We start from the raw sequence: 51,154 nt of genomic DNA on the forward strand, positions 1-51,154 counted from the left end.
CTTCGTTCATGAGTACTATTATCACTGCACCCTCACACAGCAGGTCGGAAGGGAGCTGGTCCAGAAGCCGCGTTTCTATTATGCTTGCGGCCTTCTGGCACACCTTCCGCCGCGACATCATGGTGACGGGGCGCGAGTTTATGCCCTTCTTGATGCAAGTCGTGGTGCAGCCACTCTGCTTGCTTTTTATCTTTGGTAAGGTCATGCCGAGCGTTGGGGCAACACAGCAGTTGTACCCTGCGTTCTTCCTTCCAGGTGTGGTCGGACTGAACATTGCGCTGGTCGGGGTGCAGAGCGTGACCATCTCGCTGATGCTCGACCTGAGCAGCAATCGAGAGATCGATGATCGCCTGCTGGCTCCCCTGCCTATCAGTCTGGTTGCGCTAGAGAAGGTCGTTTTTGCGGCCGTGCGTTCACTGGTGGCGGGCGGCCTGGCCTTCCCTCTCGCGTACTTAATTCTCGGTAGTGGCTACCAGGTGCGTACCGATGCGCTGTTGCCTATGTTCGGCGTAATGATCCTTGGGGCTCTGTGTAGTGGGGCCCTGGGACTCGTCATCGGCACACTGCTGCCGGCGGATAAAATCTATCTGCTCTTTACACTGATCTTTAGCGCGACCCTCTACACTGGTTGTGTCTACTTTTCATGGGCGAGCTTGAGTTCGATGCTTCCACTGCAGATTGTCACGCTTTTCAACCCTTTGACCTACATATCCGAGGGTCTGCGCTACACAATGATTCCTCTGCAGCATGGACAGGCCTATGTAACCTTACCTATCGGCTGGGTATTGCTGGGCTTGATTGGTTCATTTGCCCTCTTCCTTTTCATTGGCCTGCGCGCATTCCATAAGCGAGTGATTTCCTAACCAGGCTCGCTATGGCGTATCACGCAGGCGTAAGGGCATCCTCCACCGATGCCAATCTAGTGGAGGATGCCCTTATACTTTTTGTGATCTAAGTGTTGCGCAAAGAAATCTTGCATATCCTGTTTGAATTGAGCAATATTGTTTGGCTTGAGTAGATAGCCACTGATACCTTGCTCTTCTTCTATCTGTCCTGCCTCCTCAGATTGTTTAGAGATCCATAGAAAAACAGGTACAGGTTTGATACGCTCGTCTTGCTTAATCCTTTTGAGCAGCTCCGAGGCATGTATGCGCAGCAATTTACGATCCAGAAAGATAAAGGAGGGAAGAGGCGTTTCGGCAAGGGAGGGGAAATCCTCTTTTTGATAGAAATAGTTTAGCACTTCATCACCATCGCGGAACCAGAGAAAGGAAGCCTGTGGCAGCGTTTGCTGAAGTACCCATCTGAATAGTTCAGCATCGGACTCATTGTCTTCTACAAGCATAATAATCGGAACATCATTTTCCATGTTTATTCTTCCTTCTAAACTTCTGCATCTATTTATTATATACGAATAGAACTGATAAGAACAATATCCAGATAATGATAGATGATATCTACATGATTTTCAGGCCTCAAAAATCCCAGGAGATAATGACATTTAAGTATAAAACAAATAAATGCAGAGTTATTCATGTGTTTTATAGGCTTTTAAAGGGAGATAAATTATATTGATCAGTATATTATACTTTGTTTGCTTGAATGGGGGAGATAATGGAAGGAGTTTTGATAGTGGTGCTTAATCCTCAACACGATGATGAATATACATCCGTGCCGATTGGGATGATGATGAATAAATGTCGTGCCAGACCTGCGCCCGGCGCAGGTCTGGCACGACATTATAAAACTTTTTTGAGCGCCACAGGCTCGTAGCGTCAGGGGCCGAAGGCGCGAAGCGCATGATTTTCACACATTTTCCTGAGGAGCATCGAATGCGTGAAAACGCATGTGCAGATATGAGAGAGTACATGCGCATCTGACACCCTCATAAGGACAGTACGCGTTCCGCCAGGGGCTGCTGGCCCTGCACTGTGTTTTCCTCCTTTTGTGAGGATGCAGCAGCATCTTTTCTGTGACGCCCATAGACAAACTCGAAGATGGGAGAGGCGATCAGGGTCGTCACAATGGCCATGAGGACGAGCATGGTAAAGAGCGTTGGCGTGATGACGCCCTTCTCCAGCCCGATATTCAGCAGGATCAGCTCCATTAGGCCGCGTGAATTCATGAGTGTACCGATGGCCAGCGCTTCGCGATTGGGCTCTTTGTTGAGGCGTGCCGCCAGCCAGCAAGCAATGCCTTTGCCGAAGGTGGCCGCCAGCAGAATAAGCAGCGCGATCCCCCACAGCAACAGAGTATTCACTAAATTGAGGCGAGTGTTCAATCCTGAATAGACGAAGAAGAGGGGAAGTAGAAAGCTCACCACTAGGGGCTCCAGGACCTTGCGTAGATGATACGCAAAGACGCCGCGTGGCATGGCTGTTCCCAGAATGAAGGCGCCAAAGATGGAATAGATGCCAAGCGTGTCGGTAATCCAGGCGCACACCATGAGCAGGATGAGGACGAGGGAGAGCACTGGTCCATTGAGGTTACCATGGCGCTCCACGACTGGTGTTAATCGCGTGAACAGCGGCTTAACGACGAGTAGGATGACCCCGGCATAGACAGCGCCCCCTAGAATAGCTGATAGGGCAACAGCACTATCTTTATTAAAGATGGAGAGCATGAGGGCGAGAATACACCAGGCGGCTGCGTCATCCATTGAGCCAGCTGCCAGAGCCAGGGTGCCTAGAGAGGTTCCCGCCAGGCCGCGCTCTAAAATGATGCGCGCCAGCATGGGAAAGGCGGTGATCGACATCGCCGCCCCCATAAACAGCATGGCTTCCCACGTCACGACACTTTTCCCGAACAGGCCTGGTACCCCCACCAGGAGCAGCGCGAGCAGGCTGCCCAGTATGAAGGGCGTGATGATACCGGAAAGAGAGACCGCCGCCGCACTTTTGAGGCGGCGACGGATGAGGCTGGTGTCAAACTCAACCCCGATCAAGAACATGTAAAACACCAAGCCTACCTGGCTTGCCGCGTACAGGATGCTCATCGCTGATTTGGGAAAGAGGGCATGTTGCAGGCCAGGAAACAACATGCCAAACAGCGAGGGACCCATCACGACGCCTGCGATCATCTCGGCCACGACCTGTGGCTGGCCAAGCTTCTTTGCCAGCATGCCTACTATGCGGCAGACACTTAGAATGAAGGCCAGTTCCAGGAAGAAAAGCACCGATAACTGAGCATTTGACATGGTAATTTACACCTCACCTTTACTGCTTGACCTGTTCTGCCTGCTGTATGAGCAGCGGCCAGCTCGGGTCGATGGCCTCGGATGCCTCTGATTGCTGGTAGATGTTGATCAGCCTGGTGAGAGATGCATCGTCCTTCCAGGCGTGGAGCTGCTGGGTGCAAGTCTCATTGTCGGCGTGGCTGCTATATTTTTCGATCACGGTACTGACCAGCTTACCGGCCAGCCTCTCAAGCAGCTGGACGTTGGCGACAAATTGGGCATCCATCTCAGCATCGGTTAAGTCTGCCGCCATACCAATGTGCAGCTTTTTCATGAAATCGAGTGGATTATAATAGTCCGCGAAGGCATCAGATAGTTCCGGCTGTTGCAGTGCCTGATCGATGGCTGCCCATTCACGGAAAAAGGCCTGGATACGGCTTGTCAGGAGGAAGATACGATTTAAATGCGTCGTCAGCTTGCGATTATAGCCCAGGGCAGTCCATTTGCCTTGGAAGTAGAGCAAGCTGTTGATGGCCCAGTAGAGGCCGGTATCCCAGGTGATTTTTGTGACCATCACCTGCGCGTTGCCCAGCAAACCATATTGCTTGTCGTAGATGCCCAGCCATGCATCAGTGAAGCGCAGAAAGACACGGTTATAGATCGTGCTGCGCTCCCGTATATCTTCACCATTCAGGTCGCGTGCAATCAGATCGCAGATAAAGCCGTTACTGATGGCGATAAAATCGGAGCCAGGAGAATAGAGTGGATCGGCGAAGACACCAGCCTCACCCGTCAGGCACCAGCGATTGCTGGAGAAGACCTGCTCACTGCTATATGCGTAGTGCTTCATAACGCGGAAGTCCTGGATATCCTCCTGACCGCGCTCGATCACTTCAGCGAATTGTGGCTCGTGCTTGTGGAGCCATGCCAGGGCACGATCGAAGCGATTCATGCTATCAAATGGATGCACTTTGGGGTCCGCAACGATACCGATACTGGTCGAGCCTGAGGCCAGGCGAATGATCCATACCCAGTATCCTGTGCCGCAGAGATGGATGGTACTGAGTGAACGATCCCCCTGTATGATGCGGGAGTGCCATTCGGGACTATCGGACCACTGGTTGATGTCGATTTCTTGGCCAATGCGGAACCAGACCGAACCCGAGTCATGCTCTACTTTTTTGGTCAGCCCAAGTGGGCGCTTCAAGAGTGAACTGCGACCACTGGCATCAACTACCCAGGAGGCTGTAATGTTGCGCTCTTCACCGTCCTGGCTGACGCAGAGGGAGTGCGCATCGCTGTGTAGTGTTACCTGCTCAACCTTATGCCCATCCAGGAACGTGACGCCATGAGCCTGGATCTCCTGACTCAACATGTTTTCCAGCCGGCCTCGATCGAGCTGATAGGTATGCAGGACGACCGGAGCAGCTGGCCCCAGTTCAACGCGGCGCGTAATATCCCGGTTATCCTCGAAGCTAAAGAACATACGCAGGCCAAATTTTCGCAATTGCTGTGTCTGCAGATGCTCTTCCAGTCCAAGAATATCCCGCAGATAGTGAGATGCGATCTCTACCGACGACTCACCGACCTTATAAGCGGCCTCGGGCACAGGATACTTTTGCTTCTCGATCACGATGACATTGCTGGCGGGACGACTCTTTTTGATCTGTAGTGCCAGCGTGAGACCAGCCAGGCCGCCGCCCAGAATCGCGACATCGTAGTGCGATGCTGTTTCTGGTGTGTCCTGTTCCGACAGCTCTCCTGGCTGCAAAAGGGGAGTCTTTGTATCCGCTGGCGTTATATGATGTGATAAGCTGCTCACGTTTGTTTCCTCCACAGTTAGAATGTGCTAAGCAAAATGTCGACGGATAAGCTGTTGCCAGGTGGCGTAGGGATGCTCGGTTGAGGTTTGTGAGAGCTGCGCGTATTCCTGGTCGGTTATGGCTGCAACTTCTTCGGCGGATGCCGAGCAGAACACCTGGCAGGCTAACTCTGTATGTGGGGCCACATTGCCGCTACGATGCCGTATCATGGTAGCGATAGCCATGCCCTGTGCGACATAGGAAGCGTACTCACCCGCATGCTGGTGTAGTTGCTGCAGGGCAGCTCGCCCGATGATACCCGTGTAGGCGCAGGCCAGGCCAATGCCACTCCACAGATCACCTCGTCGCTCCGCTGGGAAGGCAGCGATGGTATCCGCGATCTGAGCCTGGTCGCCTGCGTAAGTAAACCAGAAGCTTCTCCCCAGGCCCTGATCGAAGATAGCGCGTGCCTTCTCGGGCACCCGTTTCGGGGTTGCCTGCTCGTTTCTATAGGAAGGTGAGAAGAAGCCCTCATGGAATCCGTAGCCATCCAGGACGAGCCAGCCCAGCACGGGATGCAAGCCAGCTAGAATTTCATCCACCGGCTGGTGCAGTCGCGCAACCGTCCAGCCAGCGCCGATATAGAGCAGGGAGGCGTAAGCTGCTCCTGAGCCGTCGGCGAAGCATTGCAGTCGATTCGTCTCTTCGTGAGCAAGGTGATCAAAGAGGGCGAGCCCCATACCCGCACCCTCGAACGCGAAACCGCGCACCTCTACCTCAACTGCATTCAGGCATGCCGCCAGGCCATCGAGGGTATCCGCCTTTAACGCCTCGCGGCAGCCCTGCATAAATATTTGCCCAACGCCGTCCACGCGGCGCGCCACGTCTAATTTATCGTCATACGACATAAAAGGCGAAAAACTGGCCTTGCCGGGTAAGATCCTTTCAATAAGATTGCTATACCTCTCTATAGTGGCATGCATGTTGACAATCCCTTTCACGAAATCATTTGCCGCACAACAGTTCACTTTTCAAGTTCAATCTGTTTCTCTCGAATGCTGTCAGAGGTATCTTGCAGGGTATTTACCGAATCAGTAATTAAAGCACGAATTGTCCGCCGCTTGCGAAGTGGCTGCGAAGAGCCTGCGAAAACGCAGCGAAACTGGCGCATGTATGCTGATGCCATCGAAACAAAACGTCTATACAGCTTGAAGGAGAAAAGCATTGAGTGGAAAAAGAGTCCTGGTGACGGGTGGTTCGCGTGGGATTGGCAGAGCCACTGTGCTTGCCCTGGCACGCTCGGGCGCAGACGTCGCCTTTACCTATAGCAGTAATCAAGCGTCTGCTGCGGAGGTGCTGGCTGCTGCGGAAGAGCTGGAAGGGCGCGTTATTGCGATGCAGGCAGATGTGGTGAGCTACGAGCAGGCAAAGCAGGTGGTTGGAGATGTGCAAAACGAACTCGGTGATCTGGATGGTCTGGTACTCAATGCGGGAATCACTCGTGACGGAGTACTGGCTATGATGCCGGAAGAGAACTGGGATAGTGTGGTGGCGACCAATCTCAAGGGGGTCTTTAACTATGCACGCGCCGCCATATACAGTATGATCCGGCAACATGCGGGGCGGGTAGTCTGTGTCAGTTCGGTGAGCGGTGGGTTGATGGGAGTAGCCGGGCAGACCAACTACGGTGCGACGAAAGCTGCGCAAATCGGCTTTGTGAAATCACTCTCTAAAGAGGTTGCAGCCTACGGTATTACCGTGAATGCGGTAGCACCCGGGTTTATCGAGACCGATATCTGGCAATCCATTCCGGCGGCCAAACGTGCAGGCCTGCTAAAGAGTATTCCACAGGGACGACTGGGGCAACCAGAAGAGGTCGCAGCGGCCATTTGTTTCCTTCTCTCGGAAGATGCTAGCTATATTACCGGTAGCGTAATAGAGATCGACGGCGGACTCTGCGCATAGTCACATGGCATCTGAATGGTGCCATTCAGCTTCTCATCAAGAAGGAGAGTATCATGAGCGAGACAGAACTGCGTAGCCAATTGAAAGACTTGATTGCGAATATTATCGAGATCGATGATTTCAACGACGATGACAATTTTGTAACTGATCTGGGCGTTGACTCGATGATGGCCCTGGAGATCGTGGCGCGGATCGAGAAGACCTATCGTATTCGTATTCCAGAAGAATATTTTGCTCAGATGAAGACGCTCAATGAGATCGTAGGGATTACAGAAGAGATCATGCAGGCGTCCAATCAGCCGGTAAAGCGGTAGAGTGTCTGTAGGAGAAGAGATATGTCGCGGCGTATTGCGATTACCGGCCTGGGTGTGTTCTCGCCAATTGGCAATGGGCAGGATGAGTTCTGGCGACATCTGATTGCGGGCACAGTGGGAACCGGGCCGATTCAAGCGTTTGACACCAGCATGTTTGATGCCCATAACGGCGGCGAAGTAAAGCATTTTGAGCCTGCCCGCTATTTTCAGGTGCTGAACCCTGAGACGTGTGGACGAACAACACAGCTTGCGGTTGCCGCCGCCAAAATGGCGACCGAGGATGCGGATGTGCTGAATGCAGGTTACCAGCTTGAGCGCATTGGTATCTGTATGGGAACGACGATGGGCAATCAGTCGATCGTCGAGGAGGAGAACAACCGGCATATTTATGCTGGACCGGATTTGTCTGCCGAGCATGTTTCATACTACGTTGAGACATGCATTACCGCCGCTATTGCTCAGGAACTGGCCGTGGAGGGTCCCTGTCATGTTGTGCCGACGGCATGCGCGGCCGGAAACTACGCGATTGGCTGGGGCGCGGATATGATTCGCGATGGGTTGGTTGATGTAGCGATTGTAGGAGGAGCTGATGCCCTCTCCCGAGGCGGCTTTGCCGTCTTCCATCGTCTCGGGGCTATTGCGGATGATGTGTGTCAGCCGTTTGATCGCGATCGCACGGGCATGCTGGTAAGCGAGGGTTCCGGCGCTATCGTCCTGGAGGACTACGACAGGGCGCTGGCGCGCGGCGCGAAGATTTACGCGGAACTGCTGAGCTATGGCCTGGCTTGTGACGCGCATCATCCCACCGCTCCTCACCCAGAGGGCCTGGGCGCGCAAGCCTCGATGAGGCGCGCCTTGAAGGACGCTGGCCAGGATACCGCAGCGGTTTCCTATATCAGTGCGCACGGTACTGGCACACACGCTAACGATGCGTCAGAATCGGCCGCTGTACGTAGCGTGTTCGCGGAACAGGCCGATAGCTTACCCGTGAGCTCAATCAAGTCGATGTTGGGGCACACCATGGGAGCGGCCAGCGCCATAGAGGCCGTGGTTTGTGCCTTAACCATTCATCACGGCGTGATACCACCAACGGCCAATTACCGCACCAGCGATCCTGCCTGCTTGCAGGAGGTGGTACCGAACCAGGCACTCGAACGCCCGGTCAATGTGGCGTTAAGTAACTCCTTTGCCTTTGGAGGGAATGTCTCAACAATTGTGATGAAGAGAGTATAGCTATGCCAAAACAACACGAACCAATCGTGATCACAGGTTTGGGTGCTGTAAGTCCCTGTGGACTGGGGGCCGAGGCCGTCTGGTCAGCACTGGAGAAGGGCGAACGTCGCGGGGAAGTGACCGAGCAAGGAGCGCCAGGAGAGCAGCCTGTGCAGTGTCTGAAAGTGGGCGAGTGGCGACCGGCCGATCTGCTCGGCAAGCGTGGCCTGCAATATCTGCGTCCCAGTACTCAGTTTTTGCTGGGGGCATCGGTCCTTGCCGTGCGTGAGGCCGGGCTGGCCGATGGTGTCGCCCAGCCCGACGATCTCGGCATTACCATCGGTTGTAACCTTGTAGGATTGCAGAGCATCTCTGACTATGACTATACCGCGGTCAAAGAGGGACCGCAGTATGTGAGCCCGATGGAGGCCCCGAATACCCTGGCGAATGCTCCCGCCTCTCATCTTGCTATTCGCCTGAAGGCGCGGGCATTCAATACCACCATTGCCACCGGCCAATGCGCTGGACTGGATACACTGGGCTACGCGGCCAAGGCACTGTATGAGAGTCGCGCCAGACAGGTTGTTGCTGGCGCCGTAGAGGAACTGAGTTCGGCCGCCCTGTGGGTTTATCGCAATTCGCAGGTGTTGCCCTTGGAGCGCCTGGAGGATGTCGGACGCCCGTTCGACCCTCTGAGCAGCGGCTGGCTACCAGGCGAGGGTGCTGCGGTACTGGTATTGGAACGTCAGAACGAGGCTCTGGAGCGCGGGGCGCATCCACTGGCCGAACTGGCGGGCTGGTCCAGTGGTTTTGCCCCATTACAGACCACTGAGAAACGAGCCAGCGTGCTGGTCCGAGTGGCGCGACAGGCCCTCGCCGTCGCGGGACTGACACCAGCCGATGTCGATGTGGTGGTGTCTGGAGCAAATGGGTTGCAAGCGCAGGATCAGGCGGAGGCCCTGGCATTACGCGACTTGTTGCCGAAGCAGTCAGGGGTCTGTGTGACCGCGGTAAAGGGCACACTGGGCGAAACCTATGGCGCCAGTGGTCTATTTCAGGCCCTCGCCGCTACCAGCATTATTAATCGCGGTATCGTGCCACCTACTATAGGAGGAGATCGCCAGCAAGAGGCGGCGGTAAATATTTCTACCGATGCCCGCAACTGGTTTGGCAGCAAACAAGGAACAGTATTACTGCTCGCCCAGGATCTCTTTGGATCGACCAGTGCCGTAGTGTTACGTGGCTGCCAGTAGTAAGAGGGAGGATGCAATGAGCCTGGTGATGAGTTTTGACGCCGTACGCCGCCTGTTGCCACAGGCCTATCCTTTTATTATGGTTGATGGTGTGGAGGAACTGCAGCCTGGCAAGCGCATCGTCTGTCGGAAAAACGTCAGCGGCAACGAATGGATGTTTCCCGGCCACTTTCCGCAGCACGCCATATTTCCCGGCGTGCTGCTGATCGAAGGCATGGCGCAATCGGCGATCCTGCTGCTGAAGACCGATGAATCCCTGGTGGTGCCCGAGGGCGCGACATATATGCTTGCCGCCGCGAAAACGCGTTTCTTAAAGCCGGTTGTGCCTGGCGATCATCTGCGCTACGCATGCGAGGCAGTCAGGCTTGCCAGTATGGGTGGCGTCGTCGAAGCCGTGGTGTACGTAGATGGCGAAATTGTGGCGAAAGCGGATCTGACCTTTGCTATTCAAGAGCAGAAAGCCGCAGCCGATGTAGCCGCAGTACGCCAGGAATAGGAGAATGTTCGTATGCCTCTCCTTGAAGGAAAAACAGCTCTGATCTTCGGTGTTGCCAACGACCGCTCCATTGCCTGGGCCATCGCTCAGGCTCTGGCGCGCGAGGGTGCCCATATCGCGCTTACGTATCAAGAACGCATGGAGCGCTTTGTCCGTAAGCTGGCCGTCGAAATTCCTGATACGACACTCATCCCCTGTGATGTGCAGGACGACCACCAATTGGAGGCTGCCTTCGCGCAGGCCGCAGAAATTTTTGACGGCGGCCTCGATATCCTTATTCACAGCGTCGCTTTTGCTCCCAGGCAAGAGCTAGAAGATCCCTTCCGCAACACCACGCGCGCGGGTTTTCAGGCGACCATGGATATCAGTGTCTACTCGCTCATCGCTATGGCTAAATATGCTGTTCCGCTCATGCAGGCGCGTGGCGGTGGTAGTATTCTTACCTCAACCTATGTGGCCAGCGAGCAAGTCATTCCAAAATACAAAGTAATGGGTGTGGCCAAAGCCGCTCTGGAGGGGAGCATGCGCTACCTGGCCGGCGAACTGGGCGAGTACAATATTCGTGTCAATGCTATCTCTCCCGGTCCGCTCAACACACTTTCCGCCCGTGGCGTCTCTGGTTTTACCAACTTTCTTGATATTTTTACCAATAGAGCTCCTTTACATCGCACCATTGAGCAGGATGAGGCTGCTGATGCCGCCCTCTTCCTCTGTAGTCCACTGGCTCGTGCCATTACTGGCGAAGTTCTCTACGTCGATGCTGGTTATAACATCATGGGCGTCTAGATAGTCGCGGTGCGGCATAAGCACCGTTATGCCGCACCGCGACGCTTATCTTCTTCTTTCTCCGCTCCATCCTTCCCCCCACTATCCCGGTGCTTCCTGCCAGGGTAACTTCCCGGTAAGACGTTATGGGTACCGTGAAGAGCGTCATTCTATTACTTTCGTTGCGCTACAAACCGCAGCAATACATGGACGCCATTGAGCCGATTGCGTCGTCAAAGGGGGTATCTTCATGAGAGTTGTCGCATTGGGATTCTGGTCAGATGAGGACCGTATTGAGCATATTACTAACGAACAAAGTCTCCAGCTCACCAGCCAGGATGTGGTTATTGTTGATGGGCAGGGGGATCGGCTGATGTGGACCTATCGAGGCACGAAGCGCCGCGTTGCTGATATCTTACCTACCGCCAGCCAGAAAGATGAGCTCTGCGATTTCCTGGAGCAGGGGGGCACCATCATTACCTTTCCGGCAGACCCATTTGCCCAGCCGACTGTGCCACTGTTTCCGGAGGAACTGCCGAAAGGGAGGCGCTGGTGGAACTACAAGGTGATCGTTACCGGTGGCCTGGCCGAGATAGAGATACCCGCCTTTGACTGGCTCCCGGACCACACATGGTCGCTGTTGCAAGAGGTGTATACCATTTTTGCGCGTGAAAAAGTCGCGCCCACTATCTATTGCAAAGAAGTGAACCAGCTGGAAGTGACGATGATGAGCACCATTCAAGCCATGACTATCCGCGTTGGCTGTGGCCGCATCATGGTCTGTCGAGAGCAATCATTTGTCAACCAGGTGCTTGCCTCGCTGGAGACGACATCTATCACCTCGCTGGAGGAGATGGTCGCATAAGGCCGCCAAAAAGAACGACGGGAACAGCTCAGCTGCCTCCGTCGTTCTTTTTTTTGGACAGATTCAAGCGCAAGGAACAAGAAACACGTGCCGTAGATTCGGGGGGCAAGCCCCGATCTACGGCACATCGTGTTGGCATGATGGAGCATTATTTCTTCCTTGATAGGCGATACCGTTCTTGCGTAGAGGTGGTTTTCTGCGAAGAAAGTGCGAATACCTTGTAAAGTGCTGCCAGGTAATATTGTTTTGAGGTTCAATGTAGGTGAACAAGTGCGAAGAAAGTGCGAAGAGGTTGTAAAGTACATTCAAGTAGTATATGCACGTGGGGAAGAGGAGGTCGGGCGCGTTGCATAGAGTGTGAGCTGAGGAGGAGATTCCGAGACAATGCATACCCATACGACAGAACGCTATGCTACCAATTCGATGAAAGTGCGTACCGGAGCACTGACGCATGTAAGAGATGAAGAGGGCGATTGGGACGAGCAGGACCGCTCTGCTGCTTATACCGATGATCGTATTGCCCTCTTCATCGAAGAGTGGTTGCTTGATAAGTATGCTCTCACGCAGAGCAAGTGTACCGAGGCAACCTATCGCGATATAGTGCTCTCGCTGCGCCAGCACCTGCAGGAGCGTGAGCTGGATCTGGACAGCGCAGCCGAAGAGGTTGCGCTGGTCATCCCACTCTGGGCCAGCCTGCGTGCATCTGGTAGCAAACGGCAGGGTAGTGTCGCTCCCTCCACCTATAACCAGCGCATCGCCGCCGTCTCCAGCTTCTATCGCTGGATGATCGAGAGGGATATCTATAGCGGCGCTAATCCAGCTGAGCAGCTTGCTCGTGCGTCTGTCCAGAAGTATGCCCATGCCCGTGCTCTAAATCCACAACACGTCAGTATGCGGCTCAGAAGCATTGACCGTTCTACACCGCGTGGTTTGCGCGACTACATGCTCTTGCAGATTGCGCTCAACACGGGGCGCAGCGCCCAGGAACTGGCCTCCCTCTCCTGGAGACATGTGCATGTCGATGGCGAGAATATCGTCCTGGTCTTCGAGCGTTGCAAAGGCGGTAAAACGCTGTATAACCCCCTGGATGTGCAACTTTCGAAGGCATTGTTGACATATCTGTGTACCATCTATGGCGAACGCCTGGACCTGCTCGGCCCATCGACGCCCCTCTGGATGTCCTTTAGTGATCGTACCTATGGCCAGGCTATTGGCTCCCAGACCATCGCGGATATCTGCGAAAACCACCTGGGTGTCTCGTCGGTGCATACCCTGCGGCATACCTTCGCCCTCACCATGGAGCAGCTAGGGGCCGAGACAAGCACCATCCAGGGACAACTGGGACACGAAAGCCTTGCCGCCACCAATCGCTATCTGGCGAAGCTCAAGCGCGCGTACAATCCCCACGCATCAGCCCTCGCCGATGTATTTGGCGTAGAGGAGGTGGTGCGTTCATGAAAAGCGCTTATGGAGTCCCGAGAGGCAATACCATAAAAGGCTGCTGCTTCACCTGGTTGGCCAGCGTCTCTGTATATGCCCTCAGCTCCTCATATCGCTTGCCACTGATCATTTGACGTTTTTTGGCATCGAACAGGAGGGACTGTAGCAGCACATAATACAAAACATGTGCAACCGCTTCGCGCATATACTCGTTTTCGATATGAGCCGTAGTGCTTGTGACTGTCGCGCCGCTTTGTAACGTTGCCCAGCAGCTGAGAGCCGCATCGGTAATTTCTTTGAGCGCGCGCTGATTTAGCTCTTCCATTGATTGGGCGAATGTTTTATCTTCCATTTTCTCGTGCTCTTTACTTTCTTATATGCAGGTCATGTTGCTTTACCAGGTCAGGTAGGAGATCTATGCCTCTTCCTCCTCCAGGAGAGTAAGCAGAACATCATACATGATACATGCTGCCCGTTTACAAATCGACAATTTTTCCTGCGGCGTTCGGGGCCGCAGGAAAACATCCTCCAGATTGAGAACCGGCACGACCTCCCCATCATGAATAATGGCCACGCACGACGTCTCCCACTGCGCTCGCGTATATTCTGGCTCTGCAACACGTGTTTCGTTTTCCTGTCCCTGGCTAAAGCACGTGTGAACGATATCCATTGCCTCCGCCTCTACCCTGCTCAGAACTCCATTCTGGTACAGCTCGCTGATTTGCCCGTTGACGTATGTCGGCTTCTTAGCAAATGAATCAAAACCGCTCTGTTCTTGCATTGCTGCCACCTTTTCTTTCTTTTTTATCTCTGCGTTTTTCTGCCTTTGCGTCCTCCCTGATGCCACATAGAGTAACTACCAAAAACGCTCTTTTAAACTTTCTATTACAAAGAGTCTGTCTCTAAAATTTTGGCGCGCAGAGAATGCATCTCTCTGCTCGGTTCTACACCCAGCTCCTGCTGGAGGAAGCTACTGAAATCATCTAGTTTACGGATTGCCATACCCGTGTTGCCCTGCCGGAAGTACACATCAATGATTGCCTTGGTGGCCGGCTCACAATAAGGGTCCAGCGATAGCGCCTGGTATGCGTATTCCAGCACCTCTTCAAACTCGTTGCGCTGCTGATACAGCTGGATCAGGCGCATCAGCACCTGCTGGTAGATATATTCATAATGCTGGCGATATGGGCGCAGCCATTCCTCTTCTGCATCCTCTGGCAAAAAGCCCAGCACGCCGTGGCTGATAATCTTGCGATAGTAGAATGATGCCTTGACCTCTTCGCCGCGTGTATCATAGGCGCGCGCCGTTTCAAAGAGGTGCTGCACATCGGCAATATCTGTCCACCAGGTCTCATCCATATGAAACCAGTAGAAATTGTTCGACTGACGACGGATAAAGTGCGACGCCTCCCTGGATCCAAGCGAGGGCTCAAGCAAGTGGCGCAGGCAATGGATCGTGACGTACAGATTGCCAAAGGCCGTCTCGGACGGCAGGTCAGACCAGAAAAGATCAATAAATTCGTCGGCGGAGCAGAGCTTGCCAGGGTTGAGGAGAAACCACTTGAGCAGTGCCTTCACCTTGTTACGGCGCCACATCGTCTCTTTAATTGGTTTATCCTGACAATACAACCGGAACTGCCCGAAAGCATAAGCTCGGTAGGTCGCGCCATACTCACGTTCACGTGGATGGATCGAAGCTTTGTCATTGAGCAGTGTATGTGTATTTTGTAGTAGTGACATAGTTTTTCTCCCGCTCGTGGTCTTACTACTTTGCATATGTTTCAGCATTTCTAGCCGGATGGCTCCTACAACAAATATAGTAGGCAAAATGCAAGAATACTATCTGGATTCCCCTCCTCCCCTTAAAAAAGGTCACTCGAATACCCACAAGGGCATCCAGCTGCTTATAATAGCGCTTCCTTGTGGGTGTCCGTGTGACCTTGTCTTAAATGCGTTAGAATTGCAGCGCAACCTCGTAGAGCGAAGGCGTTCCTTTACCCACCGGCGCTTGCAGTGCCGCTTTATGCCTGGTGCGAGCCACATCTAAAGCCTCTTCGGTTTCCCAATGTGCTACATTGATGAATTGAAAGCGCGCGCCAACTTTCAGCGACCGGTGCAATTTGGCGTCTATAAAGCCAGGTTCCTGTTTAAGAACTTCAGAGGAGCGCTGCCACCATGCCAGAAACTCCTCCTCGGCTCCCACTGGCACCTCGAATACATTGATCAGTACTACTGGAGATGACATACAGGTGCTCCTTTTGTTCTAGTCAGCTGCAGTTTCTTCGATTTCGATGGCGGCCGTTGCTGGCGGATCGAACTCCAGTGGCAGGGCGGCGAGTCCGCGCAGCAGGAAGTTGGGCCGCCATTGCACGCTGGGCGACGCCAGTCTCAGATTTGGCAGACGCTTGAGCAGCGTGGGGAAGATGCACTCCAGCTCCATGCGGGCAAGAGCGGACCCCAGACAATAGTGGATGCCATGGCCGAACGTCATGATCTGTTCTTTCTTTGGACGCTCAACGTCGAATTTCTCCGGGCAGGAGAAGTGGTTGGCATCATAATTGGCGGCCGCCAGCATCACGAAGATGCGTTGCCCCTTCTGAATACAGGTGCCGCGCACCTCGATGTCTTCGCGGGCGACGCGTGGGCGCATCTGTCCAGGAGCGCTGTAGCGCAGGATCTCTTCTACTGCCAGCGGAACAAGCGCGCGATTGCGTTTGAGGTTCTCCATTTGATTGGGATGTTGCAGCAGGTACAGCATGCCGCTGCAGATAGCGTTGGCCGTGGTCTCATGAGCAGCGAAGACGAGCTGTGAGCAGAGCACATAGATCTCTTTCTCGCTGAGCTTGCCTTGTTTTTCTGCCTCGACCATCACGCTGATGACGTCACTTTGTGGCTCGCGACGCCGCTCCTCGATATATGGCTTCAGCAACTCTTCGGTTACACGTAGGTTCTCCGCGAACTGGAGCAGGTGTTCGGAGGCAGGATTGGGCGACGAGTTGATTTTGATGATCAGGCTAGACGCCTCATTGAAGAGCCGTTTGGCCTCCGTGTGCGCTTCCTCCGGGATACCAAGCAGCGCAAAGATGGTCTTGAAGAGCAAGGGAAAAGCAAACTGCTGCAGCAATTCGATCTTGCCATCTGCCTGTATGCCGTCGATGATTTCATCGACAAATTCCTGAACACGCTCGCGCATCTGTGCCAGGCGGCGTGGCGTGAAGGCCGAGCCCAGAATCGTACGCTGACGTGTCTGGTGTGGAGGGTCCATATTCAGCAGCGACTGCTCCACATAAGGGCGAATAAATTTAACGGCCTCCTGTTCCTCTTCCGTTAGCTCGCGCTTGAAGAGATAGCCAAAGGGCGAAGCCGCCGAGAGACGTGTGTCCTGTAACATTGCACGCACATCATCGTAGCGCGTGACCATCCAGCCGTTGAGGTATGTATTCCAGTGTACTGGCTCGTTTTCTTGTAACTGATGAAACACCGGACAAGGATTCTCTAAATACTCAGGTCGCAGTAGGTTGTCGATATCATTCTCGTGCATATGAATCATGATGCTGCTCCTCTACGTGTATATCTCTTCACCTGAATCTGTAGAGCTCCACGGGCGACCTGGCGTTGACCATGGAGCATTGATAAATCTACAATGTCTCGGCCGGGACAGAAGCTTCCTGTCCGACATTGAAAACGGTGTTAAAGATTTTTACTCCCTGGCCCTTCCAGTAGTTCTGCAGGTGGCCCACTTGCTCTTCGTGGATTGGAGCACGCTGCCAGGTGGCCCATGCCTCCTTGCTTACCCACTCACTGAGCATGATGTAGGAATGAGGATCGCTGCTGTCCTGGATGAGCTCATCGCGTAGAATTCCCGGAACCTTTTTCAAGAGGAGGCGGCTGACCTGTTCAAATTCAGCCTCGAATACCTCTTTGTCCTCTAGCCGGTTCAAGCGCCCAAAGACCATGACATATGTCGCCATAGCTGTGTTCTCCTTGTCTGCCAACTGATTGATCTGCTATTTTTGCATCAGCCACAGAGGCGGCGCGCCGCCTCTGTCTGGGCCAGGCTACAGTGCGGCGATACCACCAACGCCGCCGTCGATAGCCAGGGTTGAGCCGGTAATAAAGCTGGCTAGATCGCTGGCCAGGAAGAGGACCGCGGCAGCCACCTCTTCAGGTTGACCCAGGCGACCAAGCGCCGAAAGATAGGCGTAACGCGTCCGTTGTTCTGGCGTCAGATCCCCGATCTGCTCAGTCTCGATGATGCCAGGAGAGACCACGTTGACACGAATGCCCTGCTTGCCCACCTCTTTGCACAGTGAACGCGTCAGACCGATGACGCCAGCTTTTGAGGCCGAGTAGTGTGTTTTACCGCGCATACCTACAACAGCAAGATTCGAGGAGATGTTGATGATGGAACCGCCGTTCCCCATCATAGGTAGCATGGCTTGCGTGACCAGGTAGACGCTGGTCAAATTGGTGTCCATAATCTGCTGCCAGACGGGCAGCGGCATCTCCTGCAGCTGTGCCTGTCCGATGATTGAGGCATTGTTAATCAGAATATCGACCTGCCCCAGTTTCTGGCTGACCTGCTGCGCCAGCTCGGCAACCGACTGAGGATTGCTGACATCGGCGCGCACGGCAAAGCTGCCATTCTGGCTCTGCTCCAGTTCCGCAATCAATTCAGAAGCGGTCTCGCCCTCATGATAGTAGGTGGCCGCCACCGTTGCCCCGCGTTCGATCAGCGCCCTGACAATGGCGCGCCCAATACCGCGTGAGCCACCTGTAACCAGGGCACGCTTGCCCGTTAAATCCAAATCCATAACACTTCCTTTATATGATGACTATGTTGCCGCTCGATGGTACGTCACGTCTTCCTAGCTGGCGAGGCAACGATGCTTGCCTCGCCCGGCCCACTACGCCGTCGTCGATGGCGCCTCTTCGAGCATGACATGACCCTGATCGGGTGATGGAGCGAGGGGAGAACAGAAAAATACCAGAACCGTCTCTTCTGTTCCTACATTGCGCAGGCGGTGCGGCTCGTTCTTAGGAATAAACACGCCTGTGCCTTCGCTGGCGACCAGCGTATTTTCGTCGCCCTCAATGACCACTTCGCCCTTGACAACGTAGAAGCACTCTTCACTGTAAGGATGGTAGTGTTTCAAGAACACCTCACCAGGAGACAATGCGAATGTACCCAGAAAGCCTGCCGATGTGCCAACTGTCTTAGGGCTGAGCAGTACATGCAAGCGTCCACCACGGTTATGTTTCAATGGATCTACCGCTGAGCGGCTAACAGATGTGATCATGAACGGACTCCTTTTTGAAGCGCCGCAAGGGGCGCACCTACGGGTTGTAAACGTGGGTGTGAAGCGCCCTCAAGGGACGCATGTACGGTTAAAAAGGACGTTTGAGAATAATGGCCGAGTTGTAGCCGCCGAAGCCGCGCGCACCGACCAGGACATGGCGTATTTGTTTTGTGCGTACCTGGTTTGGTACGCAGTCGAGTGGACACTCGGCATCTGGCTGTGTAAAGCCGACGGTAGGCAAAACCGTGTCTGTTTGCATGCCCAGCAGGGCGGCCGCCACATCAACCGTCGAGCCGCCATTGAAGAGGCGGCCAATCATTGATTTGGGCGCAGATGCTGGTATGGAGGCAAGAGCGTCGCCAAACACTGCCTGTAGTGCCCTGGCCTCGGCTTTATCTCCCTGTTGTGTCCCCAGTCCATCGCAGAGAATCCAATCAATGTCCGTGGGCTGTAGCTGAGCCATCTTGAGCGCCTGCTCAATGGCCCTGGCGTATTCTTTTCCGTCTGCTGCCGGCTCGCGTGTCTGGACTCCGTCGAACGATTGTCCCCAGCCAGCGATTTCTCCATAGATGTGCGCATTACGGCGCTGAGCATGTTCCTTACTTTCGACGCAGAAGCTGGCGCCTCCCTCACCGGCCACCGTACCCTGACGTGTAGCGTCAAAAGGGCGATAAGGATGGTCACCGTTCTCGGGCGACATAAGGCCTGAAGCCTGGTGCGATGCGAAGGTGTATGGCGTCAGCGGAGCCTCGCAGCCGCCGACAATAACGACATCGCAGGTGCTTTGGGCGATTGTTTTGGCTGCGTGTCCCAGCGCGATTGGACCACCTGCAGCCTCGGCGCAGATGTTGCGACCATAGCCGCGAATGGCATTGCTGATTGAGACCTGTCCGATGCTGGCCGCGTAAAACCAGGCGATAGACAGGTAGACACTGACATGCTTGGGTCCCTGCGAGCTACAGATGTGCAGTTGCCGCTGACCGTATTCGTTGCCCCCGGTGCCCGCGGCGAAGACTGCTCCAACACGTGTCGGATCTTCGTCGCGGATCTGGACGCCCGCGTCATCGATCGCCTGTTTGGCGCTGATCATATCGAACTGGGTCCAGCGATCGGTCTGTACCATAATGCGTGGATCTAGCAAGCTGGCTGGATCAAAGTCTTTGATGGCACCTCCGATTTTGCTCGTGTAGCGAGCGGTGTCGAAGGACGTGATCGGCGAGAGAAACGACTGTCCGCTCACCATGCCCTGCCAGAAATCAGCTTTACCTACGCCGGCAGGGGTAATCACACCAATACCAGTGATAACAGCTTCTTTAGACATGTGCGGTATCTCCTTGCGAAACAGCGGAGAGGACAAGAGCGGACTGGAAGCCACCGAAGCCGCTGGCGGTAGAGACAATATTTTGTACCCGTTGCTCTCGCGCTACGTTAGGAACATAATCAAGGTCGCATTCGGGATCGGGGTTGCGATAGTTAATGGTGGGCGGAATGACGCCTCGCTGTAGAATGAGGGCGCAGGCCGCCGCCTCGATGGCCCCAATCGCTCCCAGGGAATGTCCGATCATTGATTTGATCGAGCTAATCGGAATGGAGTAGGCCTGTTCTTTCCAAATTGCCTTGAAGGCATTGGTTTCGTGCAAGTCATTCTGTTTGGTCGAGGAGCCATGAGCGTTGATATGCTGTATATCGCCTGGCTCCATTTGCGCTTCGCTGAGTGCTGCTTCGATGGCCTGAATCATATCAAGGCCGTTACGCTGCAGGCCCGTCATATGATAGGCGTTGAGCGCACTGCCATAACCCTTGATCTCGGCGTAGATCACAGGCGCCTGTCGCTGCAATGCATGTTCCAGCGATTCTAATATCAGGAAGGCGCTGCCCTCGCCTAGCACAAAACCATTGCGCGTGCCATCGAAGGGGCGAGAAGCTGTTTTGGGTTCGTCGTTACGTGGCGTCGTTCCTTTAATAGCATCAAACGAGGCCATATTGACAGGGCAAATGCCTGCCTCTGCGGCGCCCGCGATCACCACGTCAGCTTCTCCATCGCGTATCAACTCATAAGCGTGCGCCACCGAGTCGATGCCAGCTGTGCAGCCAGTGGAGACGGTAACAACTGGTCCAGTGACGTGAAACTTAGCCGCGATTTCCGCACTGATAGTAGTTGGCGACATAGCATGATAGAGGAACGGAGAAGCAAGTGTGGGATCAACATTAAAATCCGTTCCCTGTTTACTGACCACAAAATATTCCTGTTCGAGCCTGATCGTCGAACCAATGGCGGTTCCCGCAACGACACCCGTACGGGAGGCATCCAGGTTGGCCGGGTCCAGCCCGCTATCGCGCAATGCCTCTGCCGCGGCGACTGCCCCGAACTGCACATGCCGGCTTGTTCTCGCGGCCTCTTCCTCTGTTAAACCAAAGCTAAGCGGATCCCAATCCGAGACGGCCGCTACCACTTGTGATCGCAGTTGATCCAGTTTCTCTATATGATGTGCCAGGGCAGCAGTTGATTGACCCGTAACCAGTGTTTGCCAGAATGCTTCTTTTCCTACACCGCCCGGGGCAACCACTCCTATACCCGTTATCATGACACGCGCCATAGTCACGCTCTCCTCACTAGCAGCTATGCAAACTGACGCACTATGAACTATTTCATCCTGACCACACTGTACTTTTTATCTTTGCCGCCGAGTTACAAGAGAAGTAAGGCGCGGGCAAGCAGCTCTCACTACTATCGGCACAGTACACGCACAATAATCAATATGAGCCATGAATGGAGGAGAGGTGCAGATATGACAACGCGTTGTAGCGTGCAAAATATGATTGCTATTTTGCATGCAAAGGTAGGAGTACCACCCAGTACACCCGGCATCGACACCGCTTCCTGGGAGTCGCTGGGCGTCGAATCGCTGGGACTGACCGAGGTGTGCACGAGCCTGGAGCATCAGCTGGGGATCGAGATCCCGCAAGAAGAGGCTTTTTCCACCCATAACATTCAGGAACTTGTGACGTTTGTCAATTCACTCTAGTTATAGGAGGCAAGGTAAGCAGATGGGATATATACGGAACGCGGTGCTGATCCATGCGCCGGTTGAGGATGTTTTTCGCTTAACCAATAATGTCAGGACATGGCCTGAATTATTCACCGAGTACGCCAGTAGCGAGGTAATCGAAGAGACCGAGAATAGCGTGACCTTTCGTCTCACCACGCATCCCGACGAGAGCGGCACCCAGTGGAGCTGGATCGCGGTCCGCCACACCGACGCTGAGCGCAAATCAACTCGCTCCGAGCGCAACCCCTCCTCTGGTCCGTTCAAACATATGACTATCCGCTGGTGGTATGACAGCGTCGGCGAAGCGGATACGGTGATGACCTGGGAGCAAGAGTTTAGCATGAAGCCGGATGCCCCTTTCAGTGAGGAGCATGCGACCAACCACCTCAATACCCAGACCCGCATTCAGCAGCGTGTCATTAAAGAGCGCATCGAGGCCCGCTACCAGAAGAACGAGCAGCCAGAAGAACTGTTCCGTGGCATCATCGTTGGTAACTATAAGCCAGGCAGCGAAGACAAAATTGTGGAGGCTTTCGCACGCTCAGATGCAACAGAACTGCCACACCTGGTGGGTGTTAAATCGCGCCACGTCTGGACTCAGGGCGAAATCTATGTACATTTCGTAGAGGCTCGCTCCTCACTGCCAACTATTCTCAAAGAGTATATCCAGCATCCTCTCTTTAAAGACGTCAAGGCCGAACTTGACCAGTATGTTTCTCTCATCTATCCCGACCTGCCCCCAATGGCGAAGCAGATCTACAGCTGGACCAATACAGATGGCCAGCAGCAGGTTGAGGCCAAAAGCGCTGAGTCTACATCCGATAAAAAAGTAGCATAGCCGCTGCTGGTTCTCTTTGATTGGAGGCACAATGTACGCTCTACTTGAGATCGTGAACTTTGTGACGCTGGTATTACTGGTGGGTGGACTATTCTATGTGCATGTAGCTGTTGCACCCACCTTTGTCGCGCTCAAAACGGACAGCTATGCTGAGGTTCATCATGTGATCGACCGCTACAGCGACCCGTATATGCCCATTCTAACCTTTTCAACCGCGTTACTGGCAATTGGCGAATTATGGTTTACCCAATCTGGCTGGCAGTTGCTGAGCAGAGGCATCGGCATTGTCTGTATTGTCAGTGTCGCCCTTATCTCAATTCGTATTCACGGACCGATTAACCGGCGTATCCGCACATGGGAGCCGGGCAAGCAATTGGAGCATCTGGATGATCTGCGAGCGCGCTGGGTCGCGGGCCATCGCGTCCGCACCGCGCTCGCCTTCATCGGCCTGATCGCGCTATTACTTCCTGTTGTGTTTCCAGCGTCATAGCGAGCAAGTGTTTTTTACAGTCAAGACAGATGAGGATTGTAGGGCCTGACCTATAAATAAAGTCCAGGCCAGGTGTGCCTGCAATCCTCATCTGTTTCTGTTGCAGGAAGAAGGTAAAAAGTGAAAGATATCAGACCGGGCTATTCGCATAAGTATGGAGAAAACGAGCCGGCAGCCTCTCCATTAAGCGTCATCACCCTATCGCAGCAGTATGGATGTGCTGGTGACTGGATTGCGGTACAACTGGCGGCCAGGCTACGCTGGCAATGCGTCAATCATGAGATTGTCGGGCGAGTCGCGCAATGGCTGGGGGTCACGGTAGAGGAGGCCGAGCAACACAATCTGCGACTGTATAGCTTTGTTGAACGCTTCTTGCTCTCAATGCAGCTGTCTTATCCCGAAACCGTGGAAGCCCTGGCCGGCCAGCCTACTCTGCCCATATTGCCCCACAGGCAGGAACGTCTCTACCATAAAGCATTACAACATGTTGTCGAGTCTATTGCTGCCAGCGGGCAGAAGGTGATCGTGGACCATGGAGCACAGGCGCTGCTCGCAGGCCGTCCCAATGTGCTTCATGTACAGATAGTCGCCCCATTGATGCAACGCGTGCGCCGGGTGATGCAGAGAGAACAGTTGAGTCAGCAGCAGGCTCTGGCGCAGGTTCAACAGAGAGATCAGCAAATGCAACACTATCTCTGGTCGCAGTGTCGCCGGGATATCAATGATCCGCTTCTGTATGACCTGACCATCAACAGTGGTTCTCTGGATGTGGAAGGTCAACTCGGCATGATCTGCCAGGCATACGAGCGCAAGGCAGCTCTATTCCGTGAAGCCATGGCAGACCAGGTCTACCTGATCTATCCCGCACCTGAAATGGCAGCCGAGGCCTACACTCTTACAAGTTGAGTAAGTCGGTGGTGAGTGCTTCTTTTATACTGCACACGAAACTGTTTATTATGCTAGCAACTAGCCACGAAAGGTACTCATTGTGCAAAAACAGATACTGTCGAAACCACAGCTGCATCTGAATATGATGCATGTTGTGCTGATAGTGACGACCCTCATGGTTATTGCTGGAGGTATCGTCGATGTATTCGTTGTGCATCATGCCCCTGCTGTCTCGACTCCAACAACCGACAGCAGTCCAAATACGCTGCCCGCGCCACAGCTCCCATCAGGTTCTGGCGTACCGACCTCATTGAATATGGGCATGCCTGCTGGCGCATCGACTATCCCCATTACAAACCTGAAGGCGCCAGCCACCTCGGCCCACATGAAGCAGTTTACGCTGACCGCTGAGAACGCGACGGTCTCCTTTGGCTCTGGCATCAATATCCCATCCTGGACCTTTAATGGTGTGGAACCGGGACCAACCTTACGCGTGCAACAGGGCGACCTGGTAGTCGTCAATGTCGTTAACCACCTTTCATTTGGTATCACTATTCACTGGCATGGCATCAATATCGTCAACTCGGCCGATGGTGTGGCTGGAGTCACCCAGGACGCCATCAAACCCGGGCAGACGTACGTCTATCGCTTTGTGACCAACGACCCCGGTACCTACTGGTATCATTCACACCAACTGGCCGACGAGGAGACCACCGGCGGTCTGTTTGGCATGTTGATCGTTGATCCTAAAACACCAACCATCCATGCTGATGTCGATTATAGTGTTGCCTTACACGAATGGAATACGGACAACAACCAGACTGTATTTACCCTGAACAATACAGCCCAGACGCTCAACGAGGCGGCCCGCCCCGGACAATGGGTGCGCTTGCGTATCGCGGAAACGTCCAACACCGCATCAACCGCTCCGCATCTTGTAACGCTGCTGGGGGCACCGTTTAAGGTCGTCTCGCTCGATGGACACGACCTTAATGCACCGCAATGGCTGCACGAAACGCCCTTGCCGATCGGGACGGCGCAGCGCTATGACTTGCTTTTCCAGATGCCTGCGCAGGGATCAGTCTCGCTGGTAACAGCGGAAGAGAAAGATAATCTGCACTATCAGCGCTATCCTTCAATCGTGATTGGACAGGGAAGCGTGCCGGCGCAGCTGCCACCGGTGACGTCATGGTTCGACATGACAACCTATGGACAGCCAGCGCACAGCGCGATTACGGCGCAGAGCCATTTTGATACCAGCTATAGCATCGCTCTGAACAACATGATGGGTACCTCGCTGGGACGCACCGGCATGACCTATACCATGAACGGCAAGGTTTTCCCCAATACTGGCATGATCATGGTCAAAGAGGGGCAGCTGGTCAGAATACATCTCGACAACCAGAGCGCGCTATACCATCCAATGCACCTGCACGGTCATACCTTTACCGTCATCGCACACAATGGTCAGCCACTCAAGGGCAGTCCTGTCTACCTGGACACTGTGCTGGTTCCACCCCATAGCTCGTATGATATTGCGTTTGTGGCTAACAATCCCGGCATCTGGATGATCCACTGCCACAACTTCGTACACGCCAACTGGGGCATGGACATGATGCTGATGTATGATAACTACTCGACTCCCTTCAACGTAGGCACGCAGTCCGGCAACTTCCCAGATTAAGCCGTAGATGCGCCCCTATGATCTTTAACATATAAAGCAAGTAGAAAGCGGGGAGGTGCAGGCACGCCGCTATCAAGCGGATGGGGCGGCCAGCCCTTGCAAGGGGACGGTATCGCTCGTTGAAGGAAGAAATCGGAGGCAAGCTCCGAACCTATGGGGACGGTATCGCTCGTCAAGGGAGCCAATCGGGCGCAAGGCCCGAACCTATGGGGACGGTATCGCTCGTCAAGGGAGCCAATCGGGCGCAAGGCCCGAACCTATTGGGGTCATGTTTCTTGAAGGTTTCATCGCATGGGCCATCGAAACGTATCAAGAATAATGACACCCATAGTTCGGGCCTTGCGCCCGATTTACCCTCTACGCTCGAAAAATTTCCCATAGGTTCGGGCCTTGCGCCCGATTTTTCGCTCACGCGTGAAAAGGTTCAATAAATGATCTTAAAAAATAAAAGATCATAGGGCCGAACCTACGATCTTACGCGCTGGATAATAGCGGGGGAAGATGGTGGTTGCATTATAGAAGCAGGCCTTTGTCCTTTTTTGTGAGTGACACAATAGCGATGATACATAACCAGACATAACAAGAGAGGAGCGCATCTTCGATGGAAAATCAGCAAGCAGACTATCGTCAGGCTTTATACAGCCTGACGCACAGTGTGTACCGCGCAGGCGTTGGTCTTGGTCGCGCGCCAATGAGCATGCTGCCACGTGAGTCACAGCAGGAATTTAAGGCGGCTGGCACCGAGTTTGTCAGTGGACTGGCGAAGCTCGCATATGGTTTTGCTACCACTCTGGATAAGATGGCCAGGTAAGGAAAAATGTGTATGCTGGATAAAGCACCTCGAATCGCTAACGTTACACGCTCCTTGCAGATTGTGCATCTGCTCTTGTGGCTCAGCTGGGCCATCTACCGCGAGCGTCGCCGCATGGCCAGGCTGCGGCAGTCTGGTTGTGTCCAACAGCCAGTGAGCGAGGCGTTGATTCGGGTGCTTATCCACTTTCGCAATAGCGCCCCAAAGCTGGGCACGCTCATGATTAAACTTGGTCAGTTTCTCAGTCTGCGCGTTGACCTGCTACCGGAGCAGGCCCTGGCCATTTTACAGCCGCTGCAAGATGGTATTCCTCCCGCCTCGTTTGAGTACGTGGTCGCGCTGATAGAGGCTGAGCTGGGCAAGCCGGTCGAGGAAGTGTTTTCTGTGCTAGAGCCCGGCTGTATCGCCGCCGCCTCGCTGGGCCAGGTACATAAAGCGGTGTTGGCCGCTACTGGCGACGTTGTAGCCGTCAAAGTACAGCGTCCCGATATCGAATATCTTATCCGTATGGATTTGCGTACCCTGAAGTTTGTCATCTGGATCATTAATCATCTCTTTCACACACATGATCTGCTGGATCTCAATGAGCTGCTGGCCGAGTTTGAGCGCATCGTCTACGATGAAATAGATTATCTGCGCGAGGCCATTAACGCCAGAAAGTTCAGGGATATGTTTAAGGATAACGCCAGCATCTATATTCCTCGTGTGTATGACCAGTACGTATCGCGGCGTGTGCTGGTCATCGAGTGGATCGACGGCATCAAAATCAATGACTATGCCGCGCTGGATGCGGCCGGAGTAGACCGGCTGGCGGTGGTCAAATGCACGGTATGCGCCTATTTCTATCAATTTTTTGAGGCCGGCTTCTTTCATGCCGATCCACACCCCGGCAACATCTTTGTCAAAGCGGGCTCGACAGGACAGGAGCCAGTGATCGCTTTTATCGACTTCGGCATGACAGGTTCGCATACAAAGAGCATCAAGAAATCGCTGCGTGATGCATTCCTGGCCTTTATTATGCGCGATGCCCGTTTACTTATCAATGCGCTGGGCCGGCTGGGTTTTATCGGTGAACGTGCCAACCGCAGCGCTATGGAGCAATCCCTCGCTGTTCTTATAGAACAGTACCATGGTCTAACCCTGGCTGACATGCATAAGATTGATATGGTGGAACTGGTACAGGAGGTGCTGCAGCTTTTTCGTGGTCAGCCGTTTCACATTCCCGCCCAGTTCGCCTTTACTGGCCGCGCGGTGAGTACGCTGGCCGCTCTCTCGACCGAGCTCGCGCCCGAGTTCAATTTCGTCGAGGTCGCTATCCCCTACGCGAAGGCATTTCTGGGGCTGAGTCTTGAAGATGTAGAACAGGGACTATACCAGGTTGGTCGCCAGCTCCTCGATACGGGCAAGGTATTGCTCACCTTGCCCCGCACGCTGGAACAGGTACTCGACGAAATCAAAGCTGGTCGCATCGCTATTAATGGGCGCAGCCAGTCATCGCAGCATAACAGCTTTGTCCTGCTCCTCATGTTTGTGTTCTCGCTCCTCTGTGGCACTCTCCTAATGATGAACGCTCACCAGCTCGTGGCTAGCTGGTTCTGCTTCGGCCTGGGAAGCCTGGTCGCCCTCCGCCTCCTCTTCAAAAACTAGCAACCCCAATTAGTCCATGATTGAGACCCGGGCGGTCCGGCCGCGCTTCTTGGTGAATATGATATCACTCCTTTGCTGCAATCTCAGCAGGCTTGGCCCATCTTCGGACCGGAAGGGTCTTCGCGACCTGATCGATCACCTCCATGTTTCCTTCTATCCCAGGAGTCCGTACCAGGTGAGGCGCAATCGCGTTGACATTGACCCCCGCCGGCCCAAACTCTGCCGCCCATGACCTGGTCAGCAGTGTCAGCGCCGCTTCCGTTGCCCCATAGAGGGAGGCCCCGGCGAAGCCTTTATGAGCCAACACAGTGGTGATATTAATGATTTTTCCTGATCCTTGTTCGACCATCTGAGGAGCAAAGGCGGCTACCAGGTAAAACGGAGCTTTGAGGTTGGTCGTGTTGATAAACCTCAAAGCTCATCTCATAGTCAGAATCTCAAAAGGTCAAGTCGTGTTCCGGGCTGTTTGCTGACTTTATCGAATGGTGTCATAGCCTCTGGCTTTTTCTATTAACGAAAGTGAGGGCCGGGCAGGGGAGAAAGTGATTGGCCGGGTTGATGAACGCTTCACCAGCATGACGGGGGCCTTACTGGTTTGTATGACCTGCTGCAGCATTCTGGCATGATGGGAGAAGAAGCTGCTCAGGCTCCCCCGGCGAGCTGCAGCCGCCACTGTGATGTCGAAGTCATGCAGGTGGCAGAGCCGCACAATCTCCTCTGCTGGCTGACCACACGTGACCTCGACCTGCACAGAGAGTCCCCGTGTGCGCAGAGGATAAGCCAAAGCCTCCAGGTAGGTGCGTGCGCAGTCAATTTCGCTCTGCAGCTGCAATTGGCGTGATTGTCTGCGCGCACTAGAGGCTTTGCGGGTATCGTCTACTACCGTCACCAGTGCTATTACCGCTCCTGTCATGCTGGCTATCTCAGCGGCAGTTTCAACCGCGTGCAGGCCATCGCCTTTAAAGAAAGGAACCAGGATGCTCCGGACAGAAGATAGCGCTGGCGTATGGATTGTACGAGGCGTTGATGGGACGTACAGGAGCGGCAGTGAAGTGCATTGCGCCAGCGCGGCGACCACGTTTCTCTCGAAGAAGGCAAACGATGTTGTACGTTTGCGGGGAGCCAGTGCCAGCATGCTGGTACTCGAGACGCGCTTGATAGTATCCAGCACGCTACCTATCTGATCGCCTTCCAGTACCGTTATCTGGATCGCCAGGGCGGGTAGCTTGTCCTGCAAGCGCCTGGCGATAGTCTGCAGATGCTTGTACGCTCGGTTGATCGAGGCCAGGTACTGGCTGATTGGCATTACTGCGATGAAACCGAGACCCGAGACGGTTGAGTAGGGAGGATCAATGACGTATAGCAGGTGCAGGCAGCTTTTGGTTGCAGACGCTAGTGCTGCCACTGGTAGCAGGGTCTCCGCCTCGACCGAGCTATCCAGTGGCAGTAGAATATGTGGTTGCATCATAGGAACTAAATCCTTTCAATGCCTCTTACTCTCTCAGACAGGCTCAACTTGTAGCAGGACATCGCCCTTTTTGACCACGCTTCCGCTTTGCACCTTGATCGCCACTACCCGGCCAGTGACATCGGCCTGGATCTCGCTAAATACCTTCATTGCTTCAATCAATGCCACAGTTTGATCAAGCCGTATGATATCTCCCACCTTGACAAAGGGATCTGCCGTTGGCGTGGGTGCGGCATAGTAGACCCCGGTGAGAGGAGCTTTCATCTCGATTGTACGTGTAGCGGCAGGCGTTGGCTGAGGGGCCGGGATGGCAGGTTGTGGTAGCGGCACAGCAGTGATAAGCTGCGCCGGCTGGTGAGCTTGAATGGTGGCGGGAGTGCCAGAGTGACGCCGCAGAATGATCTCTAGCTCGCCCTCTCCCAGTTCGATTTCGCTAATGCTGCTCCCCTGAAGAATACCGAGAACAGCCTCAACACGCTTAACCCACGACATACTTTTTCCTCTTCATTGTGCAACAGTACAGGTTATATACAGAATGGAGCATGAATGGAGCATGAGATGTTCAGGGCATGATTGTCATCAGCGGCTGCCCATATTGGACAGGCTCGCCGTCTTGCACCAGCAACTCCACGACGTGTCCTGCTACCGCCGCCTCTACCTCGTTGGGAACACCGATGGAGATGATGACAGCGACATGTTGTCCTTCCTTCACCGCGTCTCCCACTTTGACCAGAGGCTGATCTTTTGATTTCGACCAGCTTTGAAAGAAGCCCACAAACGGTGAGGTAACAACGTGTGGTTGTTGCTCTGTAACAGACTCGACGACAGGCTCCGTGCTGGCTGAAGAGGCCAGCGGAGTCGCATACTCAACGACAGCAGGTGCCGCTTTACGGAGCACAATACGCGTTTTTGTCTTGCCGTGCCGTACCTCAAGTTCCGCGATATCGCTTGAGTCGATGAGGCTAACCAGCTGCCGTAACTGCTCAAGCGTCACACCCTCATCGATATCCGTGCGCAAATCTTCATCTGTCAGGGGCGTGATAACTGTGGTAGATGTATTTATGTTCTTCAACTCAAGCCGCCTTTCTAGAAGCCTGCTCGATACCCAGGGCTACCGCCTCTTCCTGAATAAAGCGCGTATAGGCCTCGCCCTCTACGAAGGTAGGATGGTCGATCAGGCGGCGCAAAAACGGGATGGTAGTTGGCAGTCCCTCGATCACAAACTCATCCAATGCGCGGCGCATGCGTATGATCGCCTCTTCTCTGGTTTCGCCCCAGACGATAAGCTTGGCCAGCAGCGAATCGTAGTAGGGTGGAACCTCGTAGCCTGGATAAAGATGGCTATCGACGCGCACTCCCGGGCCTCCTGGCATGATATATTGCGTCACCGTACCCGTCTGGGGACGGAAATCGGCCTCCGCGTCCTCCGCCGTAATACGGCACTCGATGGCGTGATAACGAAACTTCACGTCCTCCTGGCGAATGCTCAGTGGATGTCCGGCCGCGATGCGGATCTGCTCTTTCACCAGATCGAGGGTGGTGACCTGCTCGGTGACTGGATGCTCCACCTGGAGACGCGTATTCATCTCCATAAAGTAGTAGCGATTCTGCTCATCTACCAGGAACTCCATTGTGCCGGCGTTGCGATAGCCCACCGCCAGGGCGGCTTTGACCGCTGTCCTGCCCACCTCCTCGCGTAGCTCAGCTGGCAGGTGCGGACTCGGTGCCTCCTCCAATACCTTCTGGTTACGTCTCTGACATGAGCAGTTGCGCTCACCCAGATGGATGCCATTGCCATGATGATCGAGGAGCACCTGAATTTCGACGTGGCGCGCCTTGCCTAGATAGCGCTCGAGATAAATACCATCGTTCTTAAATGCTTCGCGCGCCTCGTTCTGTGCCAGCAAAAAGGTGCGCTCAAAATCCTCTTGTCTGGTGACGAGACGAATGCCACGGCCACCGCCGCCAGCCACCGCTTTCAGCATCAGCGGAAACCCAACCTGTTTGACCGCCTCCAGCCCCTCGGCCAGCGAATGCAGTACAGGTGTGCCAGGAAGCATCGGCATGCCCGCCTCCGCCATTGCCGCCCGTGCCGACACCTTGTCGCCCATGATCCTCATCGCGCTCGCCGGTGGCCCGATAAAGGCAATGTTGGTATCCGCGCAAATCTCGGAGAAGCTGGTATTTTCTGAGAGGAAACCATAGCCAGGATGGATAGCCTCAGCCTGCGAAAGAGTCGCGGCGCACAGAATATTCGGAATATTTAGGTAGCTCTTGCTACTGGGTCCCGGTCCAATACAAATATGCTCATCGGCCATACGTACAGGCAAAGAGTCTTTATCGGCTTCTGAATGCACAATCACGCTGCGTATTCCCATCTCGCGGCAGGCACGAATGACACGCAAGGCGATCTCTCCGCGATTAGCGATTAGAATGGTACGAAACATCGTTAGTCTTTGATCAAGGCTGGTATGCCTCGACTCCTCCCCTCTTGTGTCATCAATTCTGGAGTGAATAGATGCACTTGAGATCATACGTTTTCCGCTTTCCCGCGAGTTACCCACGACGAAACTCGTAGGTGCGCCTCTCGTGTGCGGCTTTACCCTTCACGATCGAAGAATAATCTTATTTCTTTTCCGATCGGGAAAGTATCAAGCGCTCGCAAGGAGCGTATCTACGATTTTTGTTGGATTATGCGGTTATGCGGATGAATGCTCCCATATTTCTGTATTTCTGGTAGCGGTTCTCCAGGAGGTCGTTGATGGTATAGTTTTGTAGTTCGTTGAGGTGCTTGAGCAGGCTCTCTTTCAGGTAGCCTGCGACGAGGCAGTGGTTATGGTGGGCACCGCCGACTGGTTCGGGCACCAGCTCGTCGATAATCTTCGTCTGTGCCAATTCGCGAGCGCTGATGCGCATGGCCTTTGCCGCATCCGGTGCGAACGACTTGTCGCGCCAGAGAATGGATGCCGCCGCCTCTGGTGCCGCGACCGTGTAGACGCTGTGTTCAAGCATCAGCAGGCGATCCGCGACGCTGAGCGCAAGGGCACCTCCGCTGCCGCCTTCACCAATTACCACAGAGACGATCGGCACGCGCAGGCGTGACATGAGCTGCAGATTTTCCGCGATGGCGGTGGACTGACCGTGCTCCTCATCCTCTAAGCCAGGGAAGGCTCCCGGGGTATCGATCAGGCAGACGACAGGGACGTTAAACTTCTCGGCAGCGCGCATCAGGCGATACGCTTTACGATAGCCTTCCGGATGAGGCATTCCGTAGTTGTGATACTGTTTCTCTTTGGTACTGCGCCCTTTCTGCTGGCCGATGAACATGATCGTATTGCCACCCATCTTGCCGAGCCCAGCGAGGATAGAATGGTCATCGGCGAAGGCACGATCCCCATGTAGCTCCATGAAGTCGTCGCACATCAGGCTAATGTAGTCGGCGGCATAAGGGCGATCTTTGTGGCGTGCTACCTGTACCGTTTGCCAGGCGTCGATATTCGCATACAGTTTCTGGGTGCGGTGGTGCAGATCAAGGATCGCCGCGTCCAGTTCTTGCTGGCATCCATCATCGTGACACTCTTTTTGTAGGGTACGTATCTTTTGTGCGGCCACTGCAAGTTCCTGCTCAAAGTCCAGATCGTAGCTCATTTTTGGCTCCTTTATATGTGCAAGATGTACTTTTCGTTAAGAAGTGCTTACCGAGAGAGGCAAGGGACATTGATCTCGCCATTTAGCTCAGCTGTCCCTCTGTGCCTCCTGTGGACACCCGCCAGAGATGCCCTGATATCATTGATTGTTTCGGTTTAGATATGGCGTTGTGGCTGCCAGTTGCCCGCTTGAGCATAGAAGCTGAGCAAGCGTGCCAGCGTCTGGCGCAGCTCATGGCGCGATACCACAGCATCGATGAGTCCGTGTTGATAGACGAATTCGGCAGTTACCGCTCCCTTGGGGAGCTGTACATGCATAAACTGCTCGATGACGCGGGGTCCCGCGAAGCAGACGAGTGTGCCTGGCTCGGCCATGATTACATCACCCAGCATCGCGAAGCTGGCCGTGACGCCACCGGTTGTCGGATCGGTTAACAGGCTGAAGAAGGGCAACCTGGCTTCTCCCAGCTTTGCCAGCGCCGCAGAGGTTTTTGCCATCTGCATCAGTGATTGGATACCTTCTTGCATGCGCGCACCACCAGAGGCCGAGGCAATCAAGACAGGGATGTGCCGCTCGATGCCCAGCTCGATGGCACGGGTGATCTTCTCTCCCACGGCAGCCCCCATACTGCCACCGATGAAGCGAAAATCCATGATAGCGAGAGCGATCGGTAGGTCCTCAATCGTAGCGTGTCCGATGACGACCGCTTCGTTTAGATGCGTCTTCTGGCGCTCTTTCGTCAATTTCTCAGCATAAACCTGTGACTGATTGGAAAAGTTCAAAGGATCAGCAGAGGTGATATCGCTATCGACCTCGACAAAGCTGTCGCTATCCGCCAGCATCTCGATACGCTCGTATGCCGTGAGTTTAAAGTGATAGTGGCAATGTGGGCAGACCTTGAGGTTGCGCTGGTAGTCTCGCTCGTAGAGAAGTTCTTTGCACTGTGGACACTTAACGACAATATTCTTGGGAATGGTAATCTGCGGTCGTCGTGGTGCCTCCGGAACCGCTGGCTCTAATGGTGTCACAACAATGGTCACATCGGGCTGGGCGCTCTGGGTTGCTGCGATAGGCGAGATCATGTACTGCTCCTTTTGCTGGACTAGATCAAACTTTAGTAGAACACTTCTTTTTTTGATAGGTTATGAGTCGTACGTAGATTGAGCTGTTCAGTGCATTGGATGAAAGATTATGCGGCATATGCCGGGCTGTTCAATGTGGCTGCGACCGCAGCCACTCTCTCAAGTGTGTCGGCGGCGAAGGTCTTGCTATCAGGGGCGATCGAGCGTACCAGGCGCGTAAGTACTTGCGAGGCACCAAGTTCAATAAAGGTGTCACAACCGGACTCTATCAGCGTCTCGACACAGCGTACCCACTGAACCGGATGCGTAATCTGCGTGATAAGTTCATGGCGAATGTGGTGGCTCTGTGTGATGGCCTCGCCAGAGACGTTGGCGACCAGCGGTGTGTGTGCATTATGCCAGGAGAGGTGCTGCATGACCGCGGCGAGCGCGGATTGCACAGGCTGCATCAGCGGTGAATGGAAAGCACCTCGCGTAGCCAGGCGTACGGCCCGCACATTTTTATGTGAAGTGGCGGCATCCATCAAAGCCAGCACTCCTGCCTCTGCACCAGAGACGACGAACTGCGTGTGTGTATTCCAGTTCGTGACAGTAACGAGATGATGCTGCGAGATTGTCTCACAGAGATCGTGTAATGCCTCCACCGCCAGGCCTACAATCGCCGCCATTGCTCCTGGATGCTCATCCTGCACCTGATGCATCAGTTTTCCACGTTGGCTGACCAGATGCAGCCCATCCTCGAAAGAGAGCGCGCCCACGGCCACCGCGGCCGTATATTCTCCCAGGCTGTGGCCCGCCACCATCGCGGGCTGCAGGCCCAGCTGCTGCGCATACTCGGTCAGAGCCAGTGAATGAGCAAAGAGCGCTGGCTGAGCAACATGGGTCTGGCTTAAAGACGCCTGCGGCCCCTCCAGACAATACTGTGTAACAGGCACACCTGTCGCAGCGTTACTCCGCTCCAGGTAGTTTTCAAATAGTTCAGGAGCGCCTTTTTGTAACTCACTGCCCATACCAACCTTTTGTGAACCCTGACCTGGATAAAGGAAAGCAATCTTACCCATGCTATGATCCTTTCTTTTACGAAGCATTAGTTGTAACAGAATAATTATTTGTAGTCATTATTTGTAATACACCCATTGCCGCACGATTACATGCAAGGTAAGGCAAAAAAATATGGGGGGTCCGTTTGCCAAAAATAGAGGCCCCGGGTCATTGACCCGGGGCCTCTATTTTTGGCAAACGGTGTTATTTATTGACCAGCTGATGTGAGGTGTGGAGATGGAAGGGCAGGAACATTGTGTCCACCTACTTCATCAAATGTCATAGGTGCGGTTGCATACTCACTATTCGAGTAATCACTGCTGATGAACGTATCGCGACCCAGCAAACCTTTGACCATTACGAAAGGCTCAAGGGAGCGACCATCGCAGTAATTATCGGGATGGCTCTGCAATGCCCACCAGCTTGCTCGCATCGCAGCGATATCGGGCAGCATATAGGACTTAGAGCTCTCAGAGTGATGCAGGGCGATGGCATGTTTTTTTAGATCGATATAGTCCGTAATATCAACAAAGAAGTTGGGCAGGAAGCCCCAGTTTTGTACTGGTGGTTCAGCATAGAGAATGCACTCCACGCAACTGGTACGCCGGGCAGCATTCACTGTCGCGGCCGCAACCATATCATGATCCTGGTGTCCATAGCCAGCGTTCTGCGGATAATGGGTGATTACAACCTGTGGGCGCAATTGTTTAATATACTTCTCGATGAGCGCAACGGTATCAATATCGCAGGTCAGGCGACCATCGGGCAAATCGTGCTGTGTAAGCGTATAGCCGACGATTTCCGCGACTGCCTGCGCTTCAGATAACCTGACCAATCCGACTGACGTGTTGCTGCGAGTCCCAGTGGTAAGCGTAAGTACATGCACCTGATAATTCTCACGTGCGAATTTCGCCAATGTTCCCATACAGGAGAGCGCGTCATCATCGGGATGAGCGAAAACGGCGAGGATCGTTGGGTTCATACTCCGCATGATTCGTTACCTTTCCATACATGAAAAAAAGACATGTTATTGATTCGTTGCATCCGCCGTATCGCTTGCATATAACCAATCTTCGGCCTCCCGATAGAGTTGAGCAACGCGTTCAGGATGATCGGTTGCATAGAGATCATCGGCTCTGACCGAGTAGCCAATGTTTTTCAGATTATAGGAGGTGAAGCGATAGGCGGCCGGGGCCTGTGCCAGTTCTTCGCGGTTCAACTCCAGATGGTCAGATGGATAGACGGGAATGATGGTGTCTTTCTCATAGACGACATCGAGGGTAAGGATGCGCCATTCGCCATTACGCCTTTCAACGCGCGAGTGAAGACGGCAATAGATAGTAGCATCCGCCAAAACGCCATTAAGCACCGAACGTCGAATAATCAGCGTATTGGTCTCTGCGATGGCTCGATTCCCCTGCACCTGCACTTGCGTCGGACCAGTCAAATGCGTGAGATGCCAGCCACCCTTTTTCGCCTCCAGACGATGAGAGGCATCAACATACTCGTCACCTGTCCCCACAAACCATCCTATGCGGATCAGGGAATCAGGATGATACATTGTGCGCAAGCGCTCCCATTGCTGTTGATCTCTATAGAGCCGTTCAAACTGAATCAGGTCGGCGACAGCGAGCTTATCGAACAACTCCTTGAATTTGTCGTTTTCGTTCATCTACGTTCGAGCAGCACTAACGCCTTGACGATGATACAAGTGCTGCCATCTCCTTTCGCAAAAGTTTACACCGCTTATCCTAGTGTAGCGGTTTGCCGTCTTCTAACCCGCCTGGTAAGAGTATGCTTGAAAGCATAAGATTCGCGCCTGCGGCCCCTGACACCACGCGCCTGCGGCGCTCAATAAATCTTTTCTGTGTTAGTGCAATCTGTGCTCTTTGCGCACAGATTGCACTAACACAGAACGCAGGCTCGGGTGCGTATGCACCCGCCCGTACGGGGGCGCCTGGCTTCCTACTATGATGAACTTCGGACACATTCTAAGTCTTCTAACCAGCGTAGTAAGTGGAGGGTAAATCGGTGTGGCTATTCTCTACTCTAGAGTGAGCTTATTATAGAGTAGGAAGAGTGCTATGCTCGCATTCCAGGTAACGACAAGAAAAGTAAAACCGCCGCATGCATCCAGAAGGCCCTCGACGCGTAGGCGCCAGCGCTGGTATACCATCGCACGTATTAGCGGCGCGATCTGTCTGGTTGGCGTCCTTACCGGTTTATCGAGGCTCCTGGGGCTGTCGCTCTGGTTTTTTACGCTGCTGCCCGTCAGTATGAGTCTCATCGTTGCGCGGCATCACTACTATCATCGCAACACATTCTTCCTCACCGCCGGTGTAGCGCTGGTCTATTTTGGCGGCATTACCGCCTTGCAATTACTGGTGCATAGTCCAGGTACGCCCGAAATCATCGTTGTCACCACGACACTGATGATGGCTGTGCTATTCGAGCCGGTGCGTGCCGCCATCCAGCGGGTGATGGAACGGCGTCTCCACCTCTCGGATGAGTTAGTCCAGGCCATCGAAGCGTTTAGCTCGACATTGCGGGAAGAGATCGACCTGGATCAGGTACGTGAACGCTTTCTCGATGTGGTGCAAAGAACCATGCAGCCTGAGAGCGTCTCATTATGGCTGCATACGACCTTAAACGCTGAAAAGATGATCACCATTGACGATACCGACCCTTTTATTGCGTATGTGCTGCGTCACATTGGCATTGTAGAACTAGAGCGCCTGCAACTGCCCTCTCCTGTTGTGCAACAGCTACGCCAGGAGGGCATAGAGATGACGTTACCTCTGATCAGTCAGGGTGAATTGCTGGGATTGCTTAATCTGGGGTCGCGCCTGAATGAGCGGGAATATACGCGGGAAAACCGGAGCCTATTGAACACGCTGGCTGCTCAGGTCGCGCCTGCATTACGGGTAGCTCAATTGGTGCAGGCACAGCAGATACAGGTACGCGAACATGCCCGGATTGAGCAGGAATTGCAGACCGCCCGGCAAATTCAGCACTCATTGCTGCCCGAGCAGGTGCCGCAACTGGCCGGCTGGCAATTCGCGCCCTACTACCAGCCAGCGAAAGAGGTAGGTGGCGATTTTTACGACTTCCTGACCTTTGAAGATGAGTCTCACCTGGGCATCGTCATCGGTGATGTAACGGGAAAAGGAGTGCCGGCGGCCCTGGTGATGGCGACGACCTGTACGATGTTGCGTACCGCCGCACAGTCTACGGTCTCACCGGGCGAAGTGTTAGCGCGCGTCAATGAACTGCTGGCGGCCAGAATTCCGCCGGGCATGTTTGTTACCTGCTTCTACGCACTGCTTGACTTGCAAACTGGCAGATTGTGCTACGCAAACGCGGGCCATGACTGGCCATTTCACTGGGGCAAGCATAGTGTGGCAGAACTACAGGCAACCGGTATGCCGCTCGGAATGATGCCTGGCACACACTATGATGAGCAGGAGACCTGCCTGCTCCCGGGTGAAAATATCCTGCTATACAGTGACGGCCTGGTAGAGGCGCACAATGCGCGGCACGATTTGTTCGGACTGACGCGCCTCAGAACCTTGATTGAGGCGCACGCAGAAGATAGTTCGCTGATTCCTGTGTTGCTCAACGAACTGACGACCTTTACTGAAGATGGTTGGGAGCAAGAGGATGATGTAACCCTGGTGGTGCTACAGCGAGCACCACTGGCCATAACGACACGCGAGCAGATACAAGACGGTTGGCGTGAATTGGGCCTATGGAGCATAGCGAGCGCGCCCGGCAACGAGCGCGAGGCGATGGCGCTGGTCGCAGAAGCAGTGCGCCCGCTGGGGCTTTCTTCGGAGCAGCTGGCCAGGTTGGAAAGTGCCATAGCCGAAACGGTAATGAATGCGATCGAACACGGCAACCAGTCCCGGCCCGAGGTGCCAGTCACGCTTCAGGTCTTCGCATCGGAGGACGCGCTGATTGTGCGTATCCGGGATGAGGGCCAGTACCAACCAACATCCGCCATCGAGGAATATGAGGAACCAGATTTGTTCGCGAAACTGGCTGAGCGCCAGACACCGCGTGGATGGGGCCTCTTCCTCATCCGCAACCTGGTAGACGAAATGCATTGTAGTGGAGACGACCATCATCATGTTGTCGAACTTATCCTGTATGTCACAGAACACCACAGAGAGGAAGATGCGCTATGCCTCAAGTAAATGCAGTTATGGGTGTACGGTACAGTAGTCCTGAAGTGAGCATCATTGATATTGAGGGCGATATCTCTGCATCCTCCAACCAGGTCCTCACAGATGCATATGCGAAGGCAAGCACATCCACAACACGTGTAATCATTCTGAACTTTCTCGAACTGGCATATATGAATAGTAGTGGTATTGGCTTGCTCGTCACACTACTGATTAAGGCAAATCGGCAAAAGCAGCAGATGCTGGCCTATGGATTGAGCGCCCACTACCGCCATATCTTTCAACTGACACGGATTAGCGATGTCATCAAAGTATATACCACCGAGTCAGAGGCACTGGCCTTTGCATCGAAGCTCTTGTAATGCGTTGAAAGTGAAGATGAAGGAATAGTAGAAAGAAGAGCACAACAATGGCAACGACTTCAAACTACCTCCCTCCGACTCCGGATGAAAACGGGGGGCAGCGCAATGCTGCTCTCTACTGGACGCAGACCTCTACGTTACATATGTCCGATACTCCGACAGGAGCGTTAAATCTCAACGTCGATGGACGCGTAGCGGTCGGACCATTGCAGGGCTTTGGTCAACTGTGGCAGAAAACGTACCAGCTACGCTTGCCCGGGTCAATAATGACGCCGGTTGAAGTAATGCAGGAGTGGAAGGCGAACTTTGCGCGCTTCCAGCCTCCGGATAATCGCTTTTATGCCGTCCAGGGAAGAAGCATGGAGCCAGGGCAAACTATTCTCATTAATGCAACGATGACCGGTATTGCCTTGCCCACGGGCGTAATCGTGTTGTACGCCGACGACGAGTCGTTTGCGCTGATGACGCCGCAGGGACATCCCGAGGCTGGTTGGATTACGTTCAGCGCCTACACCGAGGAGAGCGAACTGGTCTGCGAAGTGCAGTCATTGGCTCGGGCAAGCGATCCTCTCTACGAGATTGGATTTCGCCTGCTGGGTTCTCAAGTACAGGAACAAATATGGGTGCATGTGCTCAAAGAACTCGCCGCACACCTCCAGCAAGAGGGACAGATCTCGATGGAGAAGGTATGTGTCGATTCTCGTATCCAATGGTCCGCGGCACGAAATATCTGGCAGAACGCGGCCATCCACTCAATGCTATATACATTGAGCCTACCCGTGCGTAAGCTACGCAGAAAAGCGTAGAAACCTTATCTATCTCACGCGTCATACAAAACGATAGATCGAGCCACCAGGTCCGCAACGGAAACGCAAATGCGACTACGATGGGGAGGTGGCTCGCCCATTCTTTTTGGTCGGTTCGGTGGTACCTATGAGTCGCTGGTGCAGGCTTTGAATGGCCTGACCAGGGAGAGCTGACAACTCCTCCTGCAGCGTTTCGACACAGCGCTGATACTGGCGTAACGCCAATCCCCTCTTTCCTTGCCGCATGTAATAGCGCATCAGTCCATAATGCGCCTCTTCCAGACAGTTGTCTATCGCCAGCATGTGCTGCCAGTGGGCTGCACTCTCATCGAATGCCTCTTCCTGCCATGCGATATGGGCCAGATGGTTGCGCGCCTCCAGGTAGATACGCCGTAACTCGTCACGCTGGAAGGAGCACCAGTCGCTATAAAACGACTGCACATAATCTCCCTGATAGAGCTTGACCATCGCCGTGAACGATGCATGGGCATCGTCACGCTTCTCATTGGAGAGAAATTTCTTTGCACGCGCATAGTGTTCCTTGAACAAGGCCACATCGTAGTAAACCTGATCTTTGCCCTTGGCCGCAAGATCAAGGCTATAGACGCCATTTTGCGAGACAAGGTACGCTTCATTGAGAGCTTTGCGTAGATAGTAGATAGTTGAGTGAAACGTTTGGTTGATCTGATCATCGACCTGCGACCAGAGGGCAGTAATAATCTGCTCCTTACGCATGGGACGTCCGCAATCGAGCAAGAAAAAAAAGAGCTCCATGGCGCGTGCCATGCGCCAGCGCGTAACGAGTTTCTCGTTAATGTAGACGCTGGGTTCGCCAAAAGCGTGCACCTTGAGGCGCGGATGCGCAACCACCTGAAGAGTAGCAGGCTCCGTCGCTGCAGTCGTGAGCGGATCTGCCGATGAGGATTGCGCTTGCGGCTTTTTCTCCTGTACCTCTGACTTTACTTGCTCTTGATGCAGCAGCGTGCGCAGACGTGACAGGGTTGGATGTGTCCTGACGATCCGAAAGAGTTCTGGCAAATGCTTCAGACCTGTAAGAACGAGCTGCTCGTAGAAGCTCTGCCGCTCTAAAATGGTTGTCACCTCTTCCAGATTTTGCACGGCATCAGCCTGTTTTTTCAATGCCAGCTGGCAGGCCGCAATACGGAGCTTAGCCCAGAGCAACTCGCGCTTCAGGCCAGAGGTTTTGAGAGACGACTCCAATCCTGTAAGGTAGACAAGAGCCTCCTCGAAGCGATCCTGGTGAGAGAGAACCGTGCCGTGCGTTAGATCATGGATCGCCTGTTCATAGCCCATTTTGCCGCCTTCCGGCAGGTGGGTGTCAGAAATGAGCAACAGAGCAGTTGAAGGATCGTCCATCAACAGATAGGTCATAGCGAGATAGCAAAGGCAACAGTTGATCAGGTAATTATCCTGCACCTTCCGCGCCAGTTCCAGACCATTCTCCAGATTTTTCAACGACTGGTCGTAGCGCCCCTGATCCTGATAGAGGGAGCCCAGGTTCACCAGCACATAGCCTTCTTCGCGCTCGAACTGTGGTGTGCCATGAGCAATGGCCAGACCCTCGTTTAACGCATTCTCTGCCTCTGCAAATGCCCCCTGACGCTGCTTAAAGGTCGCTAAACGGGTGAGGTTATTGACCTTACCTTTTTCATCATGAAGTTGATCGCAATAACTGATCGCGCGTGAAATGTGATGCTCGGCAAGCACAAAATTACCAATGAGGCCATAAGCATTTGCCAGCGCACTGTGTACATCCGCCGTCTGATTGCGTATAGTATGCCGTCCCCAGAGGTGAAGAGCCTTCTGTAAATGTTCAATGCCAGCAGAGAGCTGGCCTAAAAGACTGACACAGATACCCAGGCGGGCATATGCTTCTGCCCGCAAGATTGCCTCATCTGACGGAGTGATTTCCAGCACCTCCTGACATAGTTCCTGCGCCTCTTGATATTCTCCAGTTTGAAATAAGGCTTTGCTGCGTAAGATCATAATTTCCACCCGTAGTTTCAAATACGCGGAATTATCGGAGGGAGGCATATTCGCGAGCAGCGTTGAGGCAGTATCTAATAAAGCCAGTGCGGAGGTATATTCGCCTTTCATAAGATGGATATTCGTGCGTATCAAAAGTAATTGGGGATGATGTTTGATCGTCTCATCTGGCAGTGCATCGATCCAGTGTAGTAGCGTTTCAGTATGTTGTTTGCCGGCCATTAGTTCATATGCTTTGATAATCAATTGTACCGTAATAGAGCTCTCGCCAGCGGCCAGGGCATGCGCGATTGCTTCATCGTATTCACCGGCAGCCTCAAATATTTCGGCGGCATGATGGTGAAGCTCCACGAAGCGTTCTTGATGATGGCGGCGCAGGTCATCGCACAACAATTCGCGTAGGATTGGATGGCAGGTATATATTGGTTGAGGACCATCATCACTACAAACAACAAACATTCCCTGCTGCACCAGGCGCTCAAGGTGCTCAGCGGAGTTAGTAATATTGAGGAGAGCATTACAAAGCTCAGGCGTCATCTGCTGAAGAATAGCGGCCTCTTTAAGAAAGGCATAAACGGTGGGTTGGCGACTAAAGATTTCATCAACCAGGTAAGCAAAGAGTTTCTCGCGTTCCACACGCATAAAAGGGAGGCTCTGCAAGAGGTAGGTACGTGTATTGGTCAGGAGCTGCTCTGCGTCCCCCAGACGTGTGCCGAGCAAAATGCCAACGATCCAGCCATCAAAAGATATAGCCAGCTGCTCTGCTTCCGCTTCACTAGGTGGAGTGACCCCTTGAATGTTGGCCAGTTCCAGAATTTCTTGAGATGTCACACGCAACATATTGCTGCCCCAGCCAATTGCTTGATGGTGAGCGAGCAGCGTAGCAAACTCAATTGAAGGCGTAGAGCGGCTCTCGATAACCAGCACACAGTTTGGGGGCAATTGTTGTAAAAGCCTGTTTATGATATGTGTGATTGGGGCATTCTCGTCAACATTATGATAGTTACAAAGAAAAAGTGCAAAACTTTCAGAAATTTTTGTTCTTAATGCGATTATCAGTGCATCAATAAAGTTATCGAAGCGACGAGGATCATCGCTGCCAGGTGTCGTATCGGAAGATTCATTGAGAAGAAGTATATCAAGTGCCGTCCCAAAATCTGGAAAGCGTTGTCGAATGCTTGTAAGTAAGTTTTGGAGAAATAGAATAGCATCAGTATCATTGGAATCCAGGAAATACCAACAGCAAGGTATATTGGTATGTTGGGCAAAATCAGCCAGTAAGGTCGTTTTGCCATACCCGGCAGGTGCACATAGCAATACAAGTTTATAATGTGCGGCGGCACTTTTGTTAGCTTCAAAACGGTCACCAGCAATGATGGATTGAAGCCTGGAAACCAGCGATGCACGATGCAAAAGAGTTTGTGGTAACGCGGGAGCAATGAATTTGCTTCCATGCGTAAAACTCATCAGTGCATCTCCTTTCTAATCTAGCATTAAGGATGCTGCTACGATCAATATTAATGCACTATATAATAATTTGTCAATGCCTGACAAAGTCAATGAAAAGCAGTAACTGCGAAGTAATTGCGAATAAGGTGCAAAGTGTTATGGCCTATGCTCTTCTTGGAAAGCGTAACGAACGACGGTCAGGAGATGAGCAAATGATACAGTACGCTGATAAGAGTATATTATACGCGAAATATGAGCATTGCGCCATACTAGAGCGACAGAAAGCTGAACTGGTCCAACATATCATCCTGGTGGATGCCCACAGGCTTATACGAGTAGCTTTGCAACGTATAATCGATGCCTGTCCTCATCTCCATATTCAAGCCAGCCTCTGTCGCACACAACAGGTATTCACCTTCAGAGACATCGCGGCGGCTCAAGTAATCATGTTAGGCCCTTCAGTTGCGCTTTCTGATTGTCTCGCCTTCATTAAACAGATACGCGAGTGCCACCTCCAATGTGGAGTCGTCGTGATTCAGCAGGACTTATGTCCGGAGACCGTACACATGCTGGTCGAACAAGGTGTTTATGCCTTGCTCGATGAACAGGCTTCTGAACAGGACCTGATCCAGGCGATTACCGCAGCTGCGCATGGAGATTGTTTCCTGAGCCAGAGCGCACGCAATATGCTCGCCGTCGCACGCTCGCGCTCAGCTGGCAACCTGACTGAGCGCGAAATACAGGTACTTGCACATTTGAAACAGGGCGAAACGAACTTTCGTATAGCTAATCTGCTTGGACTTAAAGAAAAGACCATCGAGAAATATCTGACCACAATCTACGATAAGCTCAACGTTCGATCGCGAACCGAGGCCATCCTTTGCTTGCAAAAACTGCATTTCTAAATTTATGGACAGCAGCCAGTCCAGTAACGAGTCAGGCACCAACTTTACTAGTTGGTGCCTGACTCGTTACTGGCGTATGATCGTCGTGATTCCTTAGAGAGAAGAGAGAGCATATCTGAAAGCCAGAAGGTTCGCGCCTGCGGCCCCTGACGCTACGCGCCTACGGCGCTCAAAAGGTTTTTTATTCGTTGGTGCAACCTGTGCGCTTTGCGCTCATGCTGCACCAACGAATAAAAAGGGCTCAGGCACGCATGCGCCCGCCCGTACGGGGGCGCTTTACTTCCCATCGTGATAGGCTTCAGACACATCCTTATGTGTTGGTGCAACCTGTGCGAAAAGAGCACAGGTTGCACCAACACATAAAACAGGCTCGGGCGCTCATGCACCTGGCTGTGCTGTACGGGGGGTGCCTGGCTTCCCATTGGGATGGGCTTCAGACACTTTATTCATTTGTAACAGGCATGTGATTAGCATGGGTAGTCTATGCAATAGTCAGAGTCAGTGCCGCCTCTGATCACTATAGGGGGGATAAAGGGGTCTTCCCATTCCCCCTGTAAAAACTGTCGCTTCTGATGGAGTCTTCTTCGTGTGTGCGCTGGCAGCTCCTTATCACTTACTTCACAGAGAATATAGCCCCTCTTACCAGAGTAGTAACGCGGATGAAAGAGATGAGCATTATACTTTGTGGCGATGGTTGTGATACGGTGAGCGCCGTCCTGGTATCTGTTGGTGGTTTGCCGTTCATTTGGATGAGCTCACCGCCAGTGGGCGGTGTTTCCAAATGCTTTTTACAGCATGCTAATTTACGAACAAGGAGTTTTGGGCATGGAAAATATCACTGTAAATACCGTGACATTTCATTGGATGTATGATGAACTGGTCGTGCAGGCTGATGAGAAACAGCACATACTCAGTGCCTCTGACACGTATCAACTCCTCAATTACCTATACAACAAACGAGACAATATCTATGGGGCACATACTGGCGTCACTGTAATTACACCGCTAGACGAGCAGCAGGTGTACCTGTATGAGGTGGAGTCTGAGTATGGATACGAATAAGGTATTCAACGTTCTTTTTAGGGAGTAACACTGGTCGCGTGTAAGTATATGGGGGCGATGCGCATGCCCGGTGTTACTCCAGCTCAGCCATCTGTTTGCGCAGCGAAAAAATCTCTTCGCCAGGCTCTATTCCCAGGTCCCTTTTGAGAAATGCCTGAAAATAGTCTAACTTACGAATGGCACCGGCGGTATTGCCCTGGCGAAAATAAGAGTGTGCAATGGCCTTGACCGCAGACTCACAATAGGGATCAACCAGAAGTGCATGATGAGCATAGGTGAGAACCTCGTCAACCATGCCTACCTGTGAGTAGAGGTGAATCAGGTTTTTGAGCACCTCGATATAGATGCGATCATAGTGTCGGCGGTGTGACGAAAATGTATCATCATAGGCATCTTCGTGAAGAAATCCCAGGTTACAATATGTTACAACGTGGCGATAGGAAGAGATGGCTGTCGAATATTCGCCTCGTTGTTCTGCTTCTTTAGCTGTTGTATAGTGCTGGTGCACATCGAAGATATCGGCCCACCAGCTCTCATCCAGCTCGAACCAGTAGAGATTATCTTTATTGCGGCGAATGTACTTTGACTCATGGCGGGCTGGCAAATCAGGCTCCAGCAAATGCCGTAGATAATGGATGGCGACGTGTAAGTTGCGCTCCGCCGACTTCTTAGCTACATTGGGCCAGAAGCACTCAACCAGCTGATCTGTCGAAAACATCCTACCTGGATTGAGTAAAAACCATTTCAGCAATGCTTTGGCCTTATTTCTGCGCCAGACAGGTTCTCCAACCGGTTGATTAGCTCGTTTGACCTGGAAAGGTCCGAAAAAATGCACATGATAGAGAGGCACCGCCTCCGAGAGATGCACTCCTGGCAAAGGCGTCATCTCTGGTCCAATTCTCTGATGCGTCATTGGTTACTCCTTTCCAAAGGAGGTGAGTACCTGCTGACTGAAATCAGCGAGGTCTTGAGCAACAATACGGCTCAGCTTCTCTTCTTCGTCCTTAGTCAGCGCAAAATGCTGTTGTTTAATCGCCCTCACAGGATCCTTTAGCAACTTCTGACAGAAGTCTTCATCTGTTGCCGCACGCCCTAGAATGACATTGATCGCTTTCCAACTCATGTCTTCTACCCATTCTATCCTTGTGGTTCTGATGTTTTTCCTGTTTGCTGTCCTGTAAGGCTTTCTTATCCGACCTACGTTATTTACTGTAAGAAAAGCAGACTAGCGGCAACATTAGCCTACGGCCATGGGCCATAAAAAGGAACCCGGCTGAACTGGTGAAGTATAGAAAAGCTAGATGCATGGAATGTTGCAACGCTAATAACAACTAATAAGGTAAGACATACGAGTACTGCTATATAGATGCTGAACAAATGCTGTTGAGTTTTCATATTCGCGTCTCCTTATCGATTCTGGGTAAGTAGCGTGCCTATCAAGCGACCTGCTTACTTACGCTTCTACTTTTCTCGGCCTGACTCATTTCTTCGTACCGACTGATGTTAGAATACCCAGCAATTCTTCACAGAGCATTCGCGTCTTATTCGCACTCGCTACTCATGTTCGCGTCTTATTCGCACGCAGCGCGAAGAAGCGCTAGTAATTACTACCGCTTCTTCGCATTTTACAGAAAACTTTATGCTAGCATTGACGTTTTATCTGGCAACGCAGGTTGTGATGGTTGAGGTTGAGTGCGAAGCAGGAACAGGCCATAAATGGCCAGCAGGAGGCTGGGAACAATGAGCCCGATCACTGTAGTGAGAGGTGCGAAGGTTGAGGTTTCAGCTGCGATGCTCTTCGCACTCAAGAGCGTAAGCAGTGAGGGAAAATCATAGAGGGTATGAAATATGATCAGGGGCCAGATCGTGTTAATGCGTAACCTGCACGCTGCAAATCCGAAACCCAGGAGAAACCCGCTGATGGTTTGTGCCAGAATAATGGGCCATGGACCCCCACTCAGCAGGTTAAACACGTGCGCAAGACCAAAGAAGAGGCTTGAGAGGGCGACTCCCTTGAGTGTTCCACATGGTAAGAGCGCTCGCAATAGCACTCCGCGAAAGCGTGCCTCTTCATTGAGACCGACCAGGAGTGCATAGAAGGCGGTGAATAGTATCGTCCCCGTACTAAAACGGGGTCCGGAAATGAAAGAGAGCAGATAGAAAAGCGCGAGTAAGAAAGGGGCCCACAAGAGGTGAAGGCTGCGCCAGCGGGCGGGACGGTTAAATCCTGCCTCCTGTAGCCAGCCGAACCACATCAGTACACCAAGAGCCAGTAACGCCTGTACAACGATATCAGCGAGGCCCGAGTAGATGGTTGCCACCCCTATTGCGTGCCCAAACTCGATGATTCCCATGTCCAGACCAATGCTGAGTGAGAAAAATGCGAGCACGAAGTAAATTGGATGGCGAACAGCGAACACTTTTAGCTGGCAGCTTGTAATCTCCATAGTTCCTTTCACTTTGACCATTAAATGTTGATAGACATCTGTTAAGGATTGTAAAGGTATATAGAAGTGTGCTTGCCATCACAAGGGTAACATGAAAAAATATTAATCTTCAAGAGGAAATTATTAAATGAGTGTAAAAAGTATCTGCGGATTGATATATTCTGGAGAAAATAGATTTAAATAGGTTCCAGAAGAGTAGATTAGATGTGAAAGATATAGATCGTGTTTATCTACCGCATCGACAGGGCCGACTATCCCGACTTTTTCTCTACTCTTCTCTGTTAACAGGAATTTAAAGCAATGCCTGTAAAATCAGTACTATATCGATTATAAGTAATATTTTGACTATCAATGACTTTACCTGGCATTAGGTGCCCTTTATGGTACTGGATCAGAGGCAACGGCTGGCAGAAGATAGGAGCGCACCTGCGCTATGCTGTCAGCCGACCCGTTGTCACCAGCCAGCGCATAAATTCCAGGCGCCGTTGTACCTCTGACGCTTTCTGCTGCTCCTTCTCGATGTGCTCTCCGCGTAGCTTGCTTAGCCGCTCTATTTGTGCCAACGTAAATCCGACTCTCAATAAACGTTTGTGCGTCTCTGTCTCTTTGATGTCTTCTTTATTCATCATATTCGTCTCCTGCCTCTCTTTTTATAGCGAGCTATCGTCATGACCTCTACGAAGAAAGCTTTATGCTGGCAAATAAAAACTTTATGAGGTTGGTCACTTGTACCTTGTATGCAAAGTGTATGTTAAACCATTACGCGAAGCTTAATGGATAGGAAAGTGGCAGGTAAGATTGTGCGCACTATACTTGTTGTAGTGCTAGATCTGTTTTTGGTGGCGTAAAGAGTGCTTTCGGTTTTGAGTGAATAGGAAGGAAACGCTCCGTGATGATAGAAGTGAGTCAACCGCTCAATAGCGATATTAATAGCTATATTGCGCGCCTGCGAACACGTGCATTTACCTGTCGGACACGCATTGTACTTACCGATGGAGCGGATGCGCGCGCCCTGGTTGCGGCGCGTGTCATTGTTGAGCAATCTGCCATTCGACCCATACTAATTGGTCAGACCGCACTTCTCCTTCCACAGCTTGAAAAAATGGGGATTGCCCGTGAAGTAGACATATATGATCCCGAGCAGGATGCCCGGCAGGCGGACCTTGTCACTCTCTTAGGTGCTCGCCTCGAGGCACGAGGAAAAAAAGTACAATCTATCGAAGCTCTCATGGATATGGCGAATGAACCAGCATATTGTGGTATGTTGCTGGTGCAGGCAGGTATCGCTGATGGCCTGGTCGGGGGAGCCGCCAGCCCAACGGCGACAGTCATTCGTGCTGGCCTGCAGGTAGTAGGTGTTGATCCACTGTACCCCATCGTTTCTGGTGCGTTCGCTTTACTCCTCAAGGAGCCCCTTCCCGCTGGCCAGGACATCCTCATTTTTAGTGATACGGCAGTCATTCCGAATCCAACCGCCGAGCAGCTAACCGCCATTGCCATTAACACCGCCAGGACCGCGAAAGCGTTTCTTGAAGAGGAACCAGCACTCGCACTGCTCTCGTTCTCCACCCACGGCAGCGCCGAGGGTGCGTCAGTTATCAAGGTTCGCCAGGCCTTGCAGCTCATCCGCGAGCAGGCTCCCTATCTGAATGTAGATGGCGAGTTGCAGGCCGATGCCGCGCTAATCCCAACTATCGCGCACTACAAAGCGCCATCTAGCAGTGTACAGGGGCGAGCGAATATCCTTATTTTTCCCAATCTGGATGCGGGCAACATTGCTTATAAGCTGGTTGAGCGCATATGCAGAGCAACAACGTTGGGTGTAATCATCTCTGGCCTGGCGAAGCCGATCAATGACCTGTCGCGTGGTTGTACCGCCGATGATATTGTGAATATGATGGCAGTAACCGCCCTTCAGGTGGAGCAGCAACAGGAGAACATCACGACCAGCGCGCTACCAAATCTATTGGAGACCGTGCGCTAACATAATCTCGCCCCGGCGCGCTGGATCGAGAGCAGATCCTCCAGGATGGAGATGGGGACGAAAGACGGCAGCAAAAGCCTCCAGCTTTCGTCCCTATCTCCATCTTTTTCTGGTACAATTTGATAGGATGAACAGAAGGATCTGAAGTAAGCAAAGGAGTGCTATGTCTTCTCATTCGGCGCCACCCCTGTATCCAGATATTAAGCGCGAGCTGAAATCGCAGCTGCTTGCGATGTCCGCTCGTAGCTTTGAATTCTTTGCGGGCGATTTTTTAACCTATGCTGGTCTTGAGGATATCTCTGTCACGCGTTATGTTGGAGATGGCGGCATCGATGCCCATGGCACTCTTGTTGCTGGGCAATTCCAGCTTCCGCTTGGCATACAGGTTAAGCGCTACCGCAATAATGTGCAGCGGCCCGATATTGATCGCTTTGTGGGCGCTTTGTCTGGACACTTCTCAAATGGTTTGTTTGTGACCACGGCCGACTATGCTCCTCAGGCTTTGAAGAAGGCGACCGCCTCGGTTCCGCGCGTGCTTACTTTGAATGGCGAGCAGATCGTCTCTTTGATGATTGAACATCGACTCGGGGTGGTGGCTTCGCCGCATAACGTGGAGAAGCTCGATATCGATAGTGATTATTTCGCATCCTTCGAGGCAATGAAAAGCCTGTGGTCGGCACATATCAACGAGACGCCCGCACCTTATCGTGCGCA

53 protein-coding genes are annotated in these 51,154 nt (G+C 53.0%); 23 read left to right on the forward strand and 30 right to left on the reverse strand.

Annotated elements, in window-relative coordinates:
- The coding region (locus JMI88_RS36845) for an ABC transporter permease (RefSeq protein ID WP_236023229.1) at positions 1-863 on the forward strand (863 nt) is incomplete at its 5' end.
- Between the two features lie 56 nt (positions 864-919).
- On the opposite strand, the gene JMI88_RS36850 is transcribed toward JMI88_RS36845, so the two are convergent.
- The 5 genes from JMI88_RS36850 to JMI88_RS36870 all read right to left on the reverse strand — a co-directional run bounded on the left by JMI88_RS36850 (position 920) and on the right by JMI88_RS36870 (position 5,960).
- Positions 920-1,369, reverse strand: a complete 450-nt coding sequence (locus JMI88_RS36850) for a response regulator (protein WP_201367084.1) — start codon at positions 1,367-1,369, stop codon at positions 920-922.
- Between the two features lie 270 nt (positions 1,370-1,639).
- On the reverse strand, positions 1,640-1,810 hold the full coding sequence (locus JMI88_RS36855; RefSeq protein WP_201367085.1) for a hypothetical protein: 171 nt from the start codon (positions 1,808-1,810) through the stop codon (positions 1,640-1,642).
- Positions 1,811-1,885: 75 nt separating this feature from the next.
- Positions 1,886-3,196, reverse strand: a complete 1,311-nt coding sequence (locus JMI88_RS36860; protein WP_201367086.1) for a cation:proton antiporter domain-containing protein — start codon at positions 3,194-3,196, stop codon at positions 1,886-1,888.
- Between the two features lie 19 nt (positions 3,197-3,215).
- Positions 3,216-4,997 (reverse strand): NAD(P)/FAD-dependent oxidoreductase, encoded by a 1,782-nt coding sequence (locus tag JMI88_RS36865; protein ID WP_201367087.1) that lies wholly within the window; start codon positions 4,995-4,997, stop codon positions 3,216-3,218.
- A 27-nt stretch (positions 4,998-5,024) separates the two neighbouring features.
- Positions 5,025-5,960 (reverse strand): DUF1702 family protein, encoded by a 936-nt coding sequence (locus JMI88_RS36870; protein ID WP_201367088.1) that lies wholly within the window; start codon positions 5,958-5,960, stop codon positions 5,025-5,027.
- A 241-nt stretch (positions 5,961-6,201) separates the two neighbouring features.
- On the opposite strand from JMI88_RS36870, the gene fabG reads away from it, so the two are divergent.
- The 8 genes from fabG to JMI88_RS36910 all read left to right on the forward strand — a co-directional run bounded on the left by fabG (position 6,202) and on the right by JMI88_RS36910 (position 13,305).
- Positions 6,202-6,942: a 3-oxoacyl-ACP reductase FabG gene (gene fabG, locus JMI88_RS36875; RefSeq protein WP_201367089.1), complete on the forward strand. Its 741-nt coding sequence runs from the start codon at positions 6,202-6,204 to the stop codon at positions 6,940-6,942.
- 53 nt (positions 6,943-6,995) lie between these two features.
- Positions 6,996-7,256, forward strand: a complete 261-nt coding sequence (locus JMI88_RS36880) for an acyl carrier protein (RefSeq protein WP_201367090.1) — start codon at positions 6,996-6,998, stop codon at positions 7,254-7,256.
- A gap of 21 nt (positions 7,257-7,277) precedes the next feature.
- Positions 7,278-8,489: a beta-ketoacyl-[acyl-carrier-protein] synthase family protein gene (locus JMI88_RS36885; protein WP_201367091.1), complete on the forward strand. Its 1,212-nt coding sequence runs from the start codon at positions 7,278-7,280 to the stop codon at positions 8,487-8,489.
- Between the two features lie 2 nt (positions 8,490-8,491).
- Positions 8,492-9,721, forward strand: coding sequence for a beta-ketoacyl-[acyl-carrier-protein] synthase family protein (locus tag JMI88_RS36890; RefSeq protein WP_201367092.1), 1,230 nt, complete (start codon positions 8,492-8,494; stop codon positions 9,719-9,721).
- 16 nt (positions 9,722-9,737) lie between these two features.
- A complete protein-coding gene (gene fabZ, locus JMI88_RS36895) occupies positions 9,738-10,217 on the forward strand; it encodes a 3-hydroxyacyl-ACP dehydratase FabZ (RefSeq protein WP_201367093.1) in 480 nt (159 codons plus the stop codon).
- 12 nt (positions 10,218-10,229) lie between these two features.
- Positions 10,230-11,003 (forward strand): enoyl-ACP reductase FabI, encoded by a 774-nt coding sequence (locus JMI88_RS36900; RefSeq protein WP_201367094.1) that lies wholly within the window; start codon positions 10,230-10,232, stop codon positions 11,001-11,003.
- Positions 11,004-11,232: 229 nt separating this feature from the next.
- The gene (locus JMI88_RS36905; RefSeq protein WP_201367095.1) at positions 11,233-11,847 is read left to right on the forward strand and encodes a hypothetical protein; all 615 of its coding nucleotides are present in this window, start codon (positions 11,233-11,235) and stop codon (positions 11,845-11,847) included.
- Positions 11,848-12,231: 384 nt separating this feature from the next.
- Positions 12,232-13,305, forward strand: coding sequence for a tyrosine-type recombinase/integrase (locus JMI88_RS36910; RefSeq protein WP_201367096.1), 1,074 nt, complete (start codon positions 12,232-12,234; stop codon positions 13,303-13,305).
- A 7-nt stretch (positions 13,306-13,312) separates the two neighbouring features.
- Here JMI88_RS36910 and JMI88_RS36915 read toward each other — a convergent pair whose 3' ends face one another.
- The 10 genes from JMI88_RS36915 to JMI88_RS36960 all read right to left on the reverse strand — a co-directional run bounded on the left by JMI88_RS36915 (position 13,313) and on the right by JMI88_RS36960 (position 21,184).
- Positions 13,313-13,639 (reverse strand): hypothetical protein, encoded by a 327-nt coding sequence (locus JMI88_RS36915; RefSeq protein WP_201367097.1) that lies wholly within the window; start codon positions 13,637-13,639, stop codon positions 13,313-13,315.
- Between the two features lie 63 nt (positions 13,640-13,702).
- Positions 13,703-14,068, reverse strand: coding sequence for a hypothetical protein (locus JMI88_RS36920; protein WP_201367098.1), 366 nt, complete (start codon positions 14,066-14,068; stop codon positions 13,703-13,705).
- A 104-nt stretch (positions 14,069-14,172) separates the two neighbouring features.
- Positions 14,173-15,027, reverse strand: a complete 855-nt coding sequence (locus tag JMI88_RS36925) for an AfsR/SARP family transcriptional regulator (protein WP_201367099.1) — start codon at positions 15,025-15,027, stop codon at positions 14,173-14,175.
- Between the two features lie 214 nt (positions 15,028-15,241).
- Positions 15,242-15,532: an antibiotic biosynthesis monooxygenase family protein gene (locus tag JMI88_RS36930; protein WP_201367100.1), complete on the reverse strand. Its 291-nt coding sequence runs from the start codon at positions 15,530-15,532 to the stop codon at positions 15,242-15,244.
- Positions 15,533-15,550: 18 nt separating this feature from the next.
- Positions 15,551-16,837 (reverse strand): cytochrome P450, encoded by a 1,287-nt coding sequence (locus JMI88_RS36935; RefSeq protein WP_201367101.1) that lies wholly within the window; start codon positions 16,835-16,837, stop codon positions 15,551-15,553.
- An 88-nt stretch (positions 16,838-16,925) separates the two neighbouring features.
- Positions 16,926-17,258 (reverse strand): antibiotic biosynthesis monooxygenase family protein, encoded by a 333-nt coding sequence (locus JMI88_RS36940; RefSeq protein WP_201367102.1) that lies wholly within the window; start codon positions 17,256-17,258, stop codon positions 16,926-16,928.
- 87 nt (positions 17,259-17,345) lie between these two features.
- Positions 17,346-18,101 carry an SDR family NAD(P)-dependent oxidoreductase gene (locus tag JMI88_RS36945; protein ID WP_201367103.1) on the reverse strand — a complete coding sequence of 252 codons (756 nt, stop codon included), beginning with the start codon at positions 18,099-18,101 and terminating at the stop codon, positions 17,346-17,348.
- A 93-nt stretch (positions 18,102-18,194) separates the two neighbouring features.
- Positions 18,195-18,587 carry a cupin domain-containing protein gene (locus tag JMI88_RS36950; RefSeq protein ID WP_201367104.1) on the reverse strand — a complete coding sequence of 131 codons (393 nt, stop codon included), beginning with the start codon at positions 18,585-18,587 and terminating at the stop codon, positions 18,195-18,197.
- A gap of 88 nt (positions 18,588-18,675) precedes the next feature.
- Positions 18,676-19,908: a beta-ketoacyl-[acyl-carrier-protein] synthase family protein gene (locus JMI88_RS36955; protein WP_201367105.1), complete on the reverse strand. Its 1,233-nt coding sequence runs from the start codon at positions 19,906-19,908 to the stop codon at positions 18,676-18,678.
- Positions 19,901-21,184 (reverse strand): beta-ketoacyl-[acyl-carrier-protein] synthase family protein, encoded by a 1,284-nt coding sequence (locus tag JMI88_RS36960; RefSeq protein ID WP_201367106.1) that lies wholly within the window; start codon positions 21,182-21,184, stop codon positions 19,901-19,903. The genes JMI88_RS36955 and JMI88_RS36960 overlap by 8 nt, the downstream gene beginning before the upstream one ends.
- Before the next feature lie 192 nt (positions 21,185-21,376).
- Here JMI88_RS36960 and JMI88_RS36965 point away from each other — a divergent pair, with 192 nt between their 5' ends.
- From JMI88_RS36965 to JMI88_RS36995, 7 genes are all read left to right on the forward strand, one after another.
- Positions 21,377-21,613, forward strand: a complete 237-nt coding sequence (locus JMI88_RS36965; RefSeq protein WP_201367107.1) for an acyl carrier protein — start codon at positions 21,377-21,379, stop codon at positions 21,611-21,613.
- A gap of 22 nt (positions 21,614-21,635) precedes the next feature.
- A complete protein-coding gene (locus tag JMI88_RS36970) occupies positions 21,636-22,475 on the forward strand; it encodes a TcmI family type II polyketide cyclase (RefSeq protein WP_201367108.1) in 840 nt (279 codons plus the stop codon).
- Between the two features lie 31 nt (positions 22,476-22,506).
- Positions 22,507-22,965: an anthrone oxygenase family protein gene (locus JMI88_RS36975; RefSeq protein ID WP_201367109.1), complete on the forward strand. Its 459-nt coding sequence runs from the start codon at positions 22,507-22,509 to the stop codon at positions 22,963-22,965.
- A gap of 120 nt (positions 22,966-23,085) precedes the next feature.
- Positions 23,086-23,871 (forward strand): cytidylate kinase-like family protein, encoded by a 786-nt coding sequence (locus JMI88_RS36980; RefSeq protein WP_201367110.1) that lies wholly within the window; start codon positions 23,086-23,088, stop codon positions 23,869-23,871.
- 82 nt (positions 23,872-23,953) lie between these two features.
- Positions 23,954-25,537 (forward strand): multicopper oxidase family protein, encoded by a 1,584-nt coding sequence (locus tag JMI88_RS36985; RefSeq protein ID WP_201367111.1) that lies wholly within the window; start codon positions 23,954-23,956, stop codon positions 25,535-25,537.
- A gap of 601 nt (positions 25,538-26,138) precedes the next feature.
- Complete coding sequence (locus tag JMI88_RS36990) at positions 26,139-26,348, forward strand: hypothetical protein (RefSeq protein ID WP_201367112.1); 210 nt, start codon at positions 26,139-26,141, stop codon at positions 26,346-26,348.
- A gap of 12 nt (positions 26,349-26,360) precedes the next feature.
- A complete protein-coding gene (locus tag JMI88_RS36995; RefSeq protein WP_201367113.1) occupies positions 26,361-27,995 on the forward strand; it encodes an ABC1 kinase family protein in 1,635 nt (544 codons plus the stop codon).
- A gap of 64 nt (positions 27,996-28,059) precedes the next feature.
- On the opposite strand, the gene JMI88_RS37000 is transcribed toward JMI88_RS36995, so the two are convergent.
- From JMI88_RS37000 to JMI88_RS37045, 10 genes are all read right to left on the reverse strand, one after another.
- The gene (locus tag JMI88_RS37000) at positions 28,060-28,410 is read right to left on the reverse strand and encodes an SDR family NAD(P)-dependent oxidoreductase (RefSeq protein WP_201367114.1); all 351 of its coding nucleotides are present in this window, start codon (positions 28,408-28,410) and stop codon (positions 28,060-28,062) included.
- 60 nt (positions 28,411-28,470) lie between these two features.
- On the reverse strand, positions 28,471-29,463 hold the full coding sequence (locus JMI88_RS37005) for a universal stress protein (RefSeq protein ID WP_201367115.1): 993 nt from the start codon (positions 29,461-29,463) through the stop codon (positions 28,471-28,473).
- Positions 29,464-29,496: 33 nt separating this feature from the next.
- Entirely contained in the window at positions 29,497-29,955 is a 459-nt protein-coding gene (locus tag JMI88_RS37010; RefSeq protein WP_201367116.1) for an acetyl-CoA carboxylase biotin carboxyl carrier protein, read from the reverse strand.
- Between the two features lie 70 nt (positions 29,956-30,025).
- Entirely contained in the window at positions 30,026-30,535 is a 510-nt protein-coding gene (locus tag JMI88_RS37015; protein WP_201367117.1) for an acetyl-CoA carboxylase biotin carboxyl carrier protein, read from the reverse strand.
- Position 30,536: 1 nt separating this feature from the next.
- Positions 30,537-31,910: an acetyl-CoA carboxylase biotin carboxylase subunit gene (gene accC, locus JMI88_RS37020; RefSeq protein WP_201367118.1), complete on the reverse strand. Its 1,374-nt coding sequence runs from the start codon at positions 31,908-31,910 to the stop codon at positions 30,537-30,539.
- A gap of 244 nt (positions 31,911-32,154) precedes the next feature.
- Entirely contained in the window at positions 32,155-33,111 is a 957-nt protein-coding gene (locus JMI88_RS37025; protein ID WP_201367119.1) for an acetyl-CoA carboxylase carboxyltransferase subunit alpha, read from the reverse strand.
- Positions 33,112-33,266: 155 nt separating this feature from the next.
- Positions 33,267-34,193: an acetyl-CoA carboxylase, carboxyltransferase subunit beta gene (gene accD / locus JMI88_RS37030; protein WP_201367120.1), complete on the reverse strand. Its 927-nt coding sequence runs from the start codon at positions 34,191-34,193 to the stop codon at positions 33,267-33,269.
- Positions 34,194-34,300: 107 nt separating this feature from the next.
- Positions 34,301-35,254: an ACP S-malonyltransferase gene (gene fabD / locus JMI88_RS37035; protein WP_201367121.1), complete on the reverse strand. Its 954-nt coding sequence runs from the start codon at positions 35,252-35,254 to the stop codon at positions 34,301-34,303.
- A gap of 188 nt (positions 35,255-35,442) precedes the next feature.
- Complete coding sequence (locus JMI88_RS37040) at positions 35,443-36,225, reverse strand: PIG-L deacetylase family protein (protein WP_201367122.1); 783 nt, start codon at positions 36,223-36,225, stop codon at positions 35,443-35,445.
- A 36-nt stretch (positions 36,226-36,261) separates the two neighbouring features.
- Positions 36,262-36,879, reverse strand: a complete 618-nt coding sequence (locus tag JMI88_RS37045; RefSeq protein ID WP_236023230.1) for a nuclear transport factor 2 family protein — start codon at positions 36,877-36,879, stop codon at positions 36,262-36,264.
- A gap of 439 nt (positions 36,880-37,318) precedes the next feature.
- Here JMI88_RS37045 and JMI88_RS37050 point away from each other — a divergent pair, with 439 nt between their 5' ends.
- From JMI88_RS37050 to JMI88_RS37060, 3 genes are read left to right on the forward strand one after another with little or no spacing between them, the layout of a single operon-like run.
- On the forward strand, positions 37,319-39,430 hold the full coding sequence (locus tag JMI88_RS37050; RefSeq protein WP_201367124.1) for an ATP-binding SpoIIE family protein phosphatase: 2,112 nt from the start codon (positions 37,319-37,321) through the stop codon (positions 39,428-39,430).
- Entirely contained in the window at positions 39,418-39,780 is a 363-nt protein-coding gene (locus JMI88_RS37055) for an STAS domain-containing protein (protein WP_201367125.1), read from the forward strand. Before JMI88_RS37050 ends, JMI88_RS37055 begins: the two co-directional genes overlap by 13 nt.
- Before the next feature lie 47 nt (positions 39,781-39,827).
- Positions 39,828-40,586, forward strand: a complete 759-nt coding sequence (locus JMI88_RS37060; RefSeq protein ID WP_201367126.1) for a DUF1990 family protein — start codon at positions 39,828-39,830, stop codon at positions 40,584-40,586.
- Positions 40,587-40,661: 75 nt separating this feature from the next.
- Here the strand turns inward: JMI88_RS37060 and JMI88_RS37065 are convergent, their stop codons facing one another.
- Positions 40,662-44,060: an AfsR/SARP family transcriptional regulator gene (locus JMI88_RS37065; RefSeq protein ID WP_201367127.1), complete on the reverse strand. Its 3,399-nt coding sequence runs from the start codon at positions 44,058-44,060 to the stop codon at positions 40,662-40,664.
- A gap of 194 nt (positions 44,061-44,254) precedes the next feature.
- Between JMI88_RS37065 and JMI88_RS37070 the strand changes: the two genes are divergently transcribed.
- Together JMI88_RS37070 and JMI88_RS37075 are read left to right on the forward strand one after the other, a co-directional pair.
- Positions 44,255-44,947 carry a response regulator transcription factor gene (locus JMI88_RS37070; RefSeq protein WP_201367128.1) on the forward strand — a complete coding sequence of 231 codons (693 nt, stop codon included), beginning with the start codon at positions 44,255-44,257 and terminating at the stop codon, positions 44,945-44,947.
- Positions 44,948-45,772: 825 nt separating this feature from the next.
- The gene (locus JMI88_RS37075) at positions 45,773-46,009 is read left to right on the forward strand and encodes a hypothetical protein (RefSeq protein ID WP_201367129.1); all 237 of its coding nucleotides are present in this window, start codon (positions 45,773-45,775) and stop codon (positions 46,007-46,009) included.
- 73 nt (positions 46,010-46,082) lie between these two features.
- On the opposite strand, the gene JMI88_RS37080 is transcribed toward JMI88_RS37075, so the two are convergent.
- The 4 genes from JMI88_RS37080 to JMI88_RS37095 all read right to left on the reverse strand — a co-directional run bounded on the left by JMI88_RS37080 (position 46,083) and on the right by JMI88_RS37095 (position 49,085).
- Positions 46,083-46,922, reverse strand: coding sequence for an AfsR/SARP family transcriptional regulator (locus tag JMI88_RS37080; protein ID WP_201367130.1), 840 nt, complete (start codon positions 46,920-46,922; stop codon positions 46,083-46,085).
- A gap of 3 nt (positions 46,923-46,925) precedes the next feature.
- Entirely contained in the window at positions 46,926-47,132 is a 207-nt protein-coding gene (locus JMI88_RS37085) for an Os1348 family NHLP clan protein (protein WP_201367131.1), read from the reverse strand.
- Positions 47,133-47,646: 514 nt separating this feature from the next.
- Positions 47,647-48,456 (reverse strand): CPBP family intramembrane glutamic endopeptidase, encoded by an 810-nt coding sequence (locus JMI88_RS37090; RefSeq protein ID WP_201367132.1) that lies wholly within the window; start codon positions 48,454-48,456, stop codon positions 47,647-47,649.
- A gap of 431 nt (positions 48,457-48,887) precedes the next feature.
- A complete protein-coding gene (locus tag JMI88_RS37095) occupies positions 48,888-49,085 on the reverse strand; it encodes a hypothetical protein (RefSeq protein WP_201367133.1) in 198 nt (65 codons plus the stop codon).
- A gap of 263 nt (positions 49,086-49,348) precedes the next feature.
- Here JMI88_RS37095 and JMI88_RS37100 point away from each other — a divergent pair, with 263 nt between their 5' ends.
- Together JMI88_RS37100 and JMI88_RS37105 are read left to right on the forward strand one after the other, a co-directional pair.
- Positions 49,349-50,440, forward strand: a complete 1,092-nt coding sequence (locus JMI88_RS37100; RefSeq protein WP_201367134.1) for a phosphotransacetylase — start codon at positions 49,349-49,351, stop codon at positions 50,438-50,440.
- A 163-nt stretch (positions 50,441-50,603) separates the two neighbouring features.
- Positions 50,604-51,154 (forward strand): restriction endonuclease (locus JMI88_RS37105; protein ID WP_201367135.1); only part of this gene is annotated, 551 nt, incomplete at its 3' end.

This window comes from Dictyobacter formicarum (assembly GCF_016587435.1).

Excerpts from the sequence above, each read along its gene's own strand:
- JMI88_RS36990 (WP_201367112.1), top strand. The coding sequence starts at position 26,139 with ATGGAAAATCAGCAAGCAGACTATCGTCAGGCTTTATACAGCCTGACG.
- JMI88_RS36945 (WP_201367103.1), bottom strand. The coding sequence starts at position 18,101 with ATGGATTTGGATTTAACGGGCAAGCGTGCCCTGGTTACAGGTGGCTCA.
- JMI88_RS36975 (WP_201367109.1), top strand. The coding sequence starts at position 22,507 with ATGTACGCTCTACTTGAGATCGTGAACTTTGTGACGCTGGTATTACTG.
- JMI88_RS37100 (WP_201367134.1), top strand. The coding sequence starts at position 49,349 with ATGATAGAAGTGAGTCAACCGCTCAATAGCGATATTAATAGCTATATT.
- JMI88_RS37040 (WP_201367122.1), bottom strand. The coding sequence starts at position 36,225 with ATGCGGAGTATGAACCCAACGATCCTCGCCGTTTTCGCTCATCCCGAT.
- JMI88_RS36890 (WP_201367092.1), top strand. The coding sequence starts at position 8,492 with ATGCCAAAACAACACGAACCAATCGTGATCACAGGTTTGGGTGCTGTA.
- JMI88_RS36965 (WP_201367107.1), top strand. The coding sequence starts at position 21,377 with ATGACAACGCGTTGTAGCGTGCAAAATATGATTGCTATTTTGCATGCA.
- JMI88_RS36905 (WP_201367095.1), top strand. The coding sequence starts at position 11,233 with ATGAGAGTTGTCGCATTGGGATTCTGGTCAGATGAGGACCGTATTGAG.
- JMI88_RS36860 (WP_201367086.1), bottom strand. The coding sequence starts at position 3,196 with ATGTCAAATGCTCAGTTATCGGTGCTTTTCTTCCTGGAACTGGCCTTC.
- JMI88_RS36910 (WP_201367096.1), top strand. The coding sequence starts at position 12,232 with ATGCATACCCATACGACAGAACGCTATGCTACCAATTCGATGAAAGTG.
- accD (WP_201367120.1), bottom strand. The coding sequence starts at position 34,193 with ATGATCTCGCCTATCGCAGCAACCCAGAGCGCCCAGCCCGATGTGACC.
- JMI88_RS37050 (WP_201367124.1), top strand. The coding sequence starts at position 37,319 with ATGCTCGCATTCCAGGTAACGACAAGAAAAGTAAAACCGCCGCATGCA.
- fabZ (WP_201367093.1), top strand. The coding sequence starts at position 9,738 with ATGAGCCTGGTGATGAGTTTTGACGCCGTACGCCGCCTGTTGCCACAG.
- JMI88_RS36930 (WP_201367100.1), bottom strand. The coding sequence starts at position 15,532 with ATGTCATCTCCAGTAGTACTGATCAATGTATTCGAGGTGCCAGTGGGA.
- JMI88_RS37010 (WP_201367116.1), bottom strand. The coding sequence starts at position 29,955 with ATGTCGTGGGTTAAGCGTGTTGAGGCTGTTCTCGGTATTCTTCAGGGG.
- JMI88_RS36955 (WP_201367105.1), bottom strand. The coding sequence starts at position 19,908 with ATGTCTAAAGAAGCTGTTATCACTGGTATTGGTGTGATTACCCCTGCC.
- accC (WP_201367118.1), bottom strand. The coding sequence starts at position 31,910 with ATGTTTCGTACCATTCTAATCGCTAATCGCGGAGAGATCGCCTTGCGT.
- JMI88_RS36950 (WP_201367104.1), bottom strand. The coding sequence starts at position 18,587 with ATGATCACATCTGTTAGCCGCTCAGCGGTAGATCCATTGAAACATAAC.
- JMI88_RS37025 (WP_201367119.1), bottom strand. The coding sequence starts at position 33,111 with ATGAGCTACGATCTGGACTTTGAGCAGGAACTTGCAGTGGCCGCACAA.
- JMI88_RS37090 (WP_201367132.1), bottom strand. The coding sequence starts at position 48,456 with ATGGAGATTACAAGCTGCCAGCTAAAAGTGTTCGCTGTTCGCCATCCA.
- JMI88_RS37005 (WP_201367115.1), bottom strand. The coding sequence starts at position 29,463 with ATGATGCAACCACATATTCTACTGCCACTGGATAGCTCGGTCGAGGCG.
- JMI88_RS36995 (WP_201367113.1), top strand. The coding sequence starts at position 26,361 with ATGCTGGATAAAGCACCTCGAATCGCTAACGTTACACGCTCCTTGCAG.
- JMI88_RS36920 (WP_201367098.1), bottom strand. The coding sequence starts at position 14,068 with ATGCAAGAACAGAGCGGTTTTGATTCATTTGCTAAGAAGCCGACATAC.
- JMI88_RS37080 (WP_201367130.1), bottom strand. The coding sequence starts at position 46,922 with ATGACGCATCAGAGAATTGGACCAGAGATGACGCCTTTGCCAGGAGTG.
- JMI88_RS37055 (WP_201367125.1), top strand. The coding sequence starts at position 39,418 with ATGCCTCAAGTAAATGCAGTTATGGGTGTACGGTACAGTAGTCCTGAA.
- JMI88_RS36850 (WP_201367084.1), bottom strand. The coding sequence starts at position 1,369 with ATGGAAAATGATGTTCCGATTATTATGCTTGTAGAAGACAATGAGTCC.
- JMI88_RS36940 (WP_201367102.1), bottom strand. The coding sequence starts at position 17,258 with ATGGCGACATATGTCATGGTCTTTGGGCGCTTGAACCGGCTAGAGGAC.
- JMI88_RS36915 (WP_201367097.1), bottom strand. The coding sequence starts at position 13,639 with ATGGAAGATAAAACATTCGCCCAATCAATGGAAGAGCTAAATCAGCGC.
- JMI88_RS37060 (WP_201367126.1), top strand. The coding sequence starts at position 39,828 with ATGGCAACGACTTCAAACTACCTCCCTCCGACTCCGGATGAAAACGGG.
- fabD (WP_201367121.1), bottom strand. The coding sequence starts at position 35,254 with ATGGGTAAGATTGCTTTCCTTTATCCAGGTCAGGGTTCACAAAAGGTT.
- JMI88_RS37065 (WP_201367127.1), bottom strand. The coding sequence starts at position 44,060 with ATGAGTTTTACGCATGGAAGCAAATTCATTGCTCCCGCGTTACCACAA.
- JMI88_RS36935 (WP_201367101.1), bottom strand. The coding sequence starts at position 16,837 with ATGATTCATATGCACGAGAATGATATCGACAACCTACTGCGACCTGAG.
- JMI88_RS37085 (WP_201367131.1), bottom strand. The coding sequence starts at position 47,132 with ATGAGTTGGAAAGCGATCAATGTCATTCTAGGGCGTGCGGCAACAGAT.
- JMI88_RS36885 (WP_201367091.1), top strand. The coding sequence starts at position 7,278 with ATGTCGCGGCGTATTGCGATTACCGGCCTGGGTGTGTTCTCGCCAATT.
- JMI88_RS36900 (WP_201367094.1), top strand. The coding sequence starts at position 10,230 with ATGCCTCTCCTTGAAGGAAAAACAGCTCTGATCTTCGGTGTTGCCAAC.
- JMI88_RS36960 (WP_201367106.1), bottom strand. The coding sequence starts at position 21,184 with ATGGCGCGTGTCATGATAACGGGTATAGGAGTGGTTGCCCCGGGCGGT.
- JMI88_RS37070 (WP_201367128.1), top strand. The coding sequence starts at position 44,255 with ATGATACAGTACGCTGATAAGAGTATATTATACGCGAAATATGAGCAT.
- JMI88_RS37075 (WP_201367129.1), top strand. The coding sequence starts at position 45,773 with ATGGAAAATATCACTGTAAATACCGTGACATTTCATTGGATGTATGAT.
- JMI88_RS36925 (WP_201367099.1), bottom strand. The coding sequence starts at position 15,027 with ATGTCACTACTACAAAATACACATACACTGCTCAATGACAAAGCTTCG.
- JMI88_RS36870 (WP_201367088.1), bottom strand. The coding sequence starts at position 5,960 with ATGCATGCCACTATAGAGAGGTATAGCAATCTTATTGAAAGGATCTTA.
- JMI88_RS36880 (WP_201367090.1), top strand. The coding sequence starts at position 6,996 with ATGAGCGAGACAGAACTGCGTAGCCAATTGAAAGACTTGATTGCGAAT.
- JMI88_RS36970 (WP_201367108.1), top strand. The coding sequence starts at position 21,636 with ATGGGATATATACGGAACGCGGTGCTGATCCATGCGCCGGTTGAGGAT.
- JMI88_RS37095 (WP_201367133.1), bottom strand. The coding sequence starts at position 49,085 with ATGATGAATAAAGAAGACATCAAAGAGACAGAGACGCACAAACGTTTA.